Below are 46887 nucleotides of genomic sequence, written 5' to 3'. Positions count from 1 at the left end.
CGCGAGGTTGCTAGGCCGCCGTCGGGTAGCAATTGCGGGAGGGCGGCGGCGAGCCGCAGGATCCGCACAAGCCGCAGAGCTGGCACGCTGAACCGCCCCCTGCCCACGATTTCACCTTCTCGACGCCGCCGGAGGCGCGAACCTGAAGTACAGTCGAAGCGACGAGGTATACCGAGCCGACAATGATGTCAGGAGTTGATTATGCCCACACTGCGACAGCAGCTGTTCCGGATCAAACCGGTGCCGCGGCAGAAGGAAGACGTCGAGACCGATCTCAAACGCACGATCGGGCTGTTCTCGCTGACGATGGTCGGCGTCGGCTCAACCATCGGCACCGGCATCTTCTTCATCCTCTCCGAGTCCGTTCCGGTGGCGGGACCGGCCGTGATCTGGTCATTCGTCATCGCCGGCGTCGTCGCCGGCCTCGCGGTCATCTGCTACGCCGAGCTCGCCGGATCCGTCCCCGTCTCCGGTTCCTCCTACTCCTATGCGTACGCGACCCTCGGCGAACTGCCGGCGATGGGGGTGGCCGCGTGTCTCCTCCTCGAATACGGAGTCGCCGGTGCGGCCGTCGCGGTCGGCTGGTCGCAGTACGTCAACCAGCTGCTGTTCAATCTCTTCGGATTCCAGATCCCGCACGCCCTGGCCTACGCGCCGGAAGAAGGCGGCATCGTCAACCTGCCTGCCATCCTGCTGCTGGCGATGTGCTGCTTCCTCCTGGTGCGCGGCACCGGCGAATCCATCGTCGTCAATGCGATCATGGTCTGCCTCAAGATCGGCGTGCTCATCTTCTTCATCTGCGTCGGCGTCACCGGCTGGGACTCGAATAACTTCGCCGACTTCGCTCCGTTCGGCATCTCCGGAGTCGTCGCCGGCTCGGGTCTGATCTTCTTCAGCTACGTCGGCATGGACGCTGTCGCCACGGCCGGCGATGAGACGAAGAACCCGAAGAAGACGATGCCCCGAGCTCTCATCGCTGCCCTCATCATCGTCACCTCCGTCTACGTCCTCGTCGCCGTCGCCGCCCTGTCCGCCCAGCCGTGGGAGAAATTCGACGGACAGACCGCAGGCCTGTCGGCCATCCTCGAGAACATCGTCGGCTCGCAGTGGCCCGGCACGGTCGTGGCCGCCGGCGCGGTGATCTCGATCTTCTCCGTCACCCTGGTCTCCATCTACGGCCAGTCCCGCATCCTCTTCACAATGGCCGGCGACGGAATGATGCCCAAGCTCTTCCGCGAGGTCAATCCCCGCACACTCACCCCGGTCAAAGGCACGATCGTCGTCTCCGCCGTCATCGCGGTCCTCGCCGGCTTCATCCCGTTGAACTTCCTCGCCGAGATGACCTCGATCGGCACCCTCGTCGCCTTCGTCGTCGTCTCCCTGGCCGTGATCATCCTGCGCGTGCGCGAACCGGACCTCGAACGCGGCTTCAAGGTCCCGTTCTATCCCGTCCTGCCGGTGCTCTCGATCATCGGCTGCTTCTGGATCATCTCGAGCCTGCAGGTCATCACTATCGTCGTCTTCATCATCTGGACCGCCTTTATCCTGGGCCTGTACTTCATCTTCGGCCGCAAGTCCTCCGTCCTCGGCAAGCAGCTCGCCGAGGCGGGACTCACCAATCTCGAAGCCCCCGGACCGGACTCCACAGGAGGAGCCAAATGAGCATCGTCGTCGGTCTTGCCCCAGGTCAGGACAACCGCGCAGCCGTCGAGCTGGGCATCGTCCTCGCCCGCACCTATCGACGCCGGATCGTCGCAACCGCCGTGGACTCCGCTGCGTTCCCGATGGCGCCCGTGCACTTCGAGAGCCAGTACGAGAACAGGTTCCGCACCGTCGCCGAGGCGGCCCTCGACGAGGCGCGTGCGCTCATTCCCAGCGATATCGAGTCCGAATGTGTCCTCCACTCCGCGCGGTCGTCTCGGCGCGGTCTGCTCGAGATGTGCGAGAAGACCGATGCCTATCGCCTCGTCGTCGGACCATCGTCGGAAGGGAAGCCGGGCAAGATCGCGCTCGGGTCGGTGTCGAACGGTCTGCTGCACAGCGCCAGGCTGCCGGTGGCCCTGGCCCCGGCCGGATTCGAAGCGCCTGCAGGGGCGCGGCTGGAGCGGATCACGGCCGCGTATTCGGGCTCGTCCACCTCGGCGGATCTCATTCTTGGTGCTGCGATGGTCTCGGCGGAGTCGGACGTGCCGTTCCGCATCGCCTCGTTCGCCCCGCGTTCACGTGTGGTCGCCTCGGCGAACGTGCCCTTCGACATGGAGTCGCGCGTCATCGACGAATGGACGAAGACCGTCCAGCACGACACGGACAAGATCCTGTGCTCGATCGAGCAGCTGCACATCAAACCAGGTGAGACGGACGTCGTCGTGGGAACCGGCGCCGATTGGGCCGCGGCGCTCGGCGCTGTCGAGTGGAAGCATCCGGAAGTGATGATGCTCGGATCCTCCGGGCTGGGTGCGCTCAAGCGGGTCTCGCTCGGCAGCCACGCGATGCGGATCCTGCAGAACTCTCCGGTGCCGACCGTCGTCGTGCCCCGTCGGGCGAAGGCCGATTACATCCGCCAGCAGACCGTGTGACGGTCGAACTCGGTGGGAGTTTCGACGCCTGCGGGTGTCCAATGCTTGAGCAGTTCCAAATTGGCTTGGGGCGTCTCGCTAGCCTGGCGACAGGTCACAACGACGTGGCCGAGAGCTAGTAGAGAGGAACCGCATGGAACTGCTGCGACTGGGACCGATCGGACACGAGATTCCGGCTGTCCGCCACGACGGAGTCTGCTTCGACCTCCGCCCGCTGACCGATGACATCGACCCGGACTTCTTCGCCGCCGACGGCTTCGGACGCGTCCGAAGCGCGCTTGACGCTGGGGAACTCAAGCCGCTCGATGGTGCTGATGAAATGCGCATCGGCGCGCCGCTGACCAGACCTTCTGCCATCGTGTGCGTGGGCATGAACTATGCAGCGCATGCTCGTGAGTCCGGAGCCGAACCTCCCGAGCGACCCGTCATCTTCTTCAAGATGCCCTCGACCATCGCCGGGCCCAACGACCCGATCGAACTGCCGCCGTATGCGGCGAAGGCCGATTGGGAGGTCGAACTCGGAGTGGTCATCGGATCACGGACCTTCAGGGTCGCCTCGGCGGAGGAAGGACTCGATCACGTCGCCGGGTACGTGCTCGGCAACGATCTGTCCGAGCGCCGACTGCAGATCGAGGAGTCCGGGGGCCAGTGGTCGAAAGGGAAGAATCTGCCCGGGTTCACCCCGATCGGGCCGTGGATCCGCCCCGCCGCCGAGGTGGACCCCGGCAACCTGCGCCTGCGCAGCTGGGTCAACGGCGAAGCCAGGCAGGATTCGTCGACGAGTGACCTCATCTTCTCCGTCGGCGATATCATCTTCCAGCTCAGCCAGGCGATGGCCTTCGAACCGGGCGACGTCATCCTCACCGGCACACCGCAGGGCGTCGCGCTGTCGGGGCAGTACCCGTACCTGGTCGACGGCGACGTCGTCGAAATCGAGCTCGAGGGCCTCGGCCGACACCGACAGATCGTGACCGTCACGGAGTGAATGCACGAAGCGGCGCACCGATGACTGGTGCGCCGCTTGTGTTTGCGGATCGGCGTCTCAACGATGACGCCGGATCAGGTGAGGGCTGAGATCAGCGGTTCTCGTCGAAGCCGCCCTGCTCGCCACCGAAGCCACCCTGGGCCTGATCCCGGCCGCCGAATCCAGCCTGCTCACGGTCGTCGCCCCCGAAGCCGCCCTGTTCCTGGCCGCCCTGGGCCTGCTGATTCTGGCCGCCGAAGCCACCCTGCTCCTGCTGGCCCGACTGGCCCTGCTGGCCACCCTGATCGCCGAAGCCGCGCTGCTGTCCCTCGGGGCCGCTCTGCTGCTCATTGCCGAAGTCGTTCTGACCGCTGTCGTTGTTGCCTGCGAAATCGTTCGATTCCATGTCCAACTCCTCATTCGGTGACGAATCATCGCTGTCTGCGACTCGATTGCCAGTCTTCGGTACCCAGAGCCTGGCTGACAATAGAGTTCAAGGAATGTTGCACGTAGTTCACTCAAGCCGCAGCTGATGTTCAGCCAAGGCAGCTTTTCAATGCGACTTTGCTGTCAGCGGCATTTCGTCACCGTCCAGCACCGATTGTGGAGAGAAGATGGACGTGGTCGTGACCATGGTGGTCGGACCGCCGGCCGAGCAGACCGGCCGAACGAGTGCGGGAGGCACAATGAGTACACCCGATTCCGACACACGACGGGTGACGAAAGGTCGCGTCACGGTCTGGGCGGTTCTCTGTCTCATTCCGGTGATCGCCGCCTTCGTCCTCCAATGGCTGCCGATTCTCAACGGCCCACATCTGTTTCTCGGGCTGCCGACCATCTTGTGGTGGACCTGTGTGCCCGGCAGCCTCCTCGTCACCGGCATCCTCCTGATCATCGAGAAGACCCGCCCCGATCTCGAACGGCAGGGCCACCTCGACGACCTTGCCCGCGAAGAAGCCGAGAGTCTCGAATCGGCCAAAGTCGGAGACCGACCGGAAGTGCAGGCACACCCCGACAACGGTCGGGAGGGCTGAGATGAGCACTATCGAGATCGTCACCCTCGGCGGAATCGTCCTCGTCGCAATTCTCGGGTTCATCGGACGCAAGAAGCCCAATGCCGACCTCTCCGAGTGGACCGTCGGCGGCCGACGCTTCGGCGTGGCCACCACCTGGCTGCTTCAGGCCGGCGAAACCTTCACCACCTTCACCTTCCTCGGTACCGCCGGGCTCGTGGTCTCGGGAGGCGCCGCCGCCTTCTACTCGATGCCCTACGTACCCCTCGGCTACCTGGTCCTCTACTTCATCGGCCCGAAGATCTGGCGCATGGCCAAAGCACGCGGACACCTGACACAGGCCGACTTCCTCGAACACAGCTACTCCTCGCGCACCCTCGGAGTCATCGCAGGCATCTGCGGAGTCATCTTTCTGCTGCCCTACCTGCAGCTGCAGATCACCGGACTCGGCCTCATCGTCCAACTCGTCACCGGCAACCGAACGACGGGCGTGTGGTCAATGGTCATCGCTTTCATCCTCGTCGTCGCCTTCGTCCTGTGGTCGGGCCTGCGAGGCGTGGCGACGACCGCGTACTTCAAAGACGCGCTCATGCTCGTCATGCTCTTCGTCGTATGCATTTCGATCCCCATCCATTTCACCGGCGGATTCACGAACGTCTTCGACACCGTCGCTGCCACCATGCCCGACCTCCTGAGCGTCCACGGCACAGAGGAATACGGCATCCCCTGGTACATCTCGAACATGGCGATCAGCGCCATCGGCGTGGCCTTCGTGACTCTCCCGCACATGTGGCCGCCGATCCTCGCCGCCCGCAGCTCCGCGGTGCTGCGCCAGAACTACCTGTGGCTGCCGATCTACAACACCTTCATCGTCCTGCCGCTCATCGTCGGCTACGTGGCTGTCGTCATCCTCGGTCGGAACACCGATGCCGACTCGGCTCTGCTCCACCTGTCCGGACAGATGTTCCCCGATTGGGTGATCGGAGTCCTCGCCGTCGCCGGAATCACCACGGCGATGGTGCCCTCGGCCGCGCTGCTCATCGGCATCTCGACCCTGGCTTCACGCAATGTCTTCCGGATCAGATCCGAACGGCATCAGTTCACTGCGACTCAGATCATCGTCGTCGTCGCCACTGCCCTGTCGCTGCTGCTGGCCATCGTCATGCCCGACCTGCTGGCGAACCTCCTGCTGCTGACTTTCTCCGGCCTCGACCAGCTCGCTCCGGCGATCGCCGCGGCTCTCTTCTTCCGCGGTCGTCTCAGTGTTCGCTCGATCATCGCCGGTCTCGCGGCGGGACTGATCGTCGTCATCGCCTACACGTTCTGGCTGCCGTTGCCGTGGGCGATCAGCGAAGGCATCATCGGCCTCGGCGTCAACATCCTCGTCGTTGCGGTCTGCGAAGCCGTGCGTGCCGGGGTCGGTCGGTCGAAGGCTGAGATTCCGACCGAATCCATCGGTCAACGCGCGTAGGTCACGCTGCGGAACAGCTGAGCACCGCCTCGGGGAGGTGGACCATCCGACCGCCCGGGCGGCGGATATCCGCGCCGATCGCCCCGACACCTGGCACCATGGGAGAACCGAACCACGCACAACTAGGAGCATCGTCATGAGCACGCACCGACTTCCCCTTTCCGGTGTGCGAGTCCTCGAACTCGGAAACTACATCGCCGCACCCACCGCCGGGCGGATGCTTGCGGACTTCGGCGCCGAGGTGATCAAGGTCGAACGCCCCGGCACCGGCGATGAGCTGCGCAATTGGCGGCTCAAGGCCGGCGACACCTCGATGCTCTACCGCACGATCAACCGCAACAAGAAGTCGGTCGTGCTCGACCTGCGCAGCGACGAGGGACGCGAAGCTGTGCTCGAACTCGTCCGCCGCAGCGACATCCTGCTCGAGAACTTCCGCCCGGGGACCCTCGAGAAATGGGGACTCGGCCCCGACGTGCTCGAAGAGGCGAACCCCGACCTTGTGTTCGTGCGCATCTCAGCGTTCGGCCAGACCGGACCGATGTCGTCCCGGCCTGGATTCGCCGCCGTCGCCGAAGGATATTCCGGCTTCCGCGAACTCGTTGGCGACCCCGACCGCCCGCCGGTGCGCGTGGGCATCTCGATCGGCGACTCGATCGCCGGAATGCAGGCGGCGTTCGGTGCCGTGATGATGCTCTTCGATCGACAGCGGCAGAAGATCGCCGGAGCCGCCGAGGCGGTCGTCGGATCCGCGCACAGCTTCGAAGGCAAGGGTCCGCTGTCGGAGCGGACCGTCGACGTCGCGCTCAACGAGGCAATGTTCTCCGTGATGGAATCCCTCGTCCCCGACTACTCCGCGTTCGGCGAGGTCCGCACCCGCACCGGCGGTCGGATGGAGGGCATCGCGCCCTCGAACGGCTACATGTGTGCCGGCGGGAAGTCCGTGGTCATCGCCGGCAACGGGGACGGAATCTTCCCGCGGCTGATGACGGCGATCGACCGTCCCGACCTCGCCGAGGATGCCGACCTGCAGACGAATGCCGGCCGTTGGCAGCGGCGCGACGAACTCGACGAAGCCATCGGGGCGTGGTGCGCGCAGCGTTCGGTCGAGGACGTCGTCGAGACTCTGGAGGAAGTGGGCGTTCCGGCGGGACCCATCTACACGGCCGAAGATCTCGTCGCCGATGAGCAGCTCGCCGCTCGCGGGATGATTCAGAACCTCGACGTCTCCACCGGCGAAGAAGTCCTCGAAGACGTCGCCTTCCCCGGCATCACCCCGGTCATCGGCGGCGAATCGATCGCGATCGACCACCTCGGTCCTGATCTGGGCGAGCACACCGACGAAGTGCTGTCATGGCTGGGACTGGCACCGGAGCAGAATGCAGCCCCGGAGCCAGACCAGGACGGCGCTGAGGACTGAACGCCGAGACCCCTTCCGACGGCGACCGCCCAGGTCTATTCTTATGCCATGGGCGAGCTGAGGTACTCGATCAACGTCACCGTCGACGGCTGCTGCGACCACCGCGTCGGAGTCATCAGCGACGATTTCCACCTTCACCATGCGAACAATCTCAAGCGTGCCGACGGGCTGATCTTCGGCCGCGTCACCTACCAGATGATGGAAGACGCGTGGCGCCGACCCGAGGGTGACACGACCCCGGAGGAAGACCTTGATCCGTTCGTCGCGGCCATCGACCCGGCTCGCAAATTTGTCGTCTCCAGCACCCTGGACAGCGTCGACTGGAACTCCGAACTCATCCGCGGCGATCTCGGCACCGCTGTCCGCGAGCTCAAGGAGCAATCGGTGACGGGACTCGCTACAGGGGGAGTGACGCTGCCGCTGGCTCTGGCCGAACTCGGTCTCATCGACGAGTTCGAATTCGTCGTCCACCCCTGCATCGCCGGCCACGGACCCTACCTCTTTGCAGGACTGAGTGACGTCGTCGACCTGGAACTCGTCGACCGCAGCGAACTCGAAGCAGGCCACGCGATCCAGACATACCGGCCGAAGAAGCAGGCTTCCCGATAGACGGGACTGAACACAGGCAATTCTCCCCGACCTCTCATATGTCGAACAAAGTCTGTTACCTGGACTGAGCGCGTTATATAACGAGAGTGGAGTCGCGCATGGTCGCGCGGCGACGAATCGTTTCCCGTTCAGCGGGAGCCTGCGTGAAGGAGTCCCATGGTCCGGCCCACTTCCGTCGATATCCTCGACACCACTCTGCGCGACGGGCTGCAGATCGAAGAAGCCATCGTGCCCACCGAAGTCAAGGTCACCCTGGCTGAGAAACTCATCGGCTCGGGACTCAAACACATCGAGGTCGGCTCCTTCGTCAATCCGAAGAAGGTCCCGCAGATGGCCGACACCGACGAACTGCTGCGCCGTCTGGCACCACACGAGGCCGACGGGGTCGAGTTCTTCACCCTCGTCTTCAACCTCAAAGGCGCCCAAAGGGCCGTCGACGCCGGGGCGAAGAACATCAAACTCGTGCTCTCGGCCTCCGAAGGACACTCGAAAGCGAATTCCGATGCCTCCATCGCCGAGGCGTCCGACCGCCTCATGGACGCCGCAGTCTATGCCCGTGACCAGGGACTGCGCTTCGACATCACGACTGCCGTGAGCTTCATCTGCCCCTTCGACGGGATCACCGAGGCTGACCACCTCGTCGAGGTCCTCCGTCCCTTCGTCGACGCCGGAGCCCACGGCGTCGGGGTGGCCGACACCATCGGCAACGCCAACCCATCGCTGGTCCGCCGCAACACCTCGGCGGTTCTCGACGCCTTCCCCGGCAAACCGGTCAACCTCCACCTCCACGACACCTACAACTTCGGCATGGCCAACGTCATCGCCGCCCTCGAGCTGGGGATCGCGAACTTCGATGCGGCCATGGGCGGACTCGGCGGCTGCCCCTTCGCCCCGGGCGCCGCCGGCAACATCGGCACCGACGACCTCGTCCACCTCCTCCACCGCGAGGGCGTGGCCACCGGCGTCGACGTCGAGGCGCTCACCGAGGTGCGCGACCCCCTCATCGCCGCCGTCGGACACGACCTGACTTCGAGCCTGTCGGACATCCCCGCGACCCCCGCGGTCTTCGACGACCGGTTCGCGGCCGCCTCGGCGAAGGTCTGAAATGACTTCCCACATGACCGCCGAACAGACCCAGGCAACGACCCCCGAACCGCTGCCGCTCGAAGGCATCCGCGTCATCGAGTTCTCCCACATGGTCATGGGTCCCAGCTGCGGGATGATCCTCGCCGACCTCGGCGCCGAGGTCATCAAGGTCGAACCCCGCGGGGCCGGCGACAAGACCCGCTACCTGCCCGGGTCCGGATCCGGGCTGTTCCCCGCGTTCAACCGCAATAAGCACAGCGTCCAACTCGATATCGCCGAGGCGGCCGACCGTGACCGTGTCCTCGACCTCATCGATTCCGCCGATGTCCTGCTCGAGAACTTCCGCGTCGGGAAGATGGAATCGATCGGCTTCGGATACGAGGAGCTCTCGGCCCGCAACCCCGGACTCATCTACTGCTCACTCAAGGGATTTCTCTCCGGGCCCTACGGGAACCGCGCCGCCCTCGACGAGGTCGTCCAGATGCTCGGGGGATTGGCGTATATGACCGGTCCACCCGGCCAGCCGCTGCGCGCCGGAGCCAGCGTCAACGACATCATGGGCGGAATGTTCGGAGTCATCGGCATCCAGTCGGCACTGTGGGTGCGCGAAACCACGGGCCGCGGAAAACTCATCAACTCCGCACTGTTCGAGAACAACGCCTTCCTCGTCGGCACGCACATGGCTCAATCCCAGATCAGCGGCGAACCACCCCGCCCGATGCCGACCCGGCAAGCAACCTGGGCCGTCTATGACATCTTCCGCGATGCTGATGACAACCAGGTCTTCGTCGCCGCCGTCTCCGACGGGCAGTGGCGCGACCTCTGCGACGAATTCGGACTGACGGGGCTGGCCGCCGACCCGGACATGCTGACCAACCAGGGCCGAGTCGACCAGCGCGACCGTATTCATCGCGAGCTCCAGCAGGCACTGTCACGCCTGAGCCTGGCCGAGATCGAAGACAAGTGCACCCGGCGCGGCCTGCCCGTCGCTCCGGTCAACACCCCGGCCGACCTCACCGACGACCCGCACCTTGTGGCCTCCGGAGCGCTCGCCCACACCGGGCTGCCGACAGGTGCAAGCGTGGATGTGCCGCTGCTGCCGCTGACCTTCGACGGGAACCGGCTCGGGCTGCGCAGCGACGTGCCCGAACCCGGCCGCCACAACAGCCATTACCGGGACGGCCCCGCAGTGCCGACGGGCCCGCCGGTCGACGGACCCCAGCCCGACGAGAACCGCCTGGACTGACAATTCAGCCAGCGGCACCACCAAGCACACCACCAAATATCGAGAACCGAACACACAAGGGGACAGCTCATGCGATCAACGACGATCACACGTACACGGACGGCCGCCTCGGCGAAAGAGGGGTCGACGAGTACCCGCAAGCGCGCGGCGAAGATCGGGGCCGTGCTCGCTTCGGTCGCCCTCGTCGTCACTGCCTGTGGGAACAAGGCGCAGCCCCCGGGCGAGGGCGGGGACTATCCGAAGGGACCGGTCTCGGTCACCGCTCCGGCTGAACCCGGATCCGGCTGGGACACCACGGCACGGGCGCTGGTCGAGGCGCTGCAGAAGGAAGACATCGTCTCCTCGCCGCTGCCCGTGCAGAACAAGCCCGGCGGCACCGGCTGCTCGTGGCTGACGTCGATGATGCAGCAGGAGAAGGGCAAGGACGATCAGATCGCCATCACTTCCCTGGCCAGCCAGACGATGAAGGCGCGCAACCTCTGCGAATTCGGTCCCGAGGACACGACGCTCATCGCCACCCTCTACGTCGAGGACTTCATGGTCGTGACGCCGAAGGACGGGGACTTCAAGGACCTCGACGCCCTGGTCAAGGCGCTCAAGGACGACCCGCAGAAGGTCACCGTCGCGGCCGCCGGAGACGACACTCTGCCGTTCGCCCTGTTCGCGAAGGAAGCCGGCGTCGACCCGGCCGACATCAATTTCGTCAACTACGACGGCGGCGGCGAGCAGACGACCGCCATGCTCAACGGGGACGCGAAGGTCGCCATCGCCGGCCTGAGCGAATTCCGCTCCGTCATCGAAGCCGGTGACATCGAACCGCTCGTCACCTTCGCCCAGGAACCGCTGGCAGCGCCCTTCGACAAGGTGCCCACCGCGAAGGACTCCGGCTACGACGTGACCCTGGGCAACTGGCGCGGAGTCTACGGACCCGCCGAGATGCCGCAGGAAGCCGTGGACTTCTGGGCCAAGGCGCTCGAAGACGTGAGCAAGTCCGACGCCTGGCAGGAGACGCTGAAGAACAACCAGTGGGCCACCGAGTTCCACACCGGCGACGACGCCCAGGCCTACGTCGACGACGCGGCGAAGACGGTCGCCGAAGGCGTCAAGGAGACCGACCTGGGCAACAGCAAATGACCGCTTTCCGCACCGACCTCATCACCGGCGGCGCCATCGCCGTCATCGGCGCGGTGTACTACATCGCGACGTTCTCCATCCAGGAGACCGCGAACATCGTCACCCCGCGCACCTTCCCCGCCATCGTGGGGATCGGACTCATCGTGCTCGGCCTCTTCCTCGCCGGCCAGGCGGTCGTCCGGCACCGGAAGGACACCCTCGCCGAGGCGGCTCCCGGGTCCGCGGGATCAGCGCACTCGACCGCGGCGGGGGACGGGGACGGTACGGCCGCCTCGGCGGGGGAATCATCCGTTGAAACCGCCGACCGATCCTCCGGTCAGGAGGGGGTCGGCGGGATCGTCCTCGAAGCCCCGCCGGAGCCGCAGGTGCGCAAGGTCGTGTTCCAGTTCGCGCTCTTCTTCGTCTATCTGGCGATCCTCATCCCGGTCGGATTCCTGCTGTCGACGGCGGCGTTCCTGATGGGGCTGACCAGCATCTACGCGCCTGAGAAGTGGATTCGCAACCTCATCTTCTCCGTCCTCTTCGCGGTCGTGGTCTACACGGCGTTCGTCTACGGACTCGCCGTGTACCTGCCGGTCGGGATCCTGGGTTAGGGGGCGGTCATGGACACTCTCATCGATCTGGGAGGCGGCTTCGCCTCGGCACTCGAGCCGGTCAGCCTCGCCTTCGCCCTCCTCGGCGTGCTGCTGGGCACCGTCGTCGGAGTGCTGCCGGGAATCGGACCGATCTCCGCGATCGCGATCCTCATCCCGGTCTCCTTCGGAATGGAGCCGGTGCACGGCCTCATCCTGCTGTGCGGAATCTACTACGGGTCGATGTACGGCGGCTCGATCACCGCTACGCTCATCAAAACCCCTGGTGAGGTAGCCAGCGCGGTGACCGCGATCGAAGGCTACGAAATGGCTCGCCGAGGTCGGGGCAAGGCCGCCCTGGCGACCGCGGCGATCGGATCGTTCCTCGCCGGCACACTGGCGATCATCGGACTGACGTTCCTCTCACCCGTCCTCGTCAAGCTCGCGAACGTCTTCGGTGCGACCGAGTACTTCCTGCTCATGGCCACGGCCCTGCTGCTCGCCTCGACGATGTCGGCGGGTTCGCGAGCCAAGGCGCTCATCTCGATCTTCATCGGCCTGGCCGTCGGCCTCATCGGACTCGACTTCCAGACCGGACTGCCTCGGCAGACCTTCGGCATGGATCTGCTCTCCGATGGGATCGACTTCACGATCTTCGCGATGGCGCTCTTCGCCATCCCCGAGGCGATCCGCAACCTCGCGCTCGGACGTGGGGCCAAGGATGAGATCCAGAGCTTCGGAAACGACAAATGGATGACGAAGGAAGACTGGCAGCGGTCGGCCGGCCCGTGGGCCCGCGGTTCCGTGGTCGGCTTCATCATCGGCATCCTGCCAGGAGTCGGTCCGTCGCTGGCCTCGTTCATGTCCTACATCATGGAGAAGCGGATCTCGAAGCGGAAGGACGAATTCGGTCACGGCGCCATCGAGGGTGTGGCCGGTCCCGAAGCGGCGAACAACGCCGGTGTCGGTGGTGCGATGATTCCGCTTTTCAGCCTCGGCATCCCGGGTTCGGCGACGACGGCGCTGCTGCTCTTCGTGTTCACGATGTACGGCCTGCAGCCAGGACCGCTGATCTTCCGGGACGAGACCGGTCTGATCTGGACGATCATCGCCAGCATGTACATCGGCAACATTGCGCTCATCATCCTCAACCTGCCGCTGGTCGGGGTCTTCGTGAAGCTGCTGAAGATGCCCAAGGAGATCCTCTTCTCATCCATCCTCGTGCTTGTGGTCATCGGCGCCTACGCCATCGAATTCAGCCTGTTCGGGCTGATGATGCTCGGCATCTTCGGCGTCATCGGCTACCTCATGGAGAAGGGCGGCATCCCTTTGGCTCCGGCGATCCTGGCGCTCGTGCTCGTGCCGCTGCTCGAGGACAACTTCCGGCGCATGCTGCAGATCTCCGGTGGATCGTTCGCGCCCCTGGTCACCAGGCCGGTGTCGCTGTCGATCATCATCCTCATGGTGCTCGGCATCATCGGACCCATCATCTTCCGGTGGTGGGTGTCCCGGCGGAAGCTGCTCGCCGATGTGACGGTGTCGTGAGGAGTGGGAATGAAGAGTTCTGACCAGGTGCCGGCGGAGATCGGAGTCATCGACCGCAGTGCGGCCATCCTCGAAGTCCTCCAGGACTCGCCGATGACGGCTGCGGAGGTGTGCCGCCGCCTCGGCTATTCGAAGTCGACGACGTATCGGCTGCTGACCGACCTGCGGGCGCACAAGTTCATCGTCCGTGACTCCTCGGGGCTGCTGCGGTTGGGCCCTTTCCCGGGCCGGCGCAATATCGCCACGACGAACTCGGTGCTCGACCATCTGCGGACGATGACCGGGGAATCCGTGCAGCTGTGGGTCCGCGTCGGTGAGGACCGTGTGTGCGTGCGCAACGTCGAAGCCGATCATGAGCTGCGCGTCTCGCGTGGAGTCGGGGCGGTGCTCCCGCTCGTCGACGGCGGCTCGGCGGCCCTGGCGCTGTGCGGGCCGGGAAATCCGGCGGAGTTCTACGCGACGAAGCAGGCACGGGTGGCCGGGACCGCCTCGGCGAGTGTGGCCTTCACCGTCGGTGCGATCGTGTTCGCCCTCTGTGTGTCCTACCCGCTGACGCGGGAACCGGACAACGTCGCCGGCGCCTATCGCAGCCTGCTCAGCCGGGCTGCCGTCGAGCTGCGGGCGCTGCTCGACGGCAGCGAGGAACTCGAGGTGCTGCGCGATATCGCCCGACTGGCGCTGGGCGCGCGGAAGCAGGCGGGGGAGTAGGCAGGGAATGGGCGGGACCATTCCGCCGTTGGCTCAGTCGGCGGACGAAAGGTCACTCGGTCGGAGGATGGCCGAGGTAGAAGCCGGTGGTGCGTTCCGCGGCGGCGCGCGCCTGATCGACGGGTGTGCCTGCTGCGGCCGAGGCCTCGCCCCAGCGGGTGCTGGAGGTGCGGACGAATTCCTGGGCCGGCGCCGAGGCGACCCATTTGTTCTCGTCTTCCGGGCGTCCCGTGCCGGCCACGAGATGGTTGGCGAGTCCGAGGAAGGAGATGTCCCACCCGACCCCGGTGGCGCCGGGTCCGAACTGCACCCAGAAATCGGCGTTCGCCTCACCCGTGTGGGAGTGCTCGAGGGTCAGGCGTGCGCCGTCGTCTGCCTCGGCGATGCGGATGGCGACATGGCTGATTCCTCCTGCGAACTCCCAGGTCAGCGAATAGAAGTGGGGCGGTTCGCAGTTCTCGATCGTGCCGGAGGCATTGCCTTCGATCTGGTAGCGGCCGCCGAGTTCGAGGTCGCCGCTGACGGGCGCGAACCAGCGCTCGAGCCGGACCGGTTCGGTGCAGGCTTCCCAGAGGTCGGAGACGGTGGTCGGGTAGGTCTGGCTCAGCGTCTGGACCGTGTGCTGGTTGTCGCCCTCGACGGTGATGTTGAGCCCGCGGTCGACGGCGTCGGCCTGCGCGGCGAGGACCTGGTCTTCGGTGGGGCGACTGGAGTCGGGGGTGGTCATGGAAGCTCCTCGGAGGTCGTCGATGATCTGACGGCGGTTGAAGGTGAGGCGCGGGAGGTTCGCCGAAGATCGGCGGTACTTCATGGTAACCAAGGATGCGCGGCGGTGGAATGGCATTGGTCCAGTTTGGGGATGAGAACGGATATGTCATTTTTCAGGCTCGGTCCATCAGCCGACGCATAGTGTGGAGCGCAGACGGAGCCGCCGAGCGCGGGACCCGGACAAGCGCGCACCGCACCAATGGGAGGACCCCTTATGACCACACGCATCGCCGTCGTCGTCGGCAACCCGAGCCAAAATTCGCGAACCCGCCAAGTGGCCGAAGACCTCGCCGCCAAGATCGCGGAGGTGACCGGATCCGAGATCGACGAGACCATCGAACTCGCCGAGGTGACCGACGAGATCTTCGAGTGGAAGTCTGACCGCCTCAACACACTCACCGAGCGTCTGGCCACCGCCGACTACGCCGTCATCGCCACGCCGACCTACAAGGCCAGCTACACCGGACTGCTCAAAGCCTTCCTCGACCGGTACGACGCTGGCGGTCTGCACGGACTGACCGCGATCCCGGTCTTCACCATCGGGTCCCCGGCGCACACGATTGCTGTGGAGACGACCCTGCGTCCGCTGCTCGTCGAACTCGGCGCCAGCGTGCCGACGAAAGGTCTGGCGTTCCCGACCGCAAAATTCGATGACCGCGCAAACGTGCTCGACGAATGGGTCGAGGCTCAGAAGGCATACCTGCCGCAGAGATGAGCCTTCAGCTTGGTGAACCTGCAGCGGCTTAGTACAGGAGGCCGAGCTATTGCAGGTTCACCACGCTGGAGAGCTGGCCGGTGCCGGGAACGTGGCGCGGGCCCGCTGAACGCATCAGCGGACCCGCGCGACATCCTCGGCGAATGAGGTCGCCCCGATCGGGGACGGCCGCCTCGGTGGGGTTCAGTCGATCTGCAGCTCGCCCATCGCATCCCAATCGTCACCGTCGATCTGACGGGAGATGATCTTCGGGGTCGCTGCCAGCGCGGAGTGCATCGGCCCGCCCGCGGCGGTCGCGGCCTGGAAGTGGTCGGACTTCACGTGCGCTTCGGCGGCATCGTCGTCGAAGGCTTCGACGAGGACATACTCGTTCGGGTCATCGAGGCTGCGCGACCAGTCGAACCATTTGTTGCCCGGTTCGGCACGGGTCGCCTCGGTGAATTCGCGGGTGAGTTCGGGCCACTGGTCGGCCATTTCGGGCTTGACGGGGAACTTCACGACGATGAAGATCATGTCTTCTTCCTTCTCTCTGTGGTTGTTCTCTCGGGTGGAGATGTGGGTAGGGCGGTGTCGGCTTCTGCTCTCAGCGACAACGTTACGAGAACTGCATTCCGCCGTCGACGAGCATGGTCTGTCCGGTGATGTAATCGGAGTCCTCGCTGGCGAGGAACGACACGAGGTTCGCGACGTCCTCGGGCACGGAAACCCGGCCCATGAGGATGTCACCAGCATATTTCTTGATCGCCTCACCCTTGGCCAGCCCCTCCTCGGCGGCGAGCTTCTCATCGATGAGATCCCACATCGCGGTGCCGACGATGCCGGGCCCGTAGGCGTTGACGGTGATGCCGTGCTTGGCCCACTCCATTGCCGCACCCTGGGTGAGCCCGCGCACCGCCCATTTCGTCGCCGAATACGGCGACAGGAGGGCGAAGGGGCGGAACGCGACGATCGAGGCGGCGCCGATGATCTTGCCGCCGTTGCCCTGCTCGATCATCTGCTTCGCCGCGGCCTGATACGACAGGAACACCCCGGTGAGATTGACGTCGACGATCTTCTCGAAATCGGCCTTCGAATAGTCGATGAGAGGTTCGACCTGGGCGATTCCGGCGTTCGCGACGAAGACGTCGAGCTTTCCTCCCGCTTCCACGGCGACCTCGACGAGGCGGCTCAGCGAATCCTCGTCCGTGACGTTGACCTCAGCGACGGTGGCCCTCCCACCTGCGCTTTCGATCGTGGTGACGGTCTCCGCCACCCCGTCCTGCATGCTTGGCAGGTCAGCCACGATGACATGATGGCCATCGGCTCCGAGCCTCTGCGCGATGCCCTGGCCGATTCCCCGTGCGGATCCCGTCACCACCGCGACGCTGTTGTTCGTGCCCATTTCTCCTCCTTGAGTTCTCAACTGTGAGCGAGCACGATCATTCTCAGCAGAGTCGGCAGCCGGAGGACATGGTTCTTCTCATGTGGCGATAAAGCTGGGGGTCAAACGTGGCCGGTTGTGGGGAGATGGGGCCTCCGTGGGTAGCCTGCGGCTCAGGCGTGCTCGGCGACGGGGACGGTGACCGAACCGCCGCGCAGGTAGCTCGACGCCAGTCCCGCATGCTCGCGCAGGGTCGACTCGACCAGCTTCGCGCGACCCGCCATCTTCGACGAGGGGGTGCTGATCGCCATCGCCCCGACCTGCATTCCCGTGCCGTTGCGCACCGGCACGGCCGCGCAGGTCTGACGGGGCAGGAACTCCTCGTGCTCCCAGGCGATTCCGCGGGTGGCCACCTCGGCGAGGTGGGGGTCGAGGGCCTCCCGACTGATCATCGTCTGCGGGGTGAGCACCTGCATCCCGCGCGCCTCGAGGTAGTCGGTGCGCTGCGGTTCGGGCATTCCGGCCAGGAGGATCTTGCCGAAAGCGGTGGCGTGCGCCGCCTCGTGGAAACCGAAGCGCAGAGGCCGCAGCCGCGGATGCTTCTCGCAGTCGGAGCAGTAGGTGAGGATGATGTCCGAGCCGCGGTAGATCGCGAAATAGGCGGCAGTGCCCAGCGACCGGTGGAGCTGATCGGTGATCTGCCGGATCGGATGCGGAGCGACGAGGCGCTGCTGGAATGACAGTCCGAGTTCGAAGCATTTGGGACCGAGCTCGAAGCGCTTGGTGTCCTTGAGGTAGACGAGATACCCGGAATCGGCGAGCTCGTTGAGGAGCCGGTAGACGGTGGGCAGCGGGATCTCGAGGCGGGTGGCCACGGTCTTCGCGGCGGCACAGCCCGAAGCGGCGACGGCCTCCAGGACGGAGAAGGTTCGTTGGATCACGGCACTGTTGGACACACGGTCTCCTGACTGTGCGATCGCCTCGGCGATCGACTTTTTCATGTGATGAGAATGAGGATAGTCCATGGTGTCGCGGGTCACATAGGTTGCTCATGTCAGGACAGTGGCGGGCGTGCGTCGATGCCGCCTGCCGAGTGGAGCAAAGGAGCATCCGATGGCATTCCCTGCAAAATACCCATCGCTGAATGCGATGGAGATGACGGACGAGGCGAAGCAGACCCTCATCCGAGTGCTGCGCGTGGCATTCCCGCACGCAGATTTCCCCGACGGACCGTATGTGCGCACCGCGGAGAAGATCCTCATCGCCGCCGATGAGGAGACGTGGTTCCGGGTGGCCCTCATCCAAGGGCTGCTGTCGTTGGATCAGCTCTCCGACGGTGATTTCTGCGGACTCGATGATGACTCCGCGCTCAAGGTGCTGCGCCGGGTCGAGTCCACCGAGTTCTTCGGATTCGTCCGCCGCACCGCCGTGCTCAACCTCTATAACGATGTCGAGGTGTGGGAGACGCTCGGCTACGAAGGACCCTCGTTCGACAAGGGCGGCTACATCAACCGCGGCTTCGATGATCTCGACTGGCTGCCCGAACCGCGGATCGTCTACCCCGAGGATGAGCCGCTGCCCGAGCTCGGCGACGGGGTTATGGGTGTCCGCAGCGGCAGCGCTGCCAGTGACGATTCGACCAATCAGCCGGCGCCGCAGAGCGTCGAGATGGGTGAGGTGAAGAAGTGATGACCGCTGAGAATATAGGACGCGGTGCCAGCGCCGAGGCTGGACGCAGTGTAACCGGATACAGCATCGACCCGGACGAGGAGGCCGTCGTCATCGTCGGCTCCGGCGCCGGCGGCGGAACCCTGGCCTACGAACTCACCGCGAAGGGCATCCCCGTCGTCGTCCTCGAAGCCGGGCCGTATCTGCACAACGAGGACTACGTCAACAACGAATGGGAAGCCTTCAACCAGATGGCCTGGCTCGATCCCAGGACGACGACCGGATCGTGGCGGATCGCCCGCGATTTCCCGAACCTGCCGGCCTGGATCGTCAAAGCTGTGGGCGGGACGACGACCCACTGGTCGGGAGCGACCCCGCGATTCAAGGCTCATGAGTTCAAGGCCCGCAGCGTCTACGGCCGCATCGACGGCGCCAACCTCCTCGACTGGCCGATCACCCTCGAGGAGATGGCCCCGTACTACGACCGGGCCGAGAAGGCGATGGGCTCGACCCACGTCCACGGCCGGAAGCCGCTGCCGGCGAACAACAACTACAAGGTCTTCGCCGGAGGGGCGAAGGAAGTCGGCTACAAGTTCTACGCCACCGGTCCGTACGCCACGAACGCCGAAGAATACGACGGCCGCCCCGCCTCCATCCAGGACGGCTTCAACTTCCAAGGCGATAAGAACAAATCCAAATGGTCGACCCTGGTCAGAGAGCTGCCGCGGGCCGCGGACACGGGGCTGCTCGATCTGCGACCCGAGTCCCAGGCAGTGCAGATCACCCACGATGCGGGCGGTCGGGCCGATGCCGTGCTCTACCTCGACAAGGACGGCAATCTCCACCGCCAGGCCGCGAAGATCGTGTGCGTGGCCGGCAACTCGATCGAGACGCCGAGGCTGCTCCTCCTCTCCGGCACACCGTCCTTCCCTGATGGGTTGGCGAACTCGTCCGGCCATGTGGGCCGGAACTATATGCGCCACCTGACCGGTACCGTGTGGGGCCACTTCGACAAGCCGGTGCGGATGTATCGCGGGGAGACGATGGCCGGAGTCATCGCCGACGAGTCGATCCATGATCCCGACCGCGGATTCTCCGGCGGCTACTACATGGAGACGATCTCGTTGGGCCCGGCATTCATGGCCTCCTTCGTCGAGCCCGGCGGGTGGGGACCGGACTTCGCGGCGCTGCTCGACCGGTATCTCAACACGGCGGGAATGTGGATCGTCGGTGAGGACATGCCGCAGGAGAGCAACCGGGTGACGCTGAATACGACGGTCAAGGACACGAACGGTCTGCCCGTGCCGAACGTCCACTACGACGACCATGCCAATGACCTGGCGATGCGCGAACACGCCTACGCCGCAGGTCAGAGGGTCTACGAGGCGGTCGGAGCGCAGACCTCCCACCGCACTCCGCCCTATCCGTCGACGCATAACCTCGGCACCGCGCGGATGAGCGAACGCCCCGAAGACGGAGTCGTAGACAAATGGGGCCGGACCCACGACGTGAAGAACCTCTTCATCTCCGACGGATCGGTCTTCACCACCGGCGCCGCCGCGAATCCGACACTGACGATCGTGGCGCTCGCGATCCGGCAGGCCGAGTACATCGCCGAGGCGCTGCGGACTCAGGAGATATAGGGGCGGCAGGATGTCGTCGCATCGATCGGCGTCGGTTCTGTCAACGGATGGAATCGACGCCGAACTGCTGTGAGAGAGCATCGGACCAATAGGATGAAAGGGAGACGCATCAAGGAGGAGACTGCCTGTGGCACGTACCGTCTACTACACCGCGACCACGCTCGACGGGTTCATCGCCGACCCGAATGACTCGCTCGAATGGTTGCTGCGCCAGACCGAAGAACCGCCGGACGACGGGTTCATCGACGGAGTCGGAGCGATCGTCATGGGTTCGACGACGTACGAATGGGTGCTGCGCAATCTCGACGGGCCGTGGCCCTATGAGGTTCCCGCGTGGGTGATGACCCACCGGAAGCTCGGCCTGCCCGAAGCCGGGAAGGACGGGATGACACCCGACATCCGGTTCGCGAAGGGCTCGGTCTCCGACCACTACTTCGAAATGTGCACCGCCACGGGCGACCATGACCTGTGGGTGATGGGCGGCGGCGACCTCGCCGGACAGTTCGCCGACGAGGGACTCCTCGACGAGATCATTACCTGGACCGCGCCGGTGGTCCTCGGCAAGGGGCGCTCGCTCCTGCCGCGCCGCCTCGACCTCGAACTCATCGAAGTCGGACACAGCGCCCCCTTCGTCATCTCCCGCCACCGAGTCATCGGGCCCCTCCTCGAGGACAGCCCAGCAGAGTGACGCTTCTCGAGGACGGCTGAAGACTCGCCCGCATCGTCCATTCGCCGAGGAGGTACGAGGTTTCGTACGGGAGGATCCCTGGTGGGAATGTACACGGCCGCCTAGGCGAAGTGATCGATTTTTCGTACGTAGGGGTGGGCCGCCTCGGCGGGGTTCATCCGGATATCGGGCACCCCTGGTGGGCGGTGGGATTCCGTGATTCGATGCAGTCATGACTGCTGCGATTGAGAACCATCGGGCCCGCCTGCGCGCGGGGGAGATCTACAACGGACTGTGGATGATGTCGACGAGTCCGGAGCTGGCGAAGGCCGGGTCGGCGGCCGGATTCGACTATGTCTGCCTCGACCTGCAGCACGGGCTGGTGCGGCCCACCGACGTGCTGCGACTGTCCGACGCTGTGCGCGCCAGCGGCGACGCACTCGTAACGGCGCGGGTCGCGGCGAACCGATTCACCGAGATCGGGGCGCTCGCCGACGCCGGAGTCGAGGCGATCATCGTCCCGCTCGTATCCTCGGTCGACGAAGCGCAGGCCGCAGTGGCTGCGCTCGACTATCCCTCGCGGGGCGGGGGCCGTTCCTGGGGACCGACAGCCGAGATCATGCACGGCGCCGTGCAGGACACTCGGGATGAGCGGCCGCTGCTGTTCGTCATGATCGAGAACGAGGAGGGTCTGGCCGCGGTCGAGGACATCTGCGCCGTGCCGGGAATCGACGGGGTGTACGTCGGTCCGTCCGATCTCGCGTTCGCTGTCGGCGCGCTGCCGGGGCAGCACAACGAGGCCCACGCCGAGGCGCTCGTGCGGATCCGCACGGCCGCCGATGCCGCCGGGGTGGTTCCGGGAATCCACTGCGGCGACGGCGAGGAGGCTCGGTTGCGTCGGGAACAGGGCTTCCGCTTCATCACCTCATGCGGCGACTTGGGCGCCGCAGGCCGAGCCTTCCGCGAGGACCTATCCACCGCCCGCTCCTAGTTTCTCCAATTACTACCTGACGGCGGCTCAGCAACCTCGCGCGAGGTATCTGGGCCGCCGTCAGGTAGTTCGGGGATCCGCGTTGCGCGCGACGTTGCCATGGTGCGCCAGGATGTTCTTGGGAAGTCCGAGTATCCTGGCGTTTCTCAATTCAACTCTCGAGTTTTTCCTGCCTGCACAAACTCATTGATGCAATTCCTTCAGGGTATCGAAACATGCGAAAACAATCTTGGACAGGCATCGTTGAGTCGCGAATACTGGAACGCATCACAGTTGTTCCACGTCACAAATGCAATGCCACACCTGCTCATGGACCAGAACCCAATGGAGGGATCGCCAATGACAACAGCACCACGCATCGATACCGATGCAGTTCGACCTGTGGAGCCCAGCCCTGCGCCGGCAGCTCCGCCGACTGCATCTAGGCTCAAACCTGAGTCATTCACAGCGGGAATCAAAGCTGTTGTCGGGCTCGTCGGATTGTTCGCGATCTGGGAGCTAGCAGTCTTCATCTTCGACTTCCCGAAGTATCTGCTTGTCGGTCCGATTTCGGCGTTCGAAGAATTGTTCACGAACCCGGGATACTTCGCGGTCAACGCTCTCACTACCCTGCAGGAAGGTCTCGCAGGCTTTGCGCTCGGCACAGCATTGGGCGTTCTGTGTGGAGCACTCCTCTATTACGCTTCCTTCCTTCGTCCCTTCCTCTATCCGGCGCTCATCGCCATCGACACGATTCCGAAGGTCGCTCTGGCGCCGCTGTTCATCGTCTGGTTCGGCTTCGGCTTCGAGTCGAAGGCTTTCGTGGCAATGGCCATCGCATTCTTCCCGCTCGTCATCAACACATTCGACGGGCTCAACTCTGTGCCGCACGAGCTGCAGGACCTTGCACGCATCAACCGTGCCTCGAAGCTGAAGAAGATGATGAAGATCGATTTCATCTATGCGCTTCCTTCGATCTTCACGGGAGCTAAGATCTCGATCTCGCTGGCTGTCGGCGGTGCCGTGGTCGGTGAGTTCATCGCCGGGTCCAAGGGCCTCGGTTACGTCATTCTTCTCGCGAACTCTCAGGTCGACCTCCCCTCGATGTTCGCAGCATTCATCGTGCTTGCGGCGATCGCATTGCTTCTCTTCTTCATCATCGACCTCATCTCGAAGAAGCTGCTGCCGTGGAAGAACTACACGAAGTGAGAGGCGGAACCATGCACATCTTGAAGAAACTGCTAGTTGCGCCGCTCCTGCTGTCTGTCGTCACTCTGACAGGATGCACGCCAAAGGACGGACTCGATGACTTCAACCTCATGGTCGACGTCGCCTATCTGCCGAAGCACGCACCGTTCTTCGCAGCTGAGGCCGAGGGGTTCTTTGAAGAGGAAGGATTCGACGTCTCGCTGATGCCGGGTTCCGGCTCAACGAACACCGTGACTTCCGTCGAAACCGGGAGAGTCGACGCCGGATGGGCCGATTTCGGCGCGACCATCCTCAGCCAGGGCAAAGGAGCTCACGTTAAGCAGGTGAATCTGCTTCAGGCCCGATCAGCGTATGCGACTATCGCACTCGAGAGTTCGGGTATCAAAACCTGGGAGGACATGAAGGGCAAGACGGTGGCGACTGAGGGTGCCGGTGCCATGACGGCTATGTGGCCGCTCGCGCTCGAACGCAGTGGCCTCAAACAGGATGACGTCAACGTCGTCCACGCCACCGGCGAATCGAAGATTCCAGGTCTGCTGGCCGACCGCTGGGATGCGAACCTCGCGCTCTACGTCTCCGACGAGCCGGCGCTGATGGCGCTCGGTGAGAAGGCGAACATCCTCAAATGGTCTGACGTCGGCATCGACCTCTACGGCAATGGCATCGTGGTCTCGGATGAGGCCCTGAAGAATGATCCCGAGCGTGTTGAGCGCTTCAACCGCGCGATGCAGAAGGGCTTTCTCTGGGCCTGCGACCACCCGGATCAGACTGCAGAGGACTTCACGAAGGAAGTTCAAGGGTACGAACCGGAGACCGTGACCTATGCGCTCAAGTCGCAATGCGAGTTGAACTGGGCCACCGGAAAGTCAGACGACCAGTTCGGTGTGATGACCGACGATGGAGTTGGGCAGATGCTGAGCGTGGCCACTGACTTCCTCGGTCTCGAGAATTCGACCGACCTCACCGTCGATGACATCTATACGAACGACTACATCGACCCGATTCGCCATGACGAAGACGTTGCGGCACCCACAAAGTGAATGGAGTACGACCATGACCACTGACTATGCGATCTCAGTCAACAACGTCGGCAAGACCTACACCTCGCGAGACGGGCAGGAGAACGTCGTCCTCAAGGGACTCGACTTCCATGTCAACCCGGGGGAGTTCGTCTCGATCGTCGGCCAGTCCGGCAGCGGAAAGACCACTCTGCTCAACACGATCTCGGGTCTGCAGGAAGCCTCTGAAGGCGAAATCCTCATCCGCGGACGTGAGATCAGCGCCGCTCTCAAGGACATCGGAATGGTGTTCCAGAGCCCGGTCCTCCTGCCCTGGCGGAATAATCTCGACAATGTCCTCCTGCCCTTGGAATTTCGTGACGCCGTCACATCGGAATCCAAGGACCACGCCATGGAGCTGCTGCACATGGTCGGACTTGGAGAGAAAGCGACCCGGTACTCCTACGAGCTCAGCGGTGGGATGCAGCAGCGCGTCGCCATCTGCCGCGCGTTGGTTTCACGTCCGGAAATTCTCCTCATGGATGAGCCATTCGGCGCACTCGACGCGATGACGCGTGATTCGATGAACTTCGAAATCCAGAGGATCTGGCGCCGCACGGGCTGCAGTGTCCTCTTCGTCACCCACAGCATCTCTGAAGCTGTATGGCTGGCAGATCGAGTCGTCGTTGTCGGTGATCGTCCGGGACGGATCGTCGCTGACGTCAAGGTGGACATCGAACGTCCCCGCGCGAAAGAGCACAAATTCTCAGAGAACTTCGCCAGCTACGTGGCGGAGATCGAATCCCACATCGGCGTCACCGCCGGAATCAGCTGAGCGGTCCGCCCGTCCGGCCCGACGATCACATGCCAGGGATGGCCGACAGGGATCCTTCGGCCCAAGGCACACCGCACGAGGCGAACTTGTCTCAAGGAAGATATGGAGTTGGAAACGCAATGATCAAACTGACAACCGACAAGACGCGTCTGGCAGATTCGTTCGGAATAGATGCCCAGAAGAGCCTTCTGTTCTCTGCGATTCGCCTTGATTCGAGCCCTCTGGTTGCACCGATCATCGCCGACACGACCGACGGTGAAGTGCTGCTTGTTCGCCAGCAGGAGCAGGGAAACGCCCTGTCCGCCGGGGTACCGAAGGAGCGGATGAGATTCTATGCGCCGTGGGTGACGATCGATCCCCGAATTGTTGCCGATACACCAGCCTCAGCATCACTCTCGACATTGGTTGAGGAGCTCGCAGAAGGGGATCAGGTCGGTCTCGACTCCGGTGTTGTCATGAAGCACTACTCGACGTTGTCGAAGAGCCTCGATGTCGTCGCCGACAAGCAGCCGACGACTCCGGTGGTCGCCTATGAGATCGACACCGCAGCGGTTCTTGAGCGCTTCTCTCGCTGGCGTGAGCTCGGAGCGGAGACTGCGACGCGGCTCATCGACGACGTCGAACATCTTGACGGACTGGACAAGGAGATCCAGTCGCAGACCGACACACGCTATTCGGCGCTGCAGTCGATGGCGAAGGACCGCGGTCTCGACGCCGTCATCATCGCCGCTCCGCCGAACTTCAGCGAGGTCGTCGGAACTCAGCAGAGCGAAGATCAACTGGCGGTTTGGTCAACGCAGGACGAGAAACTCTACGTTCTCGCCCCGGAGACCGCGCACGGTGTGTCCGGCACTCCTATCGGCCGCTTCGCCGGACTTGGTGCGGGAGCTGTGGCACTGGCTCATGGCAATCAGATCGGCGTTGAGGAGGAGTGGATCGCAACCGGTCTGGCACTCGAACTCGAAGCCGAAGGCGCCGTCCTCAATGAGTTGTCGACCGCTCTCGGTCACTGGCGCGATATTCGTGACCACGAAGACCTCGGGTTCCAGATCGTTGCTGCCAGGTGCAGCGTCTTCGCCATCGAAGAGGCTCTGAAATGGGCGGAGGAGTCGTTGGCGGCGGGGCTTGAGTTCACCGAGCTCGACATCTACGCGCGCTATGTGGACAAGATCGTCGAATTTCGCACGGACAACGTGATTCCTTTTGCGATCGAACCGTACTTCACCAACTTGCACTCCTCGAACAGAATGCTGTTTCCCGGACCTCCCGTCGATTTCCCGATCAACGATGACACGAAGTGCATCCAACTCGACGCCGGTGTGCGGATCACCTTTGACGGGATCACTGTGGCGACCTCCGATATGGCACGGTCGCTTCCGCGTACCGATAGTGCCAAAGAGGCCTATGAGTTCTTCTTCGACGTGGTCCGTGAGGGAATCATCGGCCAGTTGCGTCCCGGAGTCGTGTGCGAGGATGTCCATCAGGGGACATTGGATTACTTGGCGCCCCACCTCGACAGGATGATCGAGATCGGCATGCTCGGTGCAGACGTGGATTTCAACACGGAATACCGGAAGCGCAATGTCGGGCACCTCATGGGCAAGCAGGAGTCATTCGCCAACGAGCTGCGTCCCGGCTACAAGCACGTCTTGGAGGTCGGTTCCTTCGGCGCCGCGGAGATCCCGTGGCGGTACGGCAATGTGGCGATCGGCACTGAGGACCTCTGGTTCATCGGGTCGGACCGTACCTATATTCTCTCCAAGCGCTGAGGCGGGACCTCTCCACTTCGATGTGTCTCACGCAGGACGCTCAACTCCTTACAGGCTGAACGGGGCGGACATTCCCACAAGGGAGTGTCCGCCCCGTTGCGTAGATTGAAACCAGCAGAAGAGTGAGATGCAGTTACCTTATGGTCAGCAGGGAATTGAAAGCGGTCCGGTCGTTGAATCGACCGGACCGCTCTGCGTTTGTGCTGTCAGCTTGGCAGCTGATCAGCTGGGGCGGAGTTCACCTGGACTCTTGAGCTTGACCACGGCTTCGATCTCAACCGGTGAGTTCGCAGGGAGACGCGGGACTCCCAGAGCAGTGCGTGCATGACGGCCTGCGTCTCCCAGAGCATCGACAAGGAGTTTGGAGGCCCCTTCAGCGACGACGGGGTGCTTACTGAAGTCTGTCGGACTGGCCACATAGACGTTGAGTTTGGCGATGCCCTCGACATTGTCGAGGCTGAGGTTCGTCTCCAGCTGGGCAATGAGATTCACCGCGCACAGCTGAGCTGCCGCAATTCCGTCCTCTATGCTCAGATCCTCACCGACGACTCCCTGGACCGGTACTTCTCCGCCTTGTTTGGCAATCTGCCCGGACACGAAGGCCAACTGGCCGGCGACGGTCACCGTCTCGTAGCTGTAGCTGGCGGGATTGGCTTCGGGAAGGTCGAATCCGAGTTCATTGAGACGGTGGCGCACGCCGTCTGCGAAGGATTTCGCCGAGACAGCTGCGTCGGTAGCGGCCGAGGCATCGCCACGCTGTGCTGCAGAGTATCGACCATCGAGCACCCGGGCCACCGCCCAAGGATTGGCGTCCTGGAGGACCGGATGAAGAATGGCCTGCGGGACGTTCTGGTAGGCGACCGGGCGGAGGAACCTGTCGATCGCAGTTGCACCCACCGAAGTGGTCTGCGGAGCTGACGTCGCTGGAAACGGTCCACCATGGATCATCGCATGGCCGACATCGACTCCTGTCGGCCAACCGTTGACGATGATCCGTCCGACGGTGAGTTCCAGCGCGCCCACAAGCGCGTCGGCCACCTCGGTGTCCTGTTCACCCATCTGCAGTGTCGCAGTCAGCTGTCCTTCGAGCTCTGCTACGACATGCTCCAGCTCATCAGTCGAGTGATAGCGCACGACGAGGGCAGCGGAACCGAAGATCTCATTCTGCAGTTCCTTGTTCGACGCGAAGTCCTGGATCGAGGTCGTGAACACGCGGGGCCCGGGCGCGTTGAGCGTCTCCCCATCCGCCCCCTGAGCCAGAGATGAGACGCCCGGCTGTGCTGAAAGCTGGTCGATTCCACTCTGCCAGGCTGCGGCTATGGAGGGAGTGAGCATCGTTTGACCCTTCGCCGCGTTGAATTCCTCAGCAATGCGAGCCGTCAGAGCATCTCCACGGTCGCCGTTGGGAACGAAGAGAATTCCAGGGGAGGTGCACAACTGACCGGAGGAACCGGTCACTGCTCCGAAAAAGCCTTGGGCCACCTCGGCGACGTCATCGGCAATGGCGCCTGGCAGGACGAACACGGGATTGATTGAACTCATCTCGGCATAGACAGGGATCGGTGTGGGTCGAGCCGCGGTGGCGGCCGACAATGCCAGTCCGGCAGCCCTGGAACCGGTGAATCCTACGGCCGTGATTCGCCGGTCCGTGGCTAGCTGCTGCCCGACCTCGGAGCCAGCCCCATAGACGAGTGAAAAGACGCCCGGGTGAAGCCCGCTGTCGCGAACGGCACGAGTGATGGCGGCACCGACCAGCTCGTTGGTCCCGGGGTGGGCATTATGGGCCTTGACGATGACCGGGCATCCGGCAGCAAGTGCGGAAGCGGTGTCACCGCCTGCGGTTGAGAAAGCAAGGGGAAAGTTGCTCGCGCCGAAGACAGCGACGGGGCCCAGAGGAACCTTGCGCTGACGAATATCGGGGCGCGGCAGCGGTGCGCGGTCCGGGAGCGCGGGATCAATGCGCACGCCGTGGGCGTCACCGAGCCGAACGACCGATGCGAACAGGCGCAGCTGGTTGGAGGTTCTGGTGATCTCGCCATTCAGGCGCCCCGCAGGAAGTCCGGTCTCCAGAACGGCCCGGTCGACGATGCGCCGCGCGTCAGACTCGATATTGGCTGCGATTCTCTCGAGAAAGGTTGCGCGGATCTCCGGCGAAGTGCCGCGGTACGAAGGGAACGCATCGTGGGCCTCGGCGATGGCTGCGGATACCTGCTCCTCGGTGAGCAGCGTGTATTCGGGATCTAAGGTCTCACCTGTCGCCGGATTGATTGCACGGCTGGTCTCCCCCTGTCCTGGCGTCTTCGTGCCGGCCACAATTGATGTGCCGGAAAGTGATGTGTCGACGTCCGAGTCGGTCGTCGCGGTAGTGAACTGCGTCGTCATAAGTGACCTCTATTCCTGATAGCGATGTCGGCGCCGACCGGCTCAAGCCGATCGGCGCCGATCTGTGGGTGTGGCTGTCTCAGCCGCGGATTCGTGGCGGACTGAACGTTCAGGCGACCGCGGACGCGGTGCGGTCGAGTCGGATGCCGGCAGCGGACATAACTTGTTCGAGATCCTGCAGGTCTGCCTCGGTGAGGTTCTGCAAGGGTGGCCGGACCGGCCCGCAGTCGCGGCCGATGACTTTGAGGCCGCCCTTGACGATGGAGACGCCGTAGCCGGCCACTCGTTCGCGGATCTTCGAGTAGGGCAGGACGAAGGAGTTGAGCTTCTCTGTCACGGCGGCGCGGTCCTGTTTGCGCACCGCATCGTAGAAGTCGAGGGCGAATTCGGGTGCGAAGTTGAACATGGCGGATGAGTAGGTGCTCATTCCGAGCTGCAGCAATGGCAGTGCATAGACTTCGGCGGTCGGAAGTCCGCCGAGGTAGAAGAGGCGGTCGCCGGTGCGGGCGTAGACCTTCGTCAGCTGCTCGATGTCGCCGAGGGCGTCCTTGAAGCCGATGAAATTCTCATGGGTGTCGGCGAGGCGTTCAACGGTCTCGGGCGAGTAGATCGCATTTGCCCGGTTGTAGACGATGACGCCGATCTTGGTTGCTTTGCAGATGGCGGATACGTGCTCGAAGAGGCCGTCTTGGCTGCATTCAGTGAGGTAGGGAGGAAGGGCCAGAAGGCCCTCTGCTCCGGCTTCCTCGGCGTCGATCGCATTCTGCACGGCGTGTGCAGTGGCACCCCCTGCCGAAGCAAGGACCGGCACTTCAGTACGTGAGTTTGAAACTGCCAAGCCCACGACCTGTTTCGCTTCCGGGGGAGTGAGGCTGAATCCCTCGCCGGTTCCGCCAGCGGCGAAGAGTCCTGCGACGTCGAAGCTCGACTGCCAGGTGATGTGGTCGGAATAGGCGTCGGCGTCGAGGGACAGGTCTGCGTTGAATGCTGTCGCGGGGAAGGAGAGGAGTCCGTCCTTGAGGTGGTCGGCGAGTTCTTGAGGTTGGTAATTGGCCACGGAATGACGTCCTTGTTAGTCGGGATAGTGATCCCACTGTAAGAACGAGGAATAATTCCTGTCCAAGATTATTTATATATGCATTGATGCCCAGAAGGTATTATCTTAATTCTCTGCGAATCAATGCGAGGACTTCCTTGAGTGCCGGGTTGCGGGACTCCGGATTCCAGATCGCATGAAGTTCGACGACATCGCGTGGAGCGTCGTAGAGCGGCACATATGTGACACCGTCGACGCCGAGGCGAGCAGCTGATTCCGAGACGACGGCGATGCCGCGACCAGCAGCGACGAGATTGACGATGGTCAGGATCTGGCTCAGCGAATGAGCCACCTCATTGGCTTCGACATCGATGTAGCGAACGGTGAGATCGTAGAAGTATCGAGCCCTCGTGGCATCGTGCATGAGCAGTCGCTGACCGGAGATCTCCTTTGTGTCCACAGAGTCACGTGCGGCGAACGCATGGTCCGAAGGGACTGCCAGTACGAGCTGCTCAGACAGGACCAGGGTCGCGTCGATGGTTTCGGGAATGCGGCCCACTCGCCCCAGGCCGATGTCGATCTTGCCCTCAGACAAGGCCTTGATCTGTTCTGCCGTAACCATCTCGGCGATCTCGACGCTTATGCCCGGCAGCTGTTCTGCCAGGGTCGAGACCAGACTGCCGAGGACGCCGAACGTCGAGACCGCAGTGCACCCGATGGTGATCTGACCCCAGGAGCCCTCGGCGATCTTCTGTGCTCGCCGCGGCGCACGCTCGACGGAGGCGAGCAGACCGTATGCCTCAGCGAGGAAGGCCTCACCTGCCGGCGTAAGTGTGACGGTGCGATTGTTGCGTTCGAAGAGGTGGACACCGATCGATTTCTCCAGCTTCTGGATCTGCCGGCTCAACGGTGGCTGGGTCATATTCAGCTCTTCAGCGGCGCGTCCGAAGTGAAGGTTTTCGGCCACCGCGATGAAGCCGGTGATCTGTGCCAAGGTGAACTGCATCGCTCGCTCGTTTTCTTTCGTGGGCCACGGCCTGTGCTGTTAAGCAGTGTATCGGGCGTGCGGCACCTCGCTTTCAGTTGTCGGCAACTCCCTCCGTGCTACCCGACGGCGGCCCAGATACCTCGCGCGAGGTATCTGGGCCGCCGTCACGTAGTTCTGGGCGGGGCACGTTGAGTCCATCGCGACTAAGCTGGCAAACATGACCGATGCGGACAAGCAAGCCGGGCGTCAGAACCAACTTCTGGTGCTCGGGAAGATTTCTGCGATCCTCGACGCCTTCTCGCTGCGTGCTCCGGAACGGACGCTCACTGATATCCGCGACGCGACTGGCTTGCCGGCATCGACCGTCCAACGACTTGTCGCCAACCTCGTCGAGCAGGGGTTCCTCGAGAAGACCGAGGACAAGTACCGGATCGGCATGCGGATGGCCTTCTGGGCGGCCCCGGCCACGACTGGGCGGGATGAACACGATGTCGTCATCCCGGTGCTCAGGGAGCTGCGGGATCTTACTGGGGAATCGGCTGTGCTGTTCCGGCGGGAGGGCGACTACCGAGTGTGCATCGGCCTGGCCGAGACCCGGCATGCGCTGCGCCGGGAGCTGCATGTTGGGAAGATGATGCCCTTGCATGTCGGCTCGGCCTCACGGGTCCTGCTCGCATGGGATCCTGAAGCGATGGAGCAGCTGCTCGATGCCACGCTCGACTCGCTCACGGATGCGACGATCACCTCGCCGGACGAATTGCGTCAAGTGGTCGCGCAGACGAAAGCTGACGGGTTCGCCATCACCATTGGCGAACGCGAATCGGGCGCATCGGGACTCTCGGCGCCGGTCTTCGATGCCAGAGCGAGGATCACCTCGGCGGTCTCCATCAACGGTCCTGTCTTTCGGATGCCCCGCGAGGTCTGCGAGGAATGGATCGAACCTGTCGTCGACGCGGCCGAACGGATCACTCGGCTCCTCGGCGGACGCTTCCCCGGCGAGGCCGCGGAATCCTGATCGTCGGCCGCGGATATTCCGCAGTCCGAATGCACCGGTTCGTCTACGACCTCTATTGGCCAATCCTTCGCAATCAGGTCGTAGGGATCACCCAGGGAAAGGCCTCCGCCTTGGAGCGGGCGCCCTGTGCAGCCTTTGATCGCGGTTCTTCACCGAGTTCAGTGGTGATCGATTCCGAAAGCTCGACGAGGTCGGCGAACGTCCCCGGCGTCAGCCATTCAGGACGAGTGGCGAAGAGCAAGTCCTCGCTCGAAGTATTGCCGCTGGCACCCGGAGCAAACGGGCATCCGCCGAGTCCGCCGAGAGCTCCATCGAGGACTGCGGCACCGGCAGAAGCGGCCACGAGACTGTTGGCGACTCCCAAACCCCATGTGTCGTGGCCGTGGAAGACGACCCGGCGGTCTCTGTTCGTCTCGGCTGCGGCAGCGATGAGCGACGACACCTGGGCCGGCACGGCCTGACCCAGTGTGTCGCAGATGACGATGTCGTCGGCGTCGATCGCGCGCGGATCGCGGGCAATGGCCAGTACCCGTTGCGGGTCGACTTCGCCGTCGAACGGGCAGGTGAACGACGTCGCCAGGCACAGTTGGATGCGTCCGCCCGCGGACCTGACGATGTCGAAGCTCTCGGGGAAGGCAGACATGCTGGTCTCCGTGTCGCGGCCGATGTTTGCCTTGTTGTGAGCGTCGGACACGGACAGACAGTACTGGATGTTGGTGATGCCGGCGTCGACGGCCCGTCGGACCTGACCGGGAGTGGCCACCCAGATCCAGCAGTGGGCGAGTTCGTCCTCGGTGAGCGCCTCGACGACTTCGAGCGTGTTGGCCATCGGCGGTACGAGGTCGGGGCGGGCCATGGAACCGAGCTCGATCTCCTCGACGCCGGCGGAGATGAGAGCTCTGACGACGGCAACCTTGCGTTCAGTGCTCAGCAGCTTTCCCGTGAGCTGGAGCCCGTCGCGCAATGTGACGTCGCGGAGGATGGGAGTTGTGGAAGCGGCGGTCAAGGGAACTCCTTCAGTCCTTCTTCGTGGCCATGCGGATGTCGGCGGTGCTCATTCCAAGGCGGTCGCCGAGGATCTCCTCAGTGTGCGCGCCGAGGTCGGGCCCGAGTGTACGGATCGGCAGAGACCTCTCGCCGATCACAGGGACGATTCCAGGGAATCCCACCTCGGTGAGCGTCTCCTCGCCGGTCGACACCTCGCGGTACTGAATCATGTCGCGCGCGATGAATTGGGGCTCGTTGACGATGTCCGCGGCTGTGTGGATGGCTCCGGCCGGGACGCCGGCGGCATCGAGAGTGTTGAGTGCTTCGGACACGGTGCGGGTGAGGGTCCACGCTCCGATTGCGGCGTCGAGGTCGTCCCGGCGGTTCCACCGTCCAGCGTTGGTCTGAAGGTCGGGGTCCTCGGCGAGATCCGGCCGGTCGATGGCTTCCATATACCGTTTGAAGATTCCGTCTCCATTGCCCGCGACGACGATGGAGCCGCCGTCGCCGCACAGATAAGCGTTCGATGGGGCGATGCCCTCCATCCGTCCGCCGGTGCGCTCGCGTTCAGTTCCATAGGCGCTGTAGTCAGGGACGAGGGATTCGAGCATGGAGAACATCGCCTCGTGCAATGCGACGTCGACCATCCGGTTGGGTGCGGCTGAGCGGCTGGCGGGTTCCGCATCGGACGTCTGGTCCGGTCCAGTGGTGGCGTGGTGTTGTGCATCGCGGAGTGCGAGGCGTTGGAATAGGGAAATGGCGGTGCCGAAAGCGGCGTAGAGTCCGGCGATGGAGTCGCCGATTGAGACTCCGACCCGGACCGGAGCGCGGTCGGGGTCGCCGACGAGGTTGCGGAATCCGCTGAAGGCCTCGGCGACGGCGGCGAAGCCCGGGCGCTCGGCGAGCGGACCGGTCTGTCCGAAGGCAGAAATGCGCGTGATGATGATGTCCGGATTGACCGCGTGCAGGACGTCAGGTCCGATCCCCCAACGCTCAAGCGTGCCCGGACGGAAGTTCTCGAGAAGGACATCGGAGTCGCGGACGAGATCGAGGATCGCCTGGCGGCCGATTTCCGAGCGAAGGTCAAGTTCCACGGACTTCTTGTTGCGATTTATCGTCCGGTAGAGCATGGACACACTGCCCTTCTGCAGCCGCCAATTGCGCAGTTCGTCCCCGGTGTGCGGGCGCTCGATCTTGATCACTTCGGCGCCGAAGTCCGCGAGGAGGCGCCCAGTGGTGGGAGCGGCAATGTAGTTGCCGAGTTCGATGACACGCACACCTTCCAGGGGAAGTGGCGCCTCGGATTGTGAAGTGGTCGTCAGGAGCGTGGGCATGTCCCCGGGAGTGGGGGCGGCAGCAGTCAAGGGGGATCCTTTCGGTGGTTCAGATGAACAGGCTCAGGGCCAGGACGCAGATGAGAGCGACGACGGAAGCGATGGAGAGTGAGACGGTGACGGTCTTCAGGGCTCCGCGGACTGTCTGGCCGAGGAGGGTCTGCAGCAGCCAGAAGGTATTCGAGGTGACGTGGATGATGAACAGTGAACCGGCGCCGGCCGCGAGGGCGATGAGCACAGGGTCGAGTCCGATGCTCGGTGCCACGGGAGCGAGGAGCCCGGCGGCGGTGATCGCCGAGAGAGTGACGGAGCCGACGGCCACGTGGAGGATTGCGGCGATGCCCCAGACGACGAGGAGAGGAGCCACGGTACTCGCAGAGAAGACCTCTCCGAGAATGTCGCCCATGCCGGCTTCGGTGACCACAGCGGCCAGGGAGCCGCCGACGCCGGTGAGGAGAAGGATTTGGCCGCTCTCCCGGAAGCCGCTGGTGACGGCATCTTCGATGCCTTCGCGTCCGATGCAGAAGTGCGCAACGACCATAGTTCCGAGGAGCCCGATGAGCAGAGCGATGTTGGGTTCGCCGAAGAAGAGGACCCAACCGGGCGTGAATCCGGCGATGTCGGCCACCGCGCCACCGGCGATGAAGAACAGGGCCAGCAGCAACGGACCGAAGAGCAGCCACAGTGGTGGTTGATGGGTTGACGTCGACTCGGCCGTCGCGGTCATGACGGCACCGCCTTCATCGGCGGGACGGGAAGGGTCATCAGGCTGTGACGATGTCCTGGCGGCACCTGATGATGCACCAGCCGAAGAGCGGGCTCCTGCGGTGGACGTCCCAGCCGCAGAACCGGCGGTTGAGGTCGCCTCCGCCAGTTCCTTCTCGACTTCTTGTTCGTCTCGTTCCTCCTTCCACCAGCCCCGGCGGAAGAGGAATGAGGTGATGAAGATGGTGAGGAGGACGGTGGGCACGACGACGAGCAGACCGAAGACGAGCATCTTGCCCAGGGGGACGCCGAGGAGTCCGGCGAGGGCGAGTGCGCCGACGCCGGGGACGGTGAAGACGATGCCGCACTCTAGACCGACGGCCATTGCGACGGCCATCTTCGGAGTTCCGAAGCGACCGATCCTGTGTCCGACGCGTTTGGCCAACGGTGCAGTGATGACGAGAAGGACATCGACGAAGATCGACTGCAACACAGTTCCGACCGCAGTCCCCAGCGCATAGGGGATGCCGCGGGAGCCGAAAATGCGGAGCAGCCCATCGACGAGGCGGGAAATCGCTCCGGTGGCGTTGAGGATCGATCCCATCAGGATGCCGAAGGCGATGAGAAGTCCGAGGTCGACCATGATGTCGCCGAAACCCTTGGTGATCGTCTCGACGGTCTTCTCCACTCCCATCCTTGTGATGAGGCCGAGGTAAAGCGAACCGATGACGAGGGAAATGACTGGATTGACCTTGAAGCGCACGATCAATACAACAGTGGCGACAACCGCGATGGCTGTATTGACGATGATGGCGACGTCGGACATCAACACTCCTATGTGTGTGCGTGAGTCATTGCTGACTCACGATATGAGTTCAAACTCACAATGTCAATATTGCGGGAGACCGCTGGAGCGTCGATCCATTAGAGGAGACCCCGGGTCGCCATGCAGTACCTGGTCCCCGGCTGGGCCTTCGACGCCAAGAAGCCCTGCCTAGTGAGGTAATTACTCCTCTTACTACCCGACGGCGGCCCAGCAACCTCGCGCGAGGTAGCTGGGCCGCCGTCAGGTAGCAATTAGAGGGAGACTATCGTGCGGAGGGCTTTTGGCGGGGACGCGAATTCCTGGGGCAAGTCAGCCAAGGGGATCGGGCCGCCGAGGATGTCCTTCCACGGCAGAGCAGCCCCGTCGGCTGCCAAGAAGTCCACGGCCTCGGCCAGGTGGTGAGGTTCGAAATTGTGGACTCCGGTGATCGTGCGCCATCCGCGCACCACCTGCTCGGGATCGATCGACACCTGCGGCCCCGGCGTCACGCTGCCGGCGAGGACCACAACGCCCCCGACACCCAACGACGAAATGCAGGAGCGCACCCCTGACTCGGCACCCGAGAGCTCGAGTGCGACGTCGACATCAGCGCTCTCCACACCCGGCTCAACGGACCGAGCAGCTCCCGCCCGGTCGGCCAGAGAGCGGCGGTCCGGGTGCGGATCGGCGGCGATGACCTCGGCAGCACCGCGGGCCAGAGCGGCCCCGACCGCGGTCAACCCGAGCATCCCGATGCCATTGACGAACACCCGTCGTCCCCGCAGGTCACCGGCGGCTTCACACATCGCCATCACGGTGGCCACGGCGCATCCCGCGGTCGCCGCCACCCCATCGGGTAGCGAATCCGGCACCGGGACCACAGCCACCCCGGCCGGTAGGTGGATATGGCTGGCGTAGGTGCCCGACAGCGCCCAATCCGACTCGGCCGATTCGTGGCCGACCTTGCGCACCGAGCTGCATTTCGCGCTCAGCCCGCGCCGACAGTTCCGGCACTGACCGCACACCGAGGTGACCGAGAAGACCACGCGAGTGCCGACGGGCACATCCCCGCGCGTCTCCTCGACGATGCCGACGCCCTCGTGGCCGAGCACCGAGGGGCATGCCCCCGACCGACGTCCGCTGACGGTGTGCCGATCGGACCCGCACACCGTCGCCGCGGTCAGCCGGATGAGGCTCTCGCCCGGTGCCAGCTGCGGCCGGTCGAACGTGCGGAGCTCGAATTCCGAGCCTCCCGTCCACACCTGGGCAAACGGCTGAGCGGTCGCGCGGCCACGATCGGCCGCCTCGGTGCCGGTCATCGTCGAATCGGGGACGGTCGATTTCACTTCGCGACCACCGCAGCTTCCTGCTCGGCGAGGACCGCGGGCAGATCCGCCACGGAATCAAGGACGAGGTGCGCGCCCTCGGCCGCGAAATCCTCTCGGCTCAGGTGCCCGGTGAGCACGCCCACGGCTGTGACCTCGGCGTTGAGTGCCGATTCGATATCCGCCGAGGTGTCTCCCACACTGACGACAGCAGCGCGGTCGGTGACCCCGACCGTGTCCATGACCTTGTTGATCAGGTCCGGCGCCGGACGTCCGGCGGGCACTTCGTCGCCGGTGACCGCGACGTCGAAGGTCTCACCCGGCGCCCAGCCCATGGTGGAGAAGATGAGGGCGGCGATCTCGCGGGAGAATCCGGTGGTCAGGCCCACCTTGATCCCGCGTTCCCGCAGGTTCGACAGGGCCTCCTCGATCCCGGGCAGCGGACGCGGAGGATTCTTGGTGTAGGTCTCGCGCAGTTCGGCACGGAACCACTGCCAAGCCCGCTCGTGAACCTCCTCGGTGACCTCGATTCCGCCGAGGCAGAGCAGATTCTCGATCGCCCAGTGCTTCTCCGTGCCCATCCACTTCTGGAACACCTCATCGGAGTAGTCTGCGCCCTCTCGTTCGGTGGCCTCGCGCAGCACGCGGTAGACCTCGTCCCGTTCGTCGATGGTGGTTCCGGCCATGTCGAAGACGGCAAGTTCAGTCATGTCGATTCTCTTTCTCTTTCGGTGGTGCCCACGCGAGTTCGTGGGCTCTGCTTCGTCCGCTTGGTCGGCGGACGGAAATTTCGGTGGGCGGGTGGACTTGATTGCGCAGGCTCAGCGCACGGCTCGGTGCAGCCACATGGAAAGGGCCTCGACGAGGAGGACGACGGCGACCATGAGGATGAGCACCATCGTCACGACATCGAACTGGTCGACCCGCGATGCGTTGAGCAGCAGGAATCCGATGCCTCCGGCGCCGACGACGCCGAGCAGCGTGGCCGAGCGGATGTTCGTGTCGAGCAGGTACATGATGTGGGCGACGAACGCCGGTGCCGCCTGCCGCGGGGTCGCCGAGAAGAACACCTGCGCCTCGCCGGCGCCGGTGGCCCGCTCCGCCTCCTGGACCTGGGGATCCGTCTCCTCGATCGAGTCGGCGATGAGCTTCGAGAGCAGGCCGATCGCACCGATGGACAGTGCCAGGGTTCCGGCCGCCTCGCCGAGTCTGGAGATGACGACGAAGATGATCGCGAGGATGAGATCGGGGATTCCGCGGGCGACGACGATGAGGACGCGGAACGTCTTGTGCACCGCGCGATGCGCCACGACGTCACCGCGACCGAGCTGCGCGGCACGATCTACACCCACCCCTCCGCCACCGAGGCGCTCAACGAGGTGCTCGGCGCACTCAAGTGAAGCCCGCGATAGGCTCGCCATCATGAGCCTTCGCATCGTCATCACCACCGATTACCTCGAACCCGGCGACAGCGTCGACCGGCTTCTGAGGGAGCACGGACTCGAACCCGTCTACTCCCCGGCAGCCGGTTCCCGCACCGAGGAAGAACAGCGCAACCTCCTCAAAGGCGCGATCGGCGCCATCGTTGCCAGCGAACCGATCACCAAAGACATGCTCGCCGAGGCGGCCGACCTCCGAATCCTCGCCCGCAGTGGAGTCGGATACGACTCCGTCGACACCGCTGCGGCCCAGGAACTCGGCATCCACGTGGCCAACACCCCCGGCGTCAACCATCACGCCGTCGCTGAGCTCACGCTCGCCCTCATGCTCAACTGCGCCAAGAACCTCAGTGATGTCATCGCCGGCGTCGAGGCAGGTCAGTGGCCCCGCACGGCAGGCACGGAACTGCGCGGCAAGACGCTCGGCGTCATCGGACACGGGCCCAGCGGCAAGGCGATCGCCGCAATCGGTGCAGCTCTTGGCATGAAAGTCATCGTCGGCACTTCCCACCCCGATACCAAGGCGGACCCGAGCATCGAATTCGCCAACGTCGACACCGTCGTCGCGGTCGCCGACTATCTCACTCTCCACGCCCGAGCGACCGGCACCCCGATCATCGGCACCGACCGACTCGCTGCGATGAAGGACACCGCGTTCCTCATCAACACCGCCCGCGGGTCACTCATCGACGAGGCCGCCCTCGTCGACGCACTCGACCACGGCCAGATCGCCGGTGCCGCCCTCGATGTGCTCGAGTCCGAACCCATGACGAACGACAACCCGCTGCGGAACTTCGACAACGTCTGGATCACCTCTCACCTGGCCGGGCAGACAGTCGAAGCCAGAGAGCGCGCCGGCATCGCCGCAGCCCAAGCCGTCATCGACGTGCTCGGCGAGAAGGAACCTGCAGGTCTCATCGTCTGAAGGGCCCATCCCTACCTGCCGAGGCGTACCGTTGACTCATGGCGCATCCGCAGATGTTCGATGACGACGATCCGATGCTCGAGCGGGTCCGCGCGATCGCGCTCAGGCTGCCCGAAGCGGCCGAGAAGATTTCGCACGGCAGACCGGCCTTCTTCACGAAGAAGATCTTCGCTCATTACGGCGGCACCGAGAAGCTCGGCCCGAAAAAGATGGTGCAGCACCCGCAAGCGCTGCTGGTCCTGCTCGACCTCATGGACGCCGAGGTGGTGCTCGAGCGTCCGGATTCCTTCGTCCCCATGTACCTCGGCCCCTCCGGTTGGGTGGGTCTCGCACTCGACGATCTCGACGACGAGGAGCTGCGCGAACTGATCATCGATTCGTACCGCAGCACCGCCTCGACGAGGTTGATCGAGGCCCTTGACGCTCAGGAATGAGCGCTCAATGTTCCCCGCTCGGCGATCAGTCTCGAGCGGTCCGCAGACGCTGCTGGTCAGCTTCGACCCGTGTGCGCCGCATCCTCACAATAATGAGCAGGACCAGTCCCACAACGGCGGCGACCACTCCTGCAAGGAACCCGTAGAAGGGGAACCCGTACTGCGTCACCGAGAACTCCTGACCGGTGACGGTGTCGCCCGAGCAGGTCAGGCTCGGCGGCAGATAGTCGGCCGTGACCGAAAACCCCAGCACATCATTGCCGCCGACGGTAAAGGGGCAGATCCCAAAGCCGTCCAATTTCGAGTACCACTGAAAATACTGGCCGAGCATTATCACCGGCAGCATGAAGACCCCGATCCCGATGAGCCGCAGCGGCCACCGATCTCGACGCGGTTCGGCCAGCGGCGACCGGTACAGCCCGAGCAACCGGGTCACCATGAACGCGATCAGCACCCCGAGAAGCACCGCAACGCTGAGAGCGGCGAGTGCCATCGAGACCATAAACAGCGCCGAGGTGGCCCCGGAGTGCTCGACCATCGCCGTGCCGCTGTCGACCGAGGCGCGGCAGACGAACCCGGACGGTGCACGATCGTCGATGGCGATCGCATCGGGGTCGACGCCGAAGTCGTCGACCAGATCGGAACAGGCATCGGCGGCACCGTGTGTGCGGGCGACCGCTGTTGATATCCACGACGTCACCCACTGGGCAGCGTGGAGCAGCGCGGCGACCACCAATCCGGCGCTCGGCAGGAGAAAAGCCACCCGCCACCGCGAAAGCCTGCGAATACGGCGAAGGAATCCCCGCTCTGCAGCTCGCGCGTTCGTCTCCATGCGTCCACGCTAGCCCAAGCCACATTGTGAGAATCCCGCGTCAGTGCTTCCTCGGAGGATCTCACAGGAAGAGTTCACCCACGACATCCTGCTCGAACTCAAGGAGAATGCTCTGGCCAGCAATGCCTCGGCGGTCATAGGGTGAATACATGACGACCCCAGCGAACACCCCCGTACAGAACTCACCGATCCCCACCCTCGACCTCAACGACGGACGCGCGATCCCGCAGCTCGGGCTCGGCATCTACGCGATGAAGGGCGACGAGGGGGTCGACGCCATCGTGGGTGCCGTCGACAATGTCGGCTACCGCCTGCTCGACACCGCGGTGAATTACGAGAACGAACACGAGGTCGGTCAGGCCATCGCCGACTGCTCCGTCGCTCGCGAGGACCTGTTCGTCACGAGCAAGATCCCCGGCCGCCATCACGGCTTCGACGAGGCCATCGCCAGCACCGAGGAATCGCTGGCCCGCCTCGGTCTCGACTACCTCGACCTCCACCTCATCCACTGGCCCAACCCCAGCGTCGGCAAGTACGTCGAGACCTGGGAGGGCCTCATCGAACTGCGCAGACGCGGTCTGGTGAAGTCGATCGGCGTCTCGAACTTCACCGAGGAGATGCTCACCGAGCTCGTTGAGAAGACCGGCGTCACCCCGGCCGTCAACCAAGTCGAGCTCCACCCGTATTTCCCGCAGGAGAAGCTCATCGCCTTCCACCGCTCCATCGGCGTGCAGACCGAGAGCTGGTCCCCGCTCTACCGTGACCAGGGACTGTTCGATGAAGCCCCTATCGCCGAGGCGGCCGCCGCCCATGGAGTGACCCCGGCCCAGGTGGTCCTGCGCTGGCATATCGAGATCGGCAGCATCCCGATCCCGAAATCCGCGAACCTCGAGCGTCAGCGGTCCAATGCCGATGTCTTCGAGTTCGAACTCACCCCCGCCGAGGTGGCGGCGATCTCCGGACTCGAGCGCGGTCGGATGAAGGACCGGGATCCGCTCACCCACGAGGAGATGTGAGGTTTCGCTAGCGGCTCTGAGGCTGTGTCGCCACAGTCGCGTAGCCTTTCATTAGTCGCAAAGCGACCTCACGGGACATCTGGGGGTCCCGTGCCACGATGCGATATCCGAGGTAATCCTCCATCGACATCAGAGTCATGGCGATATCTCTAGTCGCCTGTTGCAGTGCGAATGCGCCTGTTCGAGCTCCGTCGTTGAGGAGCGATTCGTAGAGGTCGACTTGTCGGTGATAGATGGACTGCACATCTTTACGGTTGTGCAGGTTGAATCCGGCGTCAAGGACGGCCATCCAGATCACCCTCCACTCTGCATCTTCGGGGCCGGCCGGGAGCCCCGCGGCCATCATGGCGTCGAGGCGTTCAATGGGATCTGGGATTGTCTCGGTGAGAGTGCGTCTATTCTCGAAGAAGCGAAGGTCGGAGCGGTGGGCAAGCTCTGCAATGAGGCTCTCGACGTCGGGGTAGTAGTACCGAATCGCATTGGCGGTCTTGCCGAGTTTGTCGGCGATCTGGGAGATCGTCAGCGCAGCGAGGTCGGCCTCTCCGACAAGCAAAATGGCTGCCTGCAGGATGTCTTCGCGGCGTTGAGACTGCGTGTTCGGTCGTGCCAATAGTTTCTTTCGCTCGGTCCGGATGCTTGTGCCAAGACTACCGACTTTGCACGATTCATCGGATCAGGTCTTGTGTTTCCACAGGCGATGGATCATTATTTTCACAATAGGAAAAAAACTTGAGGAGAACTGTGAGAGCACGAGATCTCGGCATCGATGTCGGCAGTCATCGAACCGGCCCGCTCAACGCCATTACTGATGTTCCGGGCGTTCGGGTCGGCTACTCGACTATCGGCGGCGGCGCTGAGCTTTCCGCGTCATCTGCGAACACCGGTGTGACGATGATCGTCCCGCACGACGACATTTGGACTGAGCCAGTCTTTGCCGGCGCGCACCGTCTCAACGGTAGCGGGGAGATGACTGGCCTTGAGTGGATACGCGAGGCGGGGGAGCTGACCTCACCCATTGGGCTGACGAATACGCACAGCCTCGGCGTGGTTCGGGACGCTCTGGTAGCTGAACAGGTCGCTCGTCGCGGACCAGGGCAGTACTGGTGCCTGCCGGTCGTCGCCGAAACCTATGACGGTCTGCTCAATGACATCAACGGTCATCATGTGACTCGACAACATGTGTCCGAGGCTCTGCGTGTGGCATCAACGGATGCTCCGGCCGAGGGCAATGTTGGGGGAGGCACGGGGATGATCTGTCACGAGTTCAAGGGCGGATCGGGCACTTCCTCGCGGGTGATCGACACGGCTGCTGGGCGTTTCACGGTTGGTGTGTTCGTTCAAGCCAATCATGGAAGACGTGAGAGACTGAGCGTCGAAGGCGTACCTATCGGGATGAAAATTGGTGCCGACGCTGTCCCAGTTCCCGAACTTCCGCGAGAGTTCGAACGAGGTTCGGGTTCGATCGTCGTGATCGTTGCGACCGACGCCCCGTTCCTGCCGCATCAGTGCGAACGTATTGCTCAGAGGGCGGCCCTCGGGGTTGGGCGCATGGGTGGTACCGGTGAGCAGTACAGCGGTGATCTCATGCTTGCCTTCTCCACCGGCAACCGCGGTATCCCTCCCTATCAATGGGAAGAAGACCCGCAGGTCGAGCGGGCGACAGTGAATGTGTCGATGATGGCCCCTCAGCTCATGACCTCGTTCTTCGATCTGGTGGTTGAGTCAACCGAGGAGGCGATTCTCAACTGCATGGTTGCCGCCTCGACTTTGACCGGTCCGACCGGTGTCACCGCCCATGCCATCGATCATGAACTGCTCAAGGCTGCCATGAGACTCGAGTGAGGTCGGGGCTACTTTTCGGCGCACTGCTGAGAACCCCTTTAACTGTGAACGTCAAGGAGGACTTCATGAGCTCCACAAGGACCGTAGTAGAAACGCCGGCTCGCCTGACAGGACGACTCGGGACCATCGGAATCGTCTTCATGGTCGTAGCAGCGGCCGCGCCGCTGACGGTTATCGGCGGAAACATGCCACTCGCTCTAGGGGTGGGCAATGGTGCAGGCGCTCCTGTGGGATTCCTCATCGCCGCGACTATCCTGCTGCTCTTCTCCGTCGGCTTCGTCGCCATGACACCCCACGTGCGTGAAGCGGGTGCATTCTTCTCCTATGTGACCCTCGGCCTGGGTGAGCGAGCGGGCATGGGAATCGCCGCAGTCGCACTCGTTGCCTACACCGCGATTCAGGCTGGGATATACGGGTACATCGGCTGGGCCATCGACGACACTGTCCGCTTCTATGGTGGGCCGACTGTCCCGTGGCCTGTGTACTCTATGCTCACTCTCGTGATCGTAGCGTTCCTCGGCTACCGCCACATTGATCTCAGCGCCAAGGTGCTGGGAGTGGCACTTGTGGCAGAGATCGGTATCGTCCTCGTCCTCGATGTTGCCATTCTCGTGAATCCGGGGCCGTCGGGAGTCACCATGCAGTCGTTCGATCCGGGAACGTTTGCCGACGGCGCGATCGGAGTGGCAGTGCTGTTCGCGTTGACCGGCTTCATCGGCTTTGAATCGACCGCGGTGTTCCGCGATGAAGCGTATCGTCCTGAGAAGACCGTTCCCAGAGCGACTTACACGGCAGTGTTGCTCATCGGCGGCTTCTATGCATTCACCTGCTGGGCTTTCGTTGTCGCTGTCGGTCCTGACGCCATCGCAAACGTGGCCCAGCGAACTTTGGATGGAAACGCGAATATGCTGCTCGACACGACACATGATCAATTGGGCGGATTCGGGCGCGATATCGTCAACGTCCTGTTGTTGACGAGCCTTTTCGCCTGCGTGTTGTCGTTCCACAATGTCATCGCCAGATACCAGTTCGTGTTGGCCGGAATGCGTGTGCTCCCACGGCGATTGGCCACAGTGCATCCAAAACATCATTCGCCGTCATTCTCTTCCGTCGTGCAGACATGCACAGCGATCGTCCTCGTGGCGATATTCGCCGCGTTCGGCGTCGATCCGCTAGTGGGAGTTTTCGGCTCCATGGCGGGCGTGGCTACGGTTGGCATGATCATTCTCATGCTGACCACTTCGATCGCAGTCCTCGCCTTCTTCTCACGAAACTCTGAGGCGCGTGCAGGACGCAGAGTGCGGACGCTCATTATTCCTGCGATCGCTACTGCGGGGTTGATTGGAGGGATGATTCTCGTCCTTTCGAACTTCACTCTGGTCACCAGCGGCAGTATTGGTTTGAGCGTCGGATTGGCGCTGGTTCCCTTCGCGGCGTTCGTCGGCGGCTGGTTTATCGGCAAGCAGCGAAGCGCTGAGGTCGAGCGGAAAGCCCCCGCCGAGGTGGCTGCGATCTCCGGACTCGAGCGCGGTCGGATGAAGGACCGGGATCCGCTCACTCACGAAGAGATGTGAGGCAGCACGGCAGTTGTTGACGCCGATCGCGAGGACACATGGAATTCCGACGGACGACCCGGGCTGACTTTCCGCTGCTCGCGCGATGGCTCGGCTCGCCCCACGTCGCCCGCTTTTGGAATCACGAGACGACTCCGGAGGCGATCGAGCGGGACTTCGGTGGCAGCATCGACGGCACTGAACCGTCATTCGACTTCATCGTCGAGGACGCGGGGGTGCCGGTCGGCTTCATCCAACGCAGTCTCATCTGGGATTATGCGGACGAGCAGCGGGAACTCATCGCTCTGTCCGACGCCCCGCGAGATGCGCTGACGATCGACTACTTCATCGGAGAGGTCGCTGCGACAGGCAAGGGCATTGGCACACGGATGATCCAGGAGTTCACTGAACTCTGCTTCGCTGACTGCCCGTCCGCCTCAGCGATCATCGTGCCCGTGATCGCGGGAAATCCGGCATCGTGGAGGGCTCTCGAGGCTGCCGGATATGAGCGCATCGCCGAGGGCCACATCCCGCCCGACAACCCGATCGATGACGGGTGGCACGTCATCTATCGCCGGGATCGGCCTTGAACGCTTGGCAGTTTGGGTCCGCGGTGTAGTCGCCGTTGGTTCACACCCCGACGCTGTCATCTCTCTTCCGGCACCTCGACGAGGTGGTCCCGGATTCCTGCGAGGTAGCTCGCGCCCAGCGGGGTGAGTGAGAGCAGCTTTCTCTTCGCCCCGGTCCGCGGGGCATCGGCAGCCGTGCTCTGCAGGAACCCGGAATCCTGCAGGCGTTTGATCGTTCGGTAGAGGCCGCGTTCGGTGATCTGCCATCCCGTGGCTGCGGTGACTGCCTCAGCGATGGTGGAGATCTCAGCCGGCTGATGCGCGGCAACCAGCGACAGCGTGATCGGGGTGAGCATCGACTTCTTGTACGTCTCGACCCAGGACTCGACGCGGTGGTCGAGCCACTCCCGCTCTTCCGGGGTGACTGCGGCCGGGCTGCCATTCGCCGCAGTCGTGATGTCGATTGCCTCGTTCGTGGTGCCACGAGACTGTGCCGCCACCTCAGTCCTCCCAGCCGCGGCCGAAGACTGAGCCGAGGAGGTGGACCAGCAGTCCAAGCCCCCACAGGGCGCTCATCACGAGCGTGGCCCCGAACCAAGAGCTCTCGAGAAGGGTGTGGGTCGCGTCTCCGGCGCCGTCGACTTCGAAGCCGAGGAACATCACCCGGAGGATCGCGTGCAGATTGAAAGAGGTGGTGACGGTGACGAAGGCAATGGCATGGGCGATGACCACGCCGAAGCGGACACGTTTGAGCGCG

The 46887-nt window shown here is 63.7% G+C and carries 47 protein-coding genes (1 of these 47 cut by a window edge); 29 read left to right on the top strand and 18 right to left on the bottom strand.

The genetic code is table 11. The features are described from left to right. Nucleotides 1-201 precede the first annotated feature (201 nt). The 3 genes from HIM68_RS12980 (at nt 202) to HIM68_RS12970 (ending at nt 3561) form a co-directional block, all read left to right on the top strand. Nucleotides 202-1662 carry an APC family permease gene (locus HIM68_RS12980; RefSeq protein WP_172172777.1) on the top strand — a complete coding sequence of 487 codons (1461 nt, stop codon included), beginning with the start codon at nt 202-204 and terminating at the stop codon, nt 1660-1662. Further along, the gene (locus tag HIM68_RS12975; RefSeq protein ID WP_172172775.1) at nt 1659-2576 is read left to right on the top strand and encodes a universal stress protein; all 918 of its coding nucleotides are present in this window, start codon (nt 1659-1661) and stop codon (nt 2574-2576) included. Before HIM68_RS12980 ends, HIM68_RS12975 begins: the two co-directional genes overlap by 4 nt. A gap of 133 nt (nt 2577-2709) precedes the next feature. Then, on the top strand, nt 2710-3561 hold the full coding sequence (locus HIM68_RS12970; RefSeq protein WP_172172773.1) for a fumarylacetoacetate hydrolase family protein: 852 nt from the start codon (nt 2710-2712) through the stop codon (nt 3559-3561). Nucleotides 3562-3652: 91 nt separating this feature from the next. Here HIM68_RS12970 and HIM68_RS12965 read toward each other — a convergent pair whose 3' ends face one another. Beyond that, nucleotides 3653-3946: a hypothetical protein gene (locus HIM68_RS12965; protein ID WP_216657123.1), complete on the bottom strand. Its 294-nt coding sequence runs from the start codon at nt 3944-3946 to the stop codon at nt 3653-3655. A 280-nt stretch (nt 3947-4226) separates the two neighbouring features. Here HIM68_RS12965 and HIM68_RS12960 point away from each other — a divergent pair, with 280 nt between their 5' ends. The 10 genes from HIM68_RS12960 to HIM68_RS12915 all read left to right on the top strand — a co-directional run bounded on the left by HIM68_RS12960 (nt 4227) and on the right by HIM68_RS12915 (nt 14341). Further along, nucleotides 4227-4574, top strand: coding sequence for a hypothetical protein (locus HIM68_RS12960; RefSeq protein ID WP_172172771.1), 348 nt, complete (start codon nt 4227-4229; stop codon nt 4572-4574). Nucleotide 4575: 1 nt separating this feature from the next. Next, nucleotides 4576-6024, top strand: coding sequence for a sodium:solute symporter (locus tag HIM68_RS12955; protein ID WP_180345551.1), 1449 nt, complete (start codon nt 4576-4578; stop codon nt 6022-6024). Between the two features lie 136 nt (nt 6025-6160). After that, nucleotides 6161-7441 carry a CaiB/BaiF CoA-transferase family protein gene (locus tag HIM68_RS12950; RefSeq protein ID WP_139906580.1) on the top strand — a complete coding sequence of 427 codons (1281 nt, stop codon included), beginning with the start codon at nt 6161-6163 and terminating at the stop codon, nt 7439-7441. Nucleotides 7442-7489: 48 nt separating this feature from the next. Further along, nucleotides 7490-8050, top strand: coding sequence for a dihydrofolate reductase family protein (locus HIM68_RS12945; RefSeq protein ID WP_139906581.1), 561 nt, complete (start codon nt 7490-7492; stop codon nt 8048-8050). A 156-nt stretch (nt 8051-8206) separates the two neighbouring features. After that, nucleotides 8207-9154 carry a hydroxymethylglutaryl-CoA lyase gene (locus HIM68_RS12940; protein WP_172172769.1) on the top strand — a complete coding sequence of 316 codons (948 nt, stop codon included), beginning with the start codon at nt 8207-8209 and terminating at the stop codon, nt 9152-9154. 13 nt (nt 9155-9167) lie between these two features. Beyond that, complete coding sequence (locus tag HIM68_RS12935) at nt 9168-10382, top strand: CaiB/BaiF CoA-transferase family protein (RefSeq protein WP_172172767.1); 1215 nt, start codon at nt 9168-9170, stop codon at nt 10380-10382. 69 nt (nt 10383-10451) lie between these two features. Continuing rightward, nucleotides 10452-11516 (top strand): tripartite tricarboxylate transporter substrate binding protein, encoded by a 1065-nt coding sequence (locus tag HIM68_RS12930; protein ID WP_172172765.1) that lies wholly within the window; start codon nt 10452-10454, stop codon nt 11514-11516. Further along, a complete protein-coding gene (locus HIM68_RS12925) occupies nt 11513-12109 on the top strand; it encodes a tripartite tricarboxylate transporter TctB family protein (protein WP_172172763.1) in 597 nt (198 codons plus the stop codon). Before HIM68_RS12930 ends, HIM68_RS12925 begins: the two co-directional genes overlap by 4 nt. Before the next feature lie 9 nt (nt 12110-12118). After that, nucleotides 12119-13633 (top strand): tripartite tricarboxylate transporter permease, encoded by a 1515-nt coding sequence (locus HIM68_RS12920; RefSeq protein WP_172172761.1) that lies wholly within the window; start codon nt 12119-12121, stop codon nt 13631-13633. A 9-nt stretch (nt 13634-13642) separates the two neighbouring features. After that, complete coding sequence (locus HIM68_RS12915; RefSeq protein ID WP_172172759.1) at nt 13643-14341, top strand: helix-turn-helix domain-containing protein; 699 nt, start codon at nt 13643-13645, stop codon at nt 14339-14341. 52 nt (nt 14342-14393) lie between these two features. On the opposite strand, the gene HIM68_RS12910 is transcribed toward HIM68_RS12915, so the two are convergent. Then, nucleotides 14394-15068, bottom strand: coding sequence for an SRPBCC family protein (locus tag HIM68_RS12910; protein WP_172172757.1), 675 nt, complete (start codon nt 15066-15068; stop codon nt 14394-14396). Between the two features lie 255 nt (nt 15069-15323). Here HIM68_RS12910 and HIM68_RS12905 point away from each other — a divergent pair, with 255 nt between their 5' ends. After that, nucleotides 15324-15824, top strand: coding sequence for an NADPH-dependent FMN reductase (locus tag HIM68_RS12905; protein WP_172172755.1), 501 nt, complete (start codon nt 15324-15326; stop codon nt 15822-15824). 183 nt (nt 15825-16007) lie between these two features. Here HIM68_RS12905 and HIM68_RS12900 read toward each other — a convergent pair whose 3' ends face one another. The 3 genes from HIM68_RS12900 to HIM68_RS12890 all read right to left on the bottom strand — a co-directional run bounded on the left by HIM68_RS12900 (nt 16008) and on the right by HIM68_RS12890 (nt 18185). Continuing rightward, on the bottom strand, nt 16008-16337 hold the full coding sequence (locus tag HIM68_RS12900) for a putative quinol monooxygenase (protein WP_172172753.1): 330 nt from the start codon (nt 16335-16337) through the stop codon (nt 16008-16010). 82 nt (nt 16338-16419) lie between these two features. After that, nucleotides 16420-17205: an SDR family oxidoreductase gene (locus tag HIM68_RS12895; RefSeq protein ID WP_172172751.1), complete on the bottom strand. Its 786-nt coding sequence runs from the start codon at nt 17203-17205 to the stop codon at nt 16420-16422. Between the two features lie 152 nt (nt 17206-17357). Further along, on the bottom strand, nt 17358-18185 hold the full coding sequence (locus HIM68_RS12890; RefSeq protein WP_172172749.1) for an IclR family transcriptional regulator: 828 nt from the start codon (nt 18183-18185) through the stop codon (nt 17358-17360). A gap of 112 nt (nt 18186-18297) precedes the next feature. On the opposite strand from HIM68_RS12890, the gene HIM68_RS12885 reads away from it, so the two are divergent. The 8 genes from HIM68_RS12885 to HIM68_RS12850 all read left to right on the top strand — a co-directional run bounded on the left by HIM68_RS12885 (nt 18298) and on the right by HIM68_RS12850 (nt 26943). After that, nucleotides 18298-18873, top strand: a complete 576-nt coding sequence (locus HIM68_RS12885; RefSeq protein ID WP_172172747.1) for a hypothetical protein — start codon at nt 18298-18300, stop codon at nt 18871-18873. Next, nucleotides 18873-20495, top strand: a complete 1623-nt coding sequence (locus HIM68_RS12880; RefSeq protein WP_216657122.1) for a GMC family oxidoreductase — start codon at nt 18873-18875, stop codon at nt 20493-20495. The genes HIM68_RS12885 and HIM68_RS12880 overlap by 1 nt, the downstream gene beginning before the upstream one ends. Before the next feature lie 127 nt (nt 20496-20622). Further along, complete coding sequence (locus HIM68_RS12875; RefSeq protein WP_172172745.1) at nt 20623-21183, top strand: dihydrofolate reductase family protein; 561 nt, start codon at nt 20623-20625, stop codon at nt 21181-21183. Between the two features lie 211 nt (nt 21184-21394). Next, nucleotides 21395-22153: an HpcH/HpaI aldolase/citrate lyase family protein gene (locus HIM68_RS12870; protein ID WP_172172743.1), complete on the top strand. Its 759-nt coding sequence runs from the start codon at nt 21395-21397 to the stop codon at nt 22151-22153. A 339-nt stretch (nt 22154-22492) separates the two neighbouring features. Beyond that, complete coding sequence (locus HIM68_RS12865; protein WP_139467840.1) at nt 22493-23341, top strand: ABC transporter permease; 849 nt, start codon at nt 22493-22495, stop codon at nt 23339-23341. A gap of 11 nt (nt 23342-23352) precedes the next feature. Further along, entirely contained in the window at nt 23353-24381 is a 1029-nt protein-coding gene (locus HIM68_RS12860; RefSeq protein WP_172172741.1) for an ABC transporter substrate-binding protein, read from the top strand. 13 nt (nt 24382-24394) lie between these two features. Then, a complete protein-coding gene (locus tag HIM68_RS12855; protein WP_139467842.1) occupies nt 24395-25174 on the top strand; it encodes an ABC transporter ATP-binding protein in 780 nt (259 codons plus the stop codon). Between the two features lie 119 nt (nt 25175-25293). Continuing rightward, complete coding sequence (locus tag HIM68_RS12850) at nt 25294-26943, top strand: M24 family metallopeptidase (RefSeq protein WP_172172739.1); 1650 nt, start codon at nt 25294-25296, stop codon at nt 26941-26943. Between the two features lie 222 nt (nt 26944-27165). Here the strand turns inward: HIM68_RS12850 and HIM68_RS12845 are convergent, their stop codons facing one another. The 3 genes from HIM68_RS12845 to HIM68_RS12835 form a co-directional block, all read right to left on the bottom strand. After that, nucleotides 27166-29325 carry an aldehyde dehydrogenase family protein gene (locus HIM68_RS12845; protein ID WP_172172737.1) on the bottom strand — a complete coding sequence of 720 codons (2160 nt, stop codon included), beginning with the start codon at nt 29323-29325 and terminating at the stop codon, nt 27166-27168. A gap of 109 nt (nt 29326-29434) precedes the next feature. Beyond that, entirely contained in the window at nt 29435-30382 is a 948-nt protein-coding gene (gene kdgD / locus HIM68_RS12840; protein WP_139467845.1) for a 5-dehydro-4-deoxyglucarate dehydratase, read from the bottom strand. A 100-nt stretch (nt 30383-30482) separates the two neighbouring features. Further along, nucleotides 30483-31367, bottom strand: coding sequence for a LysR family transcriptional regulator (locus HIM68_RS12835; RefSeq protein ID WP_172172735.1), 885 nt, complete (start codon nt 31365-31367; stop codon nt 30483-30485). A 199-nt stretch (nt 31368-31566) separates the two neighbouring features. Here HIM68_RS12835 and HIM68_RS12830 point away from each other — a divergent pair, with 199 nt between their 5' ends. Continuing rightward, nucleotides 31567-32364 (top strand): IclR family transcriptional regulator, encoded by a 798-nt coding sequence (locus tag HIM68_RS12830; RefSeq protein WP_172172733.1) that lies wholly within the window; start codon nt 31567-31569, stop codon nt 32362-32364. Nucleotides 32365-32437: 73 nt separating this feature from the next. Here the strand turns inward: HIM68_RS12830 and HIM68_RS12825 are convergent, their stop codons facing one another. From HIM68_RS12825 to HIM68_RS12800, 6 genes are all read right to left on the bottom strand, one after another. After that, complete coding sequence (locus HIM68_RS12825) at nt 32438-33370, bottom strand: hydroxymethylglutaryl-CoA lyase (RefSeq protein WP_139467848.1); 933 nt, start codon at nt 33368-33370, stop codon at nt 32438-32440. A 10-nt stretch (nt 33371-33380) separates the two neighbouring features. Then, nucleotides 33381-34685, bottom strand: a complete 1305-nt coding sequence (locus tag HIM68_RS12820) for a CaiB/BaiF CoA-transferase family protein (RefSeq protein WP_172172835.1) — start codon at nt 34683-34685, stop codon at nt 33381-33383. 49 nt (nt 34686-34734) lie between these two features. Continuing rightward, nucleotides 34735-36216, bottom strand: a complete 1482-nt coding sequence (locus HIM68_RS12815; RefSeq protein WP_172172731.1) for a GntP family permease — start codon at nt 36214-36216, stop codon at nt 34735-34737. A 251-nt stretch (nt 36217-36467) separates the two neighbouring features. Then, entirely contained in the window at nt 36468-37541 is a 1074-nt protein-coding gene (locus tag HIM68_RS12810) for an alcohol dehydrogenase catalytic domain-containing protein (protein ID WP_367647531.1), read from the bottom strand. Further along, entirely contained in the window at nt 37538-38230 is a 693-nt protein-coding gene (locus HIM68_RS12805) for a phosphonatase-like hydrolase (RefSeq protein WP_172172729.1), read from the bottom strand. The genes HIM68_RS12810 and HIM68_RS12805 overlap by 4 nt, the downstream gene beginning before the upstream one ends. Before the next feature lie 111 nt (nt 38231-38341). Then, nucleotides 38342-38815, bottom strand: coding sequence for a PhnE/PtxC family ABC transporter permease (locus tag HIM68_RS12800; RefSeq protein ID WP_367647532.1), 474 nt, complete (start codon nt 38813-38815; stop codon nt 38342-38344). A 127-nt stretch (nt 38816-38942) separates the two neighbouring features. On the opposite strand from HIM68_RS12800, the gene HIM68_RS12795 reads away from it, so the two are divergent. Further along, nucleotides 38943-39884, top strand: a complete 942-nt coding sequence (locus tag HIM68_RS12795; protein ID WP_172172727.1) for a phosphoglycerate dehydrogenase — start codon at nt 38943-38945, stop codon at nt 39882-39884. 38 nt (nt 39885-39922) lie between these two features. Next, the gene (locus tag HIM68_RS12790) at nt 39923-40318 is read left to right on the top strand and encodes an MmcQ/YjbR family DNA-binding protein (protein WP_172172725.1); all 396 of its coding nucleotides are present in this window, start codon (nt 39923-39925) and stop codon (nt 40316-40318) included. A 25-nt stretch (nt 40319-40343) separates the two neighbouring features. Here HIM68_RS12790 and HIM68_RS12785 read toward each other — a convergent pair whose 3' ends face one another. Continuing rightward, nucleotides 40344-41081: a hypothetical protein gene (locus HIM68_RS12785; RefSeq protein ID WP_172172723.1), complete on the bottom strand. Its 738-nt coding sequence runs from the start codon at nt 41079-41081 to the stop codon at nt 40344-40346. Between the two features lie 218 nt (nt 41082-41299). On the opposite strand from HIM68_RS12785, the gene HIM68_RS12780 reads away from it, so the two are divergent. Further along, entirely contained in the window at nt 41300-42166 is an 867-nt protein-coding gene (locus HIM68_RS12780; RefSeq protein WP_172172721.1) for an aldo/keto reductase, read from the top strand. Nucleotides 42167-42173: 7 nt separating this feature from the next. Here HIM68_RS12780 and HIM68_RS12775 read toward each other — a convergent pair whose 3' ends face one another. Next, complete coding sequence (locus HIM68_RS12775; RefSeq protein WP_172172719.1) at nt 42174-42776, bottom strand: TetR/AcrR family transcriptional regulator; 603 nt, start codon at nt 42774-42776, stop codon at nt 42174-42176. Nucleotides 42777-42907: 131 nt separating this feature from the next. Between HIM68_RS12775 and HIM68_RS12770 the strand changes: the two genes are divergently transcribed. The 3 genes from HIM68_RS12770 (at nt 42908) to HIM68_RS12760 (ending at nt 46151) form a co-directional block, all read left to right on the top strand. After that, nucleotides 42908-44008 carry a P1 family peptidase gene (locus HIM68_RS12770; protein WP_172172717.1) on the top strand — a complete coding sequence of 367 codons (1101 nt, stop codon included), beginning with the start codon at nt 42908-42910 and terminating at the stop codon, nt 44006-44008. Between the two features lie 65 nt (nt 44009-44073). Continuing rightward, complete coding sequence (locus HIM68_RS12765; protein WP_172172715.1) at nt 44074-45582, top strand: APC family permease; 1509 nt, start codon at nt 44074-44076, stop codon at nt 45580-45582. Nucleotides 45583-45620: 38 nt separating this feature from the next. After that, nucleotides 45621-46151: a GNAT family N-acetyltransferase gene (locus tag HIM68_RS12760; protein WP_172172713.1), complete on the top strand. Its 531-nt coding sequence runs from the start codon at nt 45621-45623 to the stop codon at nt 46149-46151. 56 nt (nt 46152-46207) lie between these two features. On the opposite strand, the gene HIM68_RS12755 is transcribed toward HIM68_RS12760, so the two are convergent. Together HIM68_RS12755 and HIM68_RS12750 are read right to left on the bottom strand one after the other, a co-directional pair. Then, on the bottom strand, nt 46208-46630 hold the full coding sequence (locus tag HIM68_RS12755; protein ID WP_172172711.1) for a PadR family transcriptional regulator: 423 nt from the start codon (nt 46628-46630) through the stop codon (nt 46208-46210). Nucleotide 46631: 1 nt separating this feature from the next. Further along, nucleotides 46632-46887: the 3' portion of a hypothetical protein gene (locus HIM68_RS12750; protein WP_172172709.1), read on the bottom strand. It continues 197 nt past the right edge of the window; 256 of the gene's 453 nt are visible here — the last part of the coding sequence; its start codon lies off the right edge, out of view — the gene reads right to left on this strand; the stop codon is at nt 46632-46634.

Source organism: Brevibacterium sp. CT2-23B (assembly GCF_013168765.1).
GTDB lineage: Bacteria > Actinomycetota > Actinomycetes > Actinomycetales > Brevibacteriaceae > Brevibacterium > Brevibacterium sediminis.
Note: the sequence above shows the minus strand (reverse complement) of the source record. Positions and strands in the feature narration are given on the sequence as shown.

Excerpts from the sequence above, each read along its gene's own strand:
- HIM68_RS12980 (WP_172172777.1), top strand. The coding sequence starts at position 202 with ATGCCCACACTGCGACAGCAGCTGTTCCGGATCAAACCGGTGCCGCGG.
- HIM68_RS12975 (WP_172172775.1), top strand. The coding sequence starts at position 1,659 with ATGAGCATCGTCGTCGGTCTTGCCCCAGGTCAGGACAACCGCGCAGCC.
- HIM68_RS12970 (WP_172172773.1), top strand. The coding sequence starts at position 2,710 with ATGGAACTGCTGCGACTGGGACCGATCGGACACGAGATTCCGGCTGTC.
- HIM68_RS12965 (WP_216657123.1), bottom strand. The coding sequence starts at position 3,946 with ATGGAATCGAACGATTTCGCAGGCAACAACGACAGCGGTCAGAACGAC.
- HIM68_RS12960 (WP_172172771.1), top strand. The coding sequence starts at position 4,227 with ATGAGTACACCCGATTCCGACACACGACGGGTGACGAAAGGTCGCGTC.
- HIM68_RS12955 (WP_180345551.1), top strand. The coding sequence starts at position 4,576 with ATGAGCACTATCGAGATCGTCACCCTCGGCGGAATCGTCCTCGTCGCA.
- HIM68_RS12950 (WP_139906580.1), top strand. The coding sequence starts at position 6,161 with ATGAGCACGCACCGACTTCCCCTTTCCGGTGTGCGAGTCCTCGAACTC.
- HIM68_RS12945 (WP_139906581.1), top strand. The coding sequence starts at position 7,490 with ATGGGCGAGCTGAGGTACTCGATCAACGTCACCGTCGACGGCTGCTGC.
- HIM68_RS12940 (WP_172172769.1), top strand. The coding sequence starts at position 8,207 with ATGGTCCGGCCCACTTCCGTCGATATCCTCGACACCACTCTGCGCGAC.
- HIM68_RS12935 (WP_172172767.1), top strand. The coding sequence starts at position 9,168 with ATGACCGCCGAACAGACCCAGGCAACGACCCCCGAACCGCTGCCGCTC.
- HIM68_RS12930 (WP_172172765.1), top strand. The coding sequence starts at position 10,452 with ATGCGATCAACGACGATCACACGTACACGGACGGCCGCCTCGGCGAAA.
- HIM68_RS12925 (WP_172172763.1), top strand. The coding sequence starts at position 11,513 with ATGACCGCTTTCCGCACCGACCTCATCACCGGCGGCGCCATCGCCGTC.
- HIM68_RS12920 (WP_172172761.1), top strand. The coding sequence starts at position 12,119 with ATGGACACTCTCATCGATCTGGGAGGCGGCTTCGCCTCGGCACTCGAG.
- HIM68_RS12915 (WP_172172759.1), top strand. The coding sequence starts at position 13,643 with ATGAAGAGTTCTGACCAGGTGCCGGCGGAGATCGGAGTCATCGACCGC.
- HIM68_RS12910 (WP_172172757.1), bottom strand. The coding sequence starts at position 15,068 with ATGACCACCCCCGACTCCAGTCGCCCCACCGAAGACCAGGTCCTCGCC.
- HIM68_RS12905 (WP_172172755.1), top strand. The coding sequence starts at position 15,324 with ATGACCACACGCATCGCCGTCGTCGTCGGCAACCCGAGCCAAAATTCG.
- HIM68_RS12900 (WP_172172753.1), bottom strand. The coding sequence starts at position 16,337 with ATGATCTTCATCGTCGTGAAGTTCCCCGTCAAGCCCGAAATGGCCGAC.
- HIM68_RS12895 (WP_172172751.1), bottom strand. The coding sequence starts at position 17,205 with ATGGGCACGAACAACAGCGTCGCGGTGGTGACGGGATCCGCACGGGGA.
- HIM68_RS12890 (WP_172172749.1), bottom strand. The coding sequence starts at position 18,185 with ATGAAAAAGTCGATCGCCGAGGCGATCGCACAGTCAGGAGACCGTGTG.
- HIM68_RS12885 (WP_172172747.1), top strand. The coding sequence starts at position 18,298 with ATGGCATTCCCTGCAAAATACCCATCGCTGAATGCGATGGAGATGACG.
- HIM68_RS12880 (WP_216657122.1), top strand. The coding sequence starts at position 18,873 with ATGACCGCTGAGAATATAGGACGCGGTGCCAGCGCCGAGGCTGGACGC.
- HIM68_RS12870 (WP_172172743.1), top strand. The coding sequence starts at position 21,395 with ATGACTGCTGCGATTGAGAACCATCGGGCCCGCCTGCGCGCGGGGGAG.
- HIM68_RS12865 (WP_139467840.1), top strand. The coding sequence starts at position 22,493 with ATGACAACAGCACCACGCATCGATACCGATGCAGTTCGACCTGTGGAG.
- HIM68_RS12860 (WP_172172741.1), top strand. The coding sequence starts at position 23,353 with ATGCACATCTTGAAGAAACTGCTAGTTGCGCCGCTCCTGCTGTCTGTC.
- HIM68_RS12855 (WP_139467842.1), top strand. The coding sequence starts at position 24,395 with ATGACCACTGACTATGCGATCTCAGTCAACAACGTCGGCAAGACCTAC.
- HIM68_RS12850 (WP_172172739.1), top strand. The coding sequence starts at position 25,294 with ATGATCAAACTGACAACCGACAAGACGCGTCTGGCAGATTCGTTCGGA.
- HIM68_RS12845 (WP_172172737.1), bottom strand. The coding sequence starts at position 29,325 with ATGACGACGCAGTTCACTACCGCGACGACCGACTCGGACGTCGACACA.
- HIM68_RS12835 (WP_172172735.1), bottom strand. The coding sequence starts at position 31,367 with ATGCAGTTCACCTTGGCACAGATCACCGGCTTCATCGCGGTGGCCGAA.
- HIM68_RS12830 (WP_172172733.1), top strand. The coding sequence starts at position 31,567 with ATGACCGATGCGGACAAGCAAGCCGGGCGTCAGAACCAACTTCTGGTG.
- HIM68_RS12820 (WP_172172835.1), bottom strand. The coding sequence starts at position 34,685 with ATGCCCACGCTCCTGACGACCACTTCACAATCCGAGGCGCCACTTCCC.
- HIM68_RS12815 (WP_172172731.1), bottom strand. The coding sequence starts at position 36,216 with ATGTCCGACGTCGCCATCATCGTCAATACAGCCATCGCGGTTGTCGCC.
- HIM68_RS12805 (WP_172172729.1), bottom strand. The coding sequence starts at position 38,230 with ATGACTGAACTTGCCGTCTTCGACATGGCCGGAACCACCATCGACGAA.
- HIM68_RS12795 (WP_172172727.1), top strand. The coding sequence starts at position 38,943 with ATGAGCCTTCGCATCGTCATCACCACCGATTACCTCGAACCCGGCGAC.
- HIM68_RS12790 (WP_172172725.1), top strand. The coding sequence starts at position 39,923 with ATGGCGCATCCGCAGATGTTCGATGACGACGATCCGATGCTCGAGCGG.
- HIM68_RS12780 (WP_172172721.1), top strand. The coding sequence starts at position 41,300 with ATGACGACCCCAGCGAACACCCCCGTACAGAACTCACCGATCCCCACC.
- HIM68_RS12765 (WP_172172715.1), top strand. The coding sequence starts at position 44,074 with ATGAGCTCCACAAGGACCGTAGTAGAAACGCCGGCTCGCCTGACAGGA.
- HIM68_RS12760 (WP_172172713.1), top strand. The coding sequence starts at position 45,621 with ATGGAATTCCGACGGACGACCCGGGCTGACTTTCCGCTGCTCGCGCGA.